This window comes from Thermoactinomyces sp. DSM 45892, assembly GCF_900107305.1.
In the GTDB taxonomy this organism is placed as follows: Bacteria; Bacillota; Bacilli; order Thermoactinomycetales; family Thermoactinomycetaceae; genus Baia.
In genome coordinates this window covers 57672-115342 of the sequence record NZ_FNPL01000003.1, presented here as the reverse complement: position 1 = coordinate 115342, position 57671 = coordinate 57672, and the positions used below count along the sequence as shown (strand labels likewise).

At 41.2% G+C, this 57671-nt stretch carries 56 protein-coding genes and 1 pseudogene (2 of these 57 cut by a window edge); 14 read left to right on the top strand and 43 right to left on the bottom strand.

Annotation, left to right across the window (positions count from 1 at the left end; genetic code table 11):
- Positions 1 to 350, bottom strand: the 5' portion of a protein-coding gene (locus BLU58_RS03425) for a biotin transporter BioY (protein ID WP_093290829.1). It extends 235 nt beyond the left edge of the window; the window shows 350 of its 585 coding nt (coding positions 1–350); the start codon lies at positions 348 to 350; the stop codon falls past the left edge of the window.
- 124 nt (positions 351 to 474) lie between these two features.
- On the bottom strand, positions 475 to 939 hold the full coding sequence (locus BLU58_RS03420; protein WP_093290828.1) for a hypothetical protein: 465 nt from the start codon (positions 937 to 939) through the stop codon (positions 475 to 477).
- A gap of 157 nt (positions 940 to 1096) precedes the next feature.
- Here BLU58_RS03420 and BLU58_RS03415 point away from each other — a divergent pair, with 157 nt between their 5' ends.
- Positions 1097 to 1801 carry a S1C family serine protease gene (locus tag BLU58_RS03415; RefSeq protein WP_093290827.1) on the top strand — a complete coding sequence of 235 codons (705 nt, stop codon included), beginning with the start codon at positions 1097 to 1099 and terminating at the stop codon, positions 1799 to 1801.
- A gap of 60 nt (positions 1802 to 1861) precedes the next feature.
- Here BLU58_RS03415 and BLU58_RS03410 read toward each other — a convergent pair whose 3' ends face one another.
- The 12 genes from BLU58_RS03410 to BLU58_RS03355 all read right to left on the bottom strand — a co-directional run bounded on the left by BLU58_RS03410 (position 1862) and on the right by BLU58_RS03355 (position 12951).
- Entirely contained in the window at positions 1862 to 2191 is a 330-nt protein-coding gene (locus BLU58_RS03410) for a spore coat protein GerQ (RefSeq protein ID WP_093290826.1), read from the bottom strand.
- A 24-nt stretch (positions 2192 to 2215) separates the two neighbouring features.
- Positions 2216 to 2641, bottom strand: coding sequence for a cell wall hydrolase (locus tag BLU58_RS03405; protein WP_093290825.1), 426 nt, complete (start codon positions 2639 to 2641; stop codon positions 2216 to 2218).
- A 74-nt stretch (positions 2642 to 2715) separates the two neighbouring features.
- Positions 2716 to 4338: an amidohydrolase gene (locus BLU58_RS03400; protein ID WP_093290824.1), complete on the bottom strand. Its 1623-nt coding sequence runs from the start codon at positions 4336 to 4338 to the stop codon at positions 2716 to 2718.
- A gap of 90 nt (positions 4339 to 4428) precedes the next feature.
- A complete protein-coding gene (locus BLU58_RS03395; RefSeq protein WP_255404575.1) occupies positions 4429 to 5049 on the bottom strand; it encodes an AAA family ATPase in 621 nt (206 codons plus the stop codon).
- Positions 5046 to 6017, bottom strand: coding sequence for an SDR family oxidoreductase (locus BLU58_RS03390; protein WP_176786478.1), 972 nt, complete (start codon positions 6015 to 6017; stop codon positions 5046 to 5048). The genes BLU58_RS03395 and BLU58_RS03390 overlap by 4 nt, the downstream gene beginning before the upstream one ends.
- 133 nt (positions 6018 to 6150) lie before the next feature.
- Positions 6151 to 7542 carry a 23S rRNA (uracil(1939)-C(5))-methyltransferase RlmD gene (gene rlmD / locus BLU58_RS03385; protein ID WP_093290822.1) on the bottom strand — a complete coding sequence of 464 codons (1392 nt, stop codon included), beginning with the start codon at positions 7540 to 7542 and terminating at the stop codon, positions 6151 to 6153.
- 92 nt (positions 7543 to 7634) lie between these two features.
- Positions 7635 to 8648, bottom strand: coding sequence for a fumarylacetoacetate hydrolase family protein (locus tag BLU58_RS03380; protein ID WP_255404574.1), 1014 nt, complete (start codon positions 8646 to 8648; stop codon positions 7635 to 7637).
- A gap of 44 nt (positions 8649 to 8692) precedes the next feature.
- A complete protein-coding gene (locus BLU58_RS03375) occupies positions 8693 to 9817 on the bottom strand; it encodes an MGDG synthase family glycosyltransferase (RefSeq protein ID WP_093290821.1) in 1125 nt (374 codons plus the stop codon).
- A gap of 83 nt (positions 9818 to 9900) precedes the next feature.
- A complete protein-coding gene (locus tag BLU58_RS03370) occupies positions 9901 to 10179 on the bottom strand; it encodes a small, acid-soluble spore protein, alpha/beta type (RefSeq protein ID WP_176786477.1) in 279 nt (92 codons plus the stop codon).
- A gap of 101 nt (positions 10180 to 10280) precedes the next feature.
- Positions 10281 to 10916: a cell wall hydrolase gene (locus tag BLU58_RS03365; RefSeq protein WP_255404573.1), complete on the bottom strand. Its 636-nt coding sequence runs from the start codon at positions 10914 to 10916 to the stop codon at positions 10281 to 10283.
- Positions 10917 to 11097: 181 nt separating this feature from the next.
- Entirely contained in the window at positions 11098 to 11712 is a 615-nt protein-coding gene (locus BLU58_RS03360) for a superoxide dismutase (protein ID WP_093290819.1), read from the bottom strand.
- Positions 11713 to 11805: 93 nt separating this feature from the next.
- Positions 11806 to 12951 carry an HAD family hydrolase gene (locus BLU58_RS03355; protein ID WP_255404572.1) on the bottom strand — a complete coding sequence of 382 codons (1146 nt, stop codon included), beginning with the start codon at positions 12949 to 12951 and terminating at the stop codon, positions 11806 to 11808.
- A gap of 176 nt (positions 12952 to 13127) precedes the next feature.
- Here BLU58_RS03355 and BLU58_RS03350 point away from each other — a divergent pair, with 176 nt between their 5' ends.
- Entirely contained in the window at positions 13128 to 14048 is a 921-nt protein-coding gene (locus tag BLU58_RS03350) for a L,D-transpeptidase family protein (RefSeq protein WP_093290818.1), read from the top strand.
- Positions 14049 to 14169: 121 nt separating this feature from the next.
- Positions 14170 to 15111: a L,D-transpeptidase family protein gene (locus BLU58_RS03345; RefSeq protein ID WP_093290817.1), complete on the top strand. Its 942-nt coding sequence runs from the start codon at positions 14170 to 14172 to the stop codon at positions 15109 to 15111.
- 64 nt (positions 15112 to 15175) lie between these two features.
- Here the strand turns inward: BLU58_RS03345 and BLU58_RS03340 are convergent, their stop codons facing one another.
- On the bottom strand, positions 15176 to 16087 hold the full coding sequence (locus BLU58_RS03340; protein WP_176786476.1) for a glycosyltransferase family 2 protein: 912 nt from the start codon (positions 16085 to 16087) through the stop codon (positions 15176 to 15178).
- A 154-nt stretch (positions 16088 to 16241) separates the two neighbouring features.
- Here BLU58_RS03340 and BLU58_RS03335 point away from each other — a divergent pair.
- Positions 16242 to 17024 (top strand): annotated as a pseudogene (locus tag BLU58_RS03335) (TylF/MycF family methyltransferase); the annotation flags it as partial.
- 181 nt (positions 17025 to 17205) lie between these two features.
- On the opposite strand, the gene BLU58_RS03330 reads toward BLU58_RS03335, so the two are convergent.
- Positions 17206 to 18123: a glycosyltransferase family 2 protein gene (locus tag BLU58_RS03330; protein WP_093290814.1), complete on the bottom strand. Its 918-nt coding sequence runs from the start codon at positions 18121 to 18123 to the stop codon at positions 17206 to 17208.
- A gap of 200 nt (positions 18124 to 18323) precedes the next feature.
- On the opposite strand from BLU58_RS03330, the gene BLU58_RS03325 reads away from it, so the two are divergent.
- A complete protein-coding gene (locus tag BLU58_RS03325) occupies positions 18324 to 18704 on the top strand; it encodes a BlaI/MecI/CopY family transcriptional regulator (RefSeq protein WP_093290813.1) in 381 nt (126 codons plus the stop codon).
- A 42-nt stretch (positions 18705 to 18746) separates the two neighbouring features.
- Positions 18747 to 19436, top strand: a complete 690-nt coding sequence (locus BLU58_RS03320; protein WP_255404581.1) for a M56 family metallopeptidase — start codon at positions 18747 to 18749, stop codon at positions 19434 to 19436.
- Positions 19437 to 19549: 113 nt separating this feature from the next.
- Here the strand turns inward: BLU58_RS03320 and BLU58_RS03315 are convergent, their stop codons facing one another.
- The 8 genes from BLU58_RS03315 to BLU58_RS03280 form a co-directional block, all read right to left on the bottom strand.
- Positions 19550 to 19903, bottom strand: a complete 354-nt coding sequence (locus BLU58_RS03315) for a hypothetical protein (protein ID WP_093290811.1) — start codon at positions 19901 to 19903, stop codon at positions 19550 to 19552.
- Between the two features lie 207 nt (positions 19904 to 20110).
- Complete coding sequence (locus BLU58_RS03305) at positions 20111 to 20299, bottom strand: lasso peptide biosynthesis B2 protein (protein ID WP_176786475.1); 189 nt, start codon at positions 20297 to 20299, stop codon at positions 20111 to 20113.
- 74 nt (positions 20300 to 20373) lie between these two features.
- Positions 20374 to 20484 (bottom strand): PqqD family peptide modification chaperone, encoded by a 111-nt coding sequence (locus BLU58_RS17245; protein ID WP_176786474.1) that lies wholly within the window; start codon positions 20482 to 20484, stop codon positions 20374 to 20376.
- The gene (locus tag BLU58_RS03295; RefSeq protein ID WP_176786473.1) at positions 20453 to 21892 is read right to left on the bottom strand and encodes an asparagine synthase-related protein; all 1440 of its coding nucleotides are present in this window, start codon (positions 21890 to 21892) and stop codon (positions 20453 to 20455) included. Before BLU58_RS03295 ends, BLU58_RS17245 begins: the two co-directional genes overlap by 32 nt.
- Positions 21893 to 22022: 130 nt before the next feature.
- Positions 22023 to 22145 (bottom strand): lasso RiPP family leader peptide-containing protein, encoded by a 123-nt coding sequence (locus BLU58_RS16035; RefSeq protein ID WP_143123687.1) that lies wholly within the window; start codon positions 22143 to 22145, stop codon positions 22023 to 22025.
- A 6-nt stretch (positions 22146 to 22151) separates the two neighbouring features.
- A complete protein-coding gene (locus BLU58_RS03290; protein ID WP_093290806.1) occupies positions 22152 to 23114 on the bottom strand; it encodes a protein-L-isoaspartate O-methyltransferase family protein in 963 nt (320 codons plus the stop codon).
- Positions 23115 to 23148: 34 nt separating this feature from the next.
- On the bottom strand, positions 23149 to 23412 hold the full coding sequence (locus BLU58_RS03285; protein ID WP_093290805.1) for a hypothetical protein: 264 nt from the start codon (positions 23410 to 23412) through the stop codon (positions 23149 to 23151).
- 14 nt (positions 23413 to 23426) lie between these two features.
- Positions 23427 to 23666, bottom strand: a complete 240-nt coding sequence (locus BLU58_RS03280; RefSeq protein WP_093290804.1) for a hypothetical protein — start codon at positions 23664 to 23666, stop codon at positions 23427 to 23429.
- Positions 23667 to 23915: 249 nt separating this feature from the next.
- Here BLU58_RS03280 and BLU58_RS03275 point away from each other — a divergent pair, with 249 nt between their 5' ends.
- Together BLU58_RS03275 and BLU58_RS03270 are read left to right on the top strand one after the other, a co-directional pair.
- Positions 23916 to 25352, top strand: coding sequence for a tetratricopeptide repeat protein (locus tag BLU58_RS03275; protein WP_093290803.1), 1437 nt, complete (start codon positions 23916 to 23918; stop codon positions 25350 to 25352).
- A gap of 492 nt (positions 25353 to 25844) precedes the next feature.
- Positions 25845 to 26747, top strand: coding sequence for a DNA-3-methyladenine glycosylase family protein (locus BLU58_RS03270; RefSeq protein ID WP_093290802.1), 903 nt, complete (start codon positions 25845 to 25847; stop codon positions 26745 to 26747).
- 73 nt (positions 26748 to 26820) lie between these two features.
- Here the strand turns inward: BLU58_RS03270 and BLU58_RS03265 are convergent, their stop codons facing one another.
- Positions 26821 to 27222, bottom strand: a complete 402-nt coding sequence (locus tag BLU58_RS03265; protein ID WP_093290801.1) for a hypothetical protein — start codon at positions 27220 to 27222, stop codon at positions 26821 to 26823.
- Between the two features lie 176 nt (positions 27223 to 27398).
- Between BLU58_RS03265 and BLU58_RS03260 the strand changes: the two genes are divergently transcribed.
- Entirely contained in the window at positions 27399 to 29168 is a 1770-nt protein-coding gene (locus BLU58_RS03260; RefSeq protein ID WP_093290800.1) for a HAMP domain-containing sensor histidine kinase, read from the top strand.
- Between the two features lie 70 nt (positions 29169 to 29238).
- Here the strand turns inward: BLU58_RS03260 and nadA are convergent, their stop codons facing one another.
- Genes nadA through BLU58_RS03245 form a run of 3 tightly spaced genes read right to left on the bottom strand, consistent with a single transcriptional unit; the run spans position 29239 to position 32720 of the window.
- Complete coding sequence (gene nadA / locus BLU58_RS03255) at positions 29239 to 30342, bottom strand: quinolinate synthase NadA (RefSeq protein ID WP_093290799.1); 1104 nt, start codon at positions 30340 to 30342, stop codon at positions 29239 to 29241.
- Complete coding sequence (gene nadC / locus BLU58_RS03250) at positions 30333 to 31190, bottom strand: carboxylating nicotinate-nucleotide diphosphorylase (protein ID WP_093290798.1); 858 nt, start codon at positions 31188 to 31190, stop codon at positions 30333 to 30335. Before nadC ends, nadA begins: the two co-directional genes overlap by 10 nt.
- A 12-nt stretch (positions 31191 to 31202) precedes the next feature.
- Complete coding sequence (locus tag BLU58_RS03245) at positions 31203 to 32720, bottom strand: L-aspartate oxidase (RefSeq protein WP_093290797.1); 1518 nt, start codon at positions 32718 to 32720, stop codon at positions 31203 to 31205.
- 184 nt (positions 32721 to 32904) lie between these two features.
- Here BLU58_RS03245 and BLU58_RS03240 point away from each other — a divergent pair, with 184 nt between their 5' ends.
- Both BLU58_RS03240 and BLU58_RS16270 read left to right on the top strand, forming a co-directional pair.
- Complete coding sequence (locus tag BLU58_RS03240) at positions 32905 to 34056, top strand: cysteine desulfurase family protein (RefSeq protein ID WP_093290796.1); 1152 nt, start codon at positions 32905 to 32907, stop codon at positions 34054 to 34056.
- Between the two features lie 50 nt (positions 34057 to 34106).
- Entirely contained in the window at positions 34107 to 34766 is a 660-nt protein-coding gene (locus BLU58_RS16270) for an Asp23/Gls24 family envelope stress response protein (protein ID WP_093290795.1), read from the top strand.
- 45 nt (positions 34767 to 34811) lie between these two features.
- Here the strand turns inward: BLU58_RS16270 and pepV are convergent, their stop codons facing one another.
- The 5 genes from pepV to BLU58_RS03210 all read right to left on the bottom strand — a co-directional run bounded on the left by pepV (position 34812) and on the right by BLU58_RS03210 (position 40038).
- Positions 34812 to 36236, bottom strand: a complete 1425-nt coding sequence (pepV, locus tag BLU58_RS03230; protein WP_093290794.1) for a dipeptidase PepV — start codon at positions 36234 to 36236, stop codon at positions 34812 to 34814.
- A gap of 137 nt (positions 36237 to 36373) precedes the next feature.
- A complete protein-coding gene (locus BLU58_RS03225) occupies positions 36374 to 37369 on the bottom strand; it encodes an inorganic phosphate transporter (protein ID WP_093290793.1) in 996 nt (331 codons plus the stop codon).
- A complete protein-coding gene (locus BLU58_RS03220) occupies positions 37362 to 37982 on the bottom strand; it encodes a DUF47 domain-containing protein (RefSeq protein WP_176786472.1) in 621 nt (206 codons plus the stop codon). Before BLU58_RS03220 ends, BLU58_RS03225 begins: the two co-directional genes overlap by 8 nt.
- Positions 37983 to 38224: 242 nt before the next feature.
- Complete coding sequence (locus tag BLU58_RS03215; RefSeq protein WP_093290791.1) at positions 38225 to 38563, bottom strand: hypothetical protein; 339 nt, start codon at positions 38561 to 38563, stop codon at positions 38225 to 38227.
- A complete protein-coding gene (locus tag BLU58_RS03210; protein ID WP_176786471.1) occupies positions 38560 to 40038 on the bottom strand; it encodes a vWA domain-containing protein in 1479 nt (492 codons plus the stop codon). Before BLU58_RS03210 ends, BLU58_RS03215 begins: the two co-directional genes overlap by 4 nt.
- Before the next feature lie 283 nt (positions 40039 to 40321).
- Here BLU58_RS03210 and mnmA point away from each other — a divergent pair, with 283 nt between their 5' ends.
- Positions 40322 to 41422 carry a tRNA 2-thiouridine(34) synthase MnmA gene (mnmA, locus tag BLU58_RS03205; protein WP_093290789.1) on the top strand — a complete coding sequence of 367 codons (1101 nt, stop codon included), beginning with the start codon at positions 40322 to 40324 and terminating at the stop codon, positions 41420 to 41422.
- Positions 41423 to 41549: 127 nt separating this feature from the next.
- The gene (locus BLU58_RS03200) at positions 41550 to 42821 is read left to right on the top strand and encodes a hypothetical protein (protein WP_093290788.1); all 1272 of its coding nucleotides are present in this window, start codon (positions 41550 to 41552) and stop codon (positions 42819 to 42821) included.
- Positions 42822 to 42910: 89 nt separating this feature from the next.
- Here BLU58_RS03200 and BLU58_RS17120 read toward each other — a convergent pair whose 3' ends face one another.
- The 8 genes from BLU58_RS17120 to BLU58_RS03160 all read right to left on the bottom strand — a co-directional run bounded on the left by BLU58_RS17120 (position 42911) and on the right by BLU58_RS03160 (position 53702).
- Entirely contained in the window at positions 42911 to 44359 is a 1449-nt protein-coding gene (locus BLU58_RS17120) for a collagen-like domain-containing protein (RefSeq protein WP_093290787.1), read from the bottom strand.
- 29 nt (positions 44360 to 44388) lie between these two features.
- Positions 44389 to 46305, bottom strand: coding sequence for an FtsX-like permease family protein (locus tag BLU58_RS03190; protein WP_093290786.1), 1917 nt, complete (start codon positions 46303 to 46305; stop codon positions 44389 to 44391).
- A 140-nt stretch (positions 46306 to 46445) separates the two neighbouring features.
- On the bottom strand, positions 46446 to 47342 hold the full coding sequence (locus BLU58_RS03185; protein WP_093290785.1) for a multicopper oxidase family protein: 897 nt from the start codon (positions 47340 to 47342) through the stop codon (positions 46446 to 46448).
- Positions 47343 to 47420: 78 nt separating this feature from the next.
- Positions 47421 to 49151: a SulP family inorganic anion transporter gene (locus BLU58_RS03180; RefSeq protein ID WP_093290784.1), complete on the bottom strand. Its 1731-nt coding sequence runs from the start codon at positions 49149 to 49151 to the stop codon at positions 47421 to 47423.
- A 296-nt stretch (positions 49152 to 49447) separates the two neighbouring features.
- On the bottom strand, positions 49448 to 50296 hold the full coding sequence (locus tag BLU58_RS03175; protein ID WP_093290936.1) for a peptidylprolyl isomerase: 849 nt from the start codon (positions 50294 to 50296) through the stop codon (positions 49448 to 49450).
- Between the two features lie 54 nt (positions 50297 to 50350).
- Positions 50351 to 51253, bottom strand: a complete 903-nt coding sequence (locus BLU58_RS03170) for an HBL/NHE enterotoxin family protein (protein WP_093290783.1) — start codon at positions 51251 to 51253, stop codon at positions 50351 to 50353.
- An 85-nt stretch (positions 51254 to 51338) separates the two neighbouring features.
- Positions 51339 to 52529, bottom strand: a complete 1191-nt coding sequence (locus BLU58_RS03165) for an HBL/NHE enterotoxin family protein (protein ID WP_093290782.1) — start codon at positions 52527 to 52529, stop codon at positions 51339 to 51341.
- A gap of 15 nt (positions 52530 to 52544) precedes the next feature.
- Entirely contained in the window at positions 52545 to 53702 is a 1158-nt protein-coding gene (locus BLU58_RS03160) for an HBL/NHE enterotoxin family protein (protein WP_093290781.1), read from the bottom strand.
- 760 nt (positions 53703 to 54462) lie between these two features.
- Here BLU58_RS03160 and BLU58_RS03155 point away from each other — a divergent pair.
- Positions 54463 to 55953 carry a BglG family transcription antiterminator gene (locus tag BLU58_RS03155; protein ID WP_218122173.1) on the top strand — a complete coding sequence of 497 codons (1491 nt, stop codon included), beginning with the start codon at positions 54463 to 54465 and terminating at the stop codon, positions 55951 to 55953.
- Between the two features lie 327 nt (positions 55954 to 56280).
- Here the strand turns inward: BLU58_RS03155 and BLU58_RS03150 are convergent, their stop codons facing one another.
- Positions 56281 to 56562: an NUDIX hydrolase gene (locus tag BLU58_RS03150; protein ID WP_218122172.1), complete on the bottom strand. Its 282-nt coding sequence runs from the start codon at positions 56560 to 56562 to the stop codon at positions 56281 to 56283.
- Between the two features lie 421 nt (positions 56563 to 56983).
- Positions 56984 to 57671 carry the 3' end of a type I restriction endonuclease subunit R gene (locus tag BLU58_RS03145; RefSeq protein ID WP_093290778.1) on the bottom strand. It continues 2342 nt past the right edge of the window, so the window shows 688 of its 3030 coding nt (coding positions 2343–3030); the start codon falls outside the window, past its right edge; the stop codon is at positions 56984 to 56986.

The window sequence follows — 57671 nt, the reverse complement described above, 5'->3', positions numbered from 1 at the left end:
TACTTCGATTTCTGACCTCTTTTTAGCTTTTCGATCATGAATCCAATTAGATACGTTGCTAGTGGAAAACACCAGATATATCCTCCAGTTGGTCCAAATAGAGGGCCGATGCCACCTTGGAAGCCGGCTAAAAGAGGTGCCCCCACAGCTACCAACGCAATAAACACAAACATGCTAACCGTCCCTAAACGTTTTCCTAGTAAGGATCCCGCTAACATCACAATTAAGGTTTGCAGGGTAAAGGGAACCCCTGTAAAATCAAGCTTAATCTGTCCTCCAATCGTCATAAGCGCTACAAACATAGCACATAAGGTCATCTCACGAATTGATAAAAAAGATTTATGAGTCACAATGATTTCTCCTTATTATATTTAACTTTTCTATAAAATCATAATAAGAGAATGAAGCATTGTCAACCAATTATAGATTTCAGTTGACAATGCTTCATTCTCTTTTATTCTGCCTTACAACGTTTTAATCCCCTTGCTCCATATTCACAACCTGTTTCTTCCACTCTCCAACCCCTTCAGAAGCGTGAAGAACGACTACTGGAACAATATCATCTTTGGTTGGGTCCGACAAGCTTAAGGAAACCAACTTAGCATCTTGATACAAGTAGGCGAAGTCTAGTTTCTGAGAGTCCGTTTTTGTATTTAGCTGGCTTTCTACTTGCTGAAGCTTTTTCGTTAATAGTTGAAGGCGATCCACTAACTTCTTTTTTGTATCTCGGTTCAATTTATAATTAGAATACTGCTCCATGATTTGGGAGTAGGTCTCTGTCATCTCGTTCACGATCTGGCTACCACCTAGTTGGACATAGGTTTCAACATACGTTTTTGCCTGTTTATCCTCGATATAATTCATATATAGGAACGTACCTAGAATCGAAATTGCTATTAAAGCTAAAGTTGCTCCGCTTTTACGAATAAATATTTTCATCCCCATTCCTCCCGTATCATCTTCCTCTACTTCAATATATGGACAAACGTTTCAAGTTATGATGAATCCCTCATTTTCTAGTTATCAGCCTGTACCGTCATCATTTTCAAACATAAAATGATTGGAGTAGCACGAGAGAAACGGAGTGATTATCGAGATGTCATCCAAAAAAATGCAACGATCCTATACAAATCGACTAGCTGCCCATCACCCTTCTAACTATTTTGTGCGGCTCATTCGCTCTGTACGAAAAGGAGTTGTTGCAATCCAGACGGAAGATACTTCTACTACAACCCATCGATTTGGCATTATGATGGAGCAACCTAGGCATCAGCAACAGCCGGAACGGCAATTTGGTAGTGGATTCATCATTTCACGTAAAGGATACATTTTAACAAACTATCATGTGATTCAAAACGCTAGGCGAATTTATATCAAACTAGATGGCATTCGTAGCCCAGTAACAGCACAAGTCGTTTGGTCAGAACCCAAAAAAGATCTTGCTGTACTACAAATCAAAACTTCTCACCCACTCCATGCGTTAAAACTAGGCGATTCCACACAAACACAAGTAGGGGAATGGGTACTTGCGGTTGGTAATCCTTTTGGACTAGATCAAACTGCCACCACAGGGATTATCAGTGGAAAAAATCGTCCTCTTCAATTATCAAATCGATACTATCATAGTGTGATTCAGACCGATGCTCCGATCAATCCAGGAAATAGCGGCGGTCCTCTTATCAACCTTCATGGTCACGTGATAGGCGTAAATACACTGATTATCTACCCTTCACAATGTCTCGGTTTTGCAATCCCGACAGAAAATATAAAACCATTGATTAAACGCTATCTAACTGCTTAACCAGAAAAAAGACTAGTGATCACATAGATCCTAGTCTTTCAGCCTGCTGTATTTCATTCGTCAGTCTGGATCATATCCATCTGCGATCGTTGCAGGTGCATCATCAAATACAATATAGTCGACATTTATATTTAGATACATCTGATCCTTCCCTGTCTGACGATCCTTAACAAGGATAAAATCTCTTCCTACTTCACGTAATTTTCCAGTTACCTGCCTTGCATTCCATTGTTTATTATTTTCAAATGTGAGATACACCGTAACCGTCTTCCCTATGTTTTTTTGCAATAAGTCTTCGGAATAATAACGTTCTGTTCGTTGTTGAATATTTCCTGCTTGTAAAACATTACCACCATATTGATACTGTTGGTACGGATATTGCCAGTACATAGCCTCCTACCCCTTTTCCCTTTGCTAAGTGTATACTCTAGGACAATCAGCTTGTGTAGGAACAAAAAAGCAATGAGCCTTAAAGCGGCCACTATTCGCTTGGTTATACCACTTCGGTGGGCAAGCCCCAACTGGCCTGAAAAACCATAACGCATTTCTAGCAGGATCGATTCGCCTTCCATTTACCACATCTTGAGCTAGGCGAATTTCTCGTTCTCTAGCTGCCTGATAGAAATACGGTTTCTGTGTAGATTCAAATCCTCCTGGACTTTGGAACACCATCTGTTGAATGGTACGGATATTTTTGAAGTCCAAGCAGTTGCTTCGAACTCGGTTGACTCCCACATTCCCCACCATTAACATACCTTGCTCGCCTTCTCCTTCGGCTTCGGCACGCAATAATCTAGCTAATAATTTAATTTGTTCTGAGTTGGTGCGAATCACGGCCATGTGATCACCTCATGCATAGCCTATGATTCCACCCGATCAGTTAGAACATAAAAAAGATGACTCCCTACTTGAAGTCATCTAGTTATTCTTGTAAAAGACGAGGCTGTATAAGCTACCTTTCCATTTACAATCGTAGCTAATACGGTAGCATCGCGAATTTCCTCCGGTGCACATTGTAGGAGATCCTGATCTAAGATGGTGAAATCTGCATATTTATGAGGCGTAATCGATCCACGCTCTTTTTCTTCACCTGCTAAGTAAGCACTTCCGAGTGTATATAATCGAAGGGCTTGTTCAGCCGTTATCTTTTGGGAATCATGATAATAAACATGATCAGTTGGATGATGGTTTCGTGTCATGGCAGAGTAAATACCTTGAAGAGGCGATAATGGCTCTATCGGCGCATCACTTCCCCCAGCACACGGAATTCCCGCTTCGATCAATGTTTTCCAAGAATAGGAAGTAGTTAATCGTTTCTCACCAATTCGCTTCACTACCCATGGAAAATCCCCCTGTACAAAGATAGGTTGTAAATCGAGAGAAATCTTCGCTTTCTTGATTCTCTCTACCATAGACGGTTGTAAAATTTGGGCGTGGATCAGACGATGCCGAGGCGGATCTTCGCTTCCATATTTTCGCTTGAGTTGTTCAATGGTACTGATGACTTGGTCGGCTGCGGCATCTCCGATCGCATGAACTGCAATGGGATAACCTCTTGTTGTAGCGTGTTCTGCGAAGTGGAGGAGTTGATCATCGGTATGAATTGAAATCCCATTTGTCGTTGGATTATCTGCATAAGGCTCTTGTAACCAAGCAGTCCAACTTCCGAGTGACCCATCTGCAAATAATTTCATCGCTCCAATACGAAACCATTCGTCCCCATCCTGAAAATGTAATCCTAGCTCCCCTAGCTGGTCAAAGTATGGCTGATAAATGAGCTGATGCGTTCGTAGATAGGTTCCTTCTTGGCGTAGTTCACGATGAATCTGGATTAAGTCGGCTACGCTTTCGATAAAACGCAAATCCTCCGTATGTACGGCTGTGAGTCCGTATTGCAATGCAAGCTCCATCGCTTGCCGTAACGTGGATTTCTTCTGCTCATAGGTTGGCTTCGGCTGTGCTTGATGAAAAGGGAGGGATGCCTCTTCATACATTCTTCCGTTCCACCGCCCGTCTGAGTCACGTCCATAAGCTCCTTTTTCTGGCTCTTCTTGATGGGGACAAACTCCCGCCAACTCTGCCGCCCGCCCGCTAGCGAGATAACTATGAAAGCAGACTCGACTCAGTAATACGGGTCTGCCTAATGAGAACTCATCTAATTCTTCGAGACTAGGGAGTTCATCCAGCATCGATTCCTGCCATCCTTGCCCTACGATCCATTCATCGCTAGGTAGTGCCTCCGCACGCTCACGAATCAGACGAAGCATCTCCACTTTCGAACAAATCTCTCGAAAGTCGAGCATCTGTAGCTTTTGTCCTACGAGTGAAAGATGCATATGGCTATCGACGAATCCAGGGTATACGTAGGCTCCTTTGCAGTCTATTCTTTTCACATTAGCTCCATCGTACCTACAACAGATATCTTTCCTCGTTCCGACTGCTTTTATTTTCCCATTCTCTATATAGATGGCTTCGGCGAATGGGAGGTTGGGGTCGAGCGTAGTAATGATGCCGTTTTCAAGGATTATGCGTTCCATTTGTACCCGCTACCTCCTTTGAAATGTATTAAGCCTACTTCGTCCTTCGTAGCAGTGGCAAGTGGTAAAACTTATAAAGAATGCGGGGGACTACGATATCACCATATCAGCCAATGCCTTAGGCTGAACATGTTCTACATAATAATCTTCTGCTGGCCAATATCGCAGCAAGTACTTAGCATGCCTCTCATCCATATCCCCGATATACGTGTCTCGTTCCAATACCCGATCATTACGAGTAATGCGATCAACATCTAGATAAACCACATAGTCGAAAAAAGAGCGCCATTCCTCTCGTTGTAAGAAAACCCCTTCCACCATCACAATATTTTGTGGAGAAAGGGAAACATTTCGAATTACATACTCGTCCCACTCTTTTTGGTAATATTCGAGCTGGATCAATTGGTCGATGGGCTTACGAAATCCTTGTAGTAGATTTCTCCATCGAAGGCGATCCCATTGTCGATAATAGTACTCACACCACTGAGCCTCACCAGTATCATAACGCTGCTTTCTCGGTACAATGTGATCGTCCATGTGAATAATGGTAACAGGGATGTTGCGGAGCAAACACAGTTCCTGCAGTTGTGCTGTAAGAGTTGTTTTCCCTGATCCACTCAAACCATCGATTCCTAATAAAAACGGCTGGTTTGAATGATATTTCTCAAGACACTGGTCTAAAATATGGGATGCTCTTGAAGTCGTTTTCAATGTGAGTCACCTTCCACTCTTCCCGTCACATCTTTCAAAATAGCACGCTCTACTTCCGAACAAACCATTGGTTGGGTGAATAGCTCCTTATCCATTTTGTTATACATATCTCGTAATCCTTCTAATAGAGAGAATCGAGGTTGAATTCCCAGATGCTGTTTCAACTTATGACAACTACCGAAGAGATGGACATCCCGAAAAGGAAACCACTGCCTTGCTTCAAATCCAACATTTCCTCTTACCAATTCCATTTTCGGTGTCATCCCGACCACTTCTGCACAAGCCTCGACCCATCCTTTTAATGTAACAACCTCATCTCCAGCAATATTATAAATCTGACCAAAGCTCTTTTCTTGTAGCATACATTGCACCAATCCCTCTACCAAGTCATCAATATGGCCAAATTGGATCAATGAGGAACCGTTTCCAGGGACGATGATCGGTCTTCTTTTGACTAAACGGCGAAATATATACATCTCTCGGTCCAGATTATTCCCCGGTCCATAGATATAAAAGGGACGGAATATCGTCATCGGAAAACCATCTTCCTGAAAACTCTTTATTAATTCCTGCTCGCAAAGGTACTTTCCTCTACCATAATCACCCCAAAGCTTATGGACGCCAACAGGACTCTCTTCTGTGAGTGGATACACCTCTGTCTGCTGGTAAACCGCCGCACTACTAATATGAATAAAATGACTGACTCTCCCTGAAAGACACTGAATCGCAAGTCTCGTCTGAAATGGCTCATATGCAGATCCATCTACAACGATATCAAAGTTAATGCCTTCCAAAGCTCGATCCAATTGGTCCCCATCATTTCGATCTGCTTGTAGATGAATACAACCATTAACATTGGAATGATTCCCGCGATTTAACACGTAAACCTGATGCCCCTCGCGAACAAACCCTTCCGCAATCGCCTTCCCCACAAACACGCTTCCCCCGAATATCAAACACTTCTTCACCAAATCAACTCCCTCACCAAGATCTGTTGATTAACTAGGGAGAACAGACTAGAGACTACGCATCTGACCACAGCGAGGTTAGTGGACTGTGGTCAGATGCATATGCCCCGGGCTTGCTCTAATAGTAGACCCATCACTTCTTATACACAAACCGACAAACTGCCTCAATATGAGCCGTTTGCGGAAAAAGATCCACTGGAATAATATTTTCTAACTCATAACCTGCCTTCAATAATTGCTCACTGTCTTTAGCTAGTGTGGCCGGGTTACAAGATACGTAGATGAATCGTGAAACTTTCACTTCGCACAGAGTATCTACCATAACCTGCCCTAATCCAGTACGTGGAGGATCAACGACGATCACATCCGGCTCCAATCCCTGCTTTACCCATGTAGGAATCAATTCCTCAGCTTGTCCAAAATAGAATTCGATATTATCAACCTCATTGATCTCCGCATTCTCTTTTGCATCTGCCACTGCTTCTTCAATACTCTCAATCCCCATCACTTTCTTCGCATCCGCAGCTAACCAAATCCCGATCGTTCCTACTCCACAGTAAGCATCGATAACCATTTCTGTTCCTGTAAGGGATGCCACTTTCTTCACTTGGTCGTATAAAACTTCTGTCTGCTGTGGATTTAATTGATAAAAGGCTCGTGCAGATAGATTGAACATATAATCCCCAAGACGATCTTGTAACTTCTCTTCTCCCCACAACACTCGTGTCTCTTCTCCAAATACCAACGAGGTATCCTCTGGATTCCAGTTGTACACGATACTGACTAACTCAGGTACCCGCTTACGAATCTCTTCCACAAGCTGTGCCTCTTGCTCCAATTGACGGATTGACGACACGATAACAAGCTGAACCTCATCTGTGCGAAACCCAATCCGCGCCACTAGATGCCTGATCCCTTTACCCCGCTTCCCACCGTCAACCACAGGGATTCTCAGGCGCTCCACAACTCTTCGACAACGCTCTAAGATATCATTTAGCTTTGGATGATGCACTTTACATTCACTTGCATCTACCAGATGATTTGAGTCAGCCGTATACAACCCCATCGCTACTTTTCTTCCGATTTGCTTTACAGGAAGCTGGGCTTTATTACGATATTTCCACGGGTCCTGCATGCGAATCGTTGGCTCTATCGGTAATTCAGTCAATGAAGTATAACGCCGAAATGATTCTTCAATCTGTTCTCTTTTCAACCGGGCTTGGAAACGTTTATGAATATGTTGAATCGTACATCCCCCGCATCGATCATACACAGGACACTCTGGCTCCACGCGATAAGGGCTACGCTTGATTACTTTCATTAACTCACCATAGGCAAACCGATCCTCAACCTGTCCTATGCGAACTTGAACCTCTTCTCCCGGTATCGCGCCCTCTACAAAAACCACTTTCTTTTGAACGTGTCCTACTCCTTCACCATTAATCCCTAATTTCCGAATCGGAATCGTGACAACCTGCCCTACTTCTAAGCGGCTCTCCTTCGATTGCCGTTTTTCTTTTCTCATTTGCTGTTGTTGCTGTTGTTTTCGAATGATCCATCGCTCCAGTTCTCTAAGAAATAAAAACCCTCTCCGATCGATGGAGAAGGTAATAGATACTAATTCCTACTAATCCGATTACTGAGTACACCTAACCGCTCAACTTCTAACTCTATGATATCGCCTGGTTCCAGATAGCGATGTACCTCTATACCTAATTCTAATAAACAACCTGTACCCACTGTCCCAGAGCCAAATACTTCCCCCGGAACCAACTCACAATCTTGAGAAGCATGGGCGACCATCGCAGAAAATGTCCAAGTTAAATCGCGCAAGTTCCCTTTCGATACCTGCTTCCCGTTAATTCGGGCAGCCATTTTCAGATCCCAATGATCTCCTCTTCGCCTATCCTCTAGTGCAAAAAGTGGAACAAAGTAAGGTCCCATCGATGTAGCAAAATCTTTTCCCTTAGAAGGACCTAACCCTACAGCCATCTCTTTTCGCTGGATATCCCTAGCACTCCAGTCATTTAAAATCATCAAACCGGCTATGTGATCACGTGCATCCTCTACCGCGATATTTTTTCCACGTTTTCCAATTACACAGGCAACTTCTAGCTCAAAGTCTAAACAAGATGTATAGTCTGGTTTTTTAATTTTATGATCCATCCCCACCATGGCTCGATGATTAGAGAAATAAAATACAGGAAGCTCATACCATTCTGGAATCATGTCCAGCCCGCGTTTCTCACGACATGTTTTCACATGCTGCTCAAAACCATAAAAATCACGAAAGCTGACTGGTACAGGGAGTGGAGGCAATATCAGAAGCTCATCTAATTCTAGAGCAATCCCTTCTCCCTCCACTTTGCATTTGGAGACATCAAACTGCGCCACTTTGTGTACAACACTCTCCAAGATACGGAACTCATTCCTACCTCTTTCTAACAAGGTTAGTAAATCCGTTGGCAGTAAATGTGGAAACACTTCCTGCTGTTCCTGAATCAGCCATTGCTGAGCGAATACCGCATCTACAACCCAATCATCTTGCATGAAGCCCAAGCGGGAACTCGCTACATCATGGGTTTGGATATTTAATTCATCCGCCTTTATCTTGTAAGTTACAATTTGCAAAGAAGTTTCCTCCCCTTTTTTCTAATATCTAGAAACTTCGTCACTTACAGCATATAAATTTTATTAGGCGTTAATGCAAAAGTTGCTTCTAATATTTTTGTCGCTGAATCAGAAGATATAATCCCTTCAAAACGCTCCACACACTGACGGGAGTTAAAACCTGTTAAAAATTGCTTGTCCAACTGCAAACAAACTGTAGCTAAACGTGTGATGACGGCTACACGATGCTTCACTAAGTATGCTTGGTTTGCTTCTTCTTGACCCGGAAAAGCCTGAAATAAAAACATAGGTAAACGTTTGGCGATTGCCTCAGTAATCGTGATGCCACCCGGCTTCGTCACAAGTAAATCCGCCGCCGACATGTACAGATCCACCTGATCACAATATCCCAGCAAACGGACTGGCGATGCAAACAGGCGTTTACTAAGCCGCTCCAATAAAGCTTCATTTCGTCCCGTAAACACAACAAATTGAATACCAGAAATCGAGCTCATCTCCATCACCATTTGCTCCATAGGCCCGAGCCCCATTCCGCCACCCATAACCAACACGACTGGTTTCGTAGCAGATAAAGCCAGTTCCCGGCGTGCTTGCTCCCGAGGGATTGATTGATAGTACCTAGGCTGGATAGGAATTCCGGTTTCGATTACTTTACATCCTGATTTCCATGTAAGTTGCTCCATCTGTTGCTCATCTAACAATTTTTTCGGTACACATAAAACATCTGGCACCTGTACCACCCACATAGGATGAAGTTCATAATCCGTAACCACCCCTACTGTGGGAATATCCCTCCATATTGGTGGTAGCAATAAGAGAGAGAATGGGTGCGTAGTCACAATCCGTGTGGGATTAAATTCATTTAATAAGGACAGGACTTTCTTCCGAATTGTGCGCCCCAATTTTTCAATAATTTCACTAGATAATTGCCGTATCACTTTCGATTGATAAGTCCAGTCATAAAGATAATGATAAAAAAATGGAACCTTTGCCAACATCCCGTGATAGCCTGATTGCACTAGGGGATGAAGGGACTTAGGAATCAACTGTAATAGGTCAACTGTCTCCGCTTCCACGTCCGGCACTTTACTAAATTCCGCTTCCAACGCTTGGGCAGCGGCGTTATGTCCTGTACCAAAGCCCATGGTAAGCAGTAAGACTCGCTCCATCTTGGATGACTCCCCCTTAAATATGCTACCCCCATTATACTAGTTTCCACTCAAAAAACTGCTGTTTTTCTTTATTTTTTAAGTCAGCGGTTCTTTGAAAGCGCTTCCATCGACATCCGCACTAACTCTTTTACCAGAATTCCACCCATCGTTCCACCTATCTTACCTGCATCCTCCGCCCGCATCGATCGATTCGATCCTTTGCTTTGATAAGGAATATCAAGTTGCCTCGCTATCTCCACTTTGAGATCCTCTCTATTGGTAAAGGCGGTTCCTAACTTGCGATTTAACACATCTGTTTGGAGCTGATCCATCTCAGGCCTAGCTGACCCTACTAACAAGCGTTTTCTTTTGCGCGCCATAAACATTCCTCCCTTTTCGTTATTGTGTGTCATCTAGAGAATTTTCATGAGTACATAAAAAACCATTCCTCCACAAAAGGAATGGCTCGAAATAACAGCGATTACTTCATAAAAACATGATTACCAATGCGTTTCGTACTACTTTTCTCTGCCTTATTTGTCATCCATTTAGAAGTAGCTGTCTTAGGATTGTAATAATACAAAGCTCCATCTGTTGGATCAGATCCATTTAATGCCAACTTGGCCGCTTGATAAGCTTCAGCATCTGGCTTCAACCAGAACTGTCCATCCGAAACAGCCGTAAAAGCATTCTTTTGAAAGATCACTCCACGGATGCTTCGTGGAAATTTCCCTGATTCAGTACGGTTAATAATGACAGATGCAACCGCAACTTGGCCCTGAAATTCTTCACCACGAGCCTCACTATACACAGCACGAGCAAGTAATTCTACGTTGGATTTATTATCTATTTTACTATTATTACGATCTCTATTTATCTTTTGGTCTTTATGCGTAGACGTAGTGGTGATCTTCTTCTCTGGTGCTGCTTTCGCAATGGTCTCGCTCATCTCTTGATGCACAACATCAGTAGGAACCGACATCGAAAAAGGCACATCAGACTCTATATGAAAAACATTAGAAGATGTTTTTTTGGCAAAAACAGTGGTACAGGTCAGGGCAATCATCATCCCCAAACTGAACAGACCCCATCTGCGAACGAATCGTTTGATATCCATTCGTAGTTCCTCCTTCCAAATACGAAATTCGGTCGTCTTTGTTCAAAACATGTATTTCATTATATGAGACGAACTATACCTGAACAATAGGAAGTCATTCCCTGTAATCCATTTCCATTGACAAATAAAAAAACGGCCTCCTACATCTCATAGGAAACCGTTTTTTTATGATGATTGAATCTTAACCGCGAGCGGCAAGATAACGTTTATTTGCTTCATCCCAGTTTACTACATTCCAGAAAGAACCGATGTAGTCAGGGCGTTTGTTTTGGAACTTCAAGTAGTAAGCATGCTCCCAAACGTCTAAACCGATAATAGGGGTTGCACCTTCCATAATCGGGCTATCTTGATTCGCTGTGCTGGTAACAAATAGCTTACCATCTTTAAATGCGAGCCAAGCCCACCCAGAACCAAAACGTTTCACTGCAGCATCTGCAAAGAGCTTTTTAAACTCTTCATAACTACCAAATGTTTCTTTCATAGCGGTTGCTAGTTCGCCAACTGGCTCTCCGCCACCGTTTGCACTTAAGATTTCCCAGAACAATGTGTGGTTTGCATGGCCACCACCATTGTTACGTACAACCATACGAATCGATTCTGGTAGAGAATCCAATGAAGCAATCAAATCTTCAACCGATTTTGAAGATAGTTCTTCATGCGCTTCTAATGCTGCATTTAAGTTGTTTACATATGTAGCATGGTGACGATCGTGGTGGATCTCCATGGTTAGAGCGTCGAAGTGTGGTTCTAAAGCGTTAAAAGCATAAGGTAACGCTGGAAGTTCATGTTTCGCCATAATAATAAGTCCTCCTTTTATGCCTCACTCATTGTTGAACAGTTGAAACAACATACAAGCTGCCCATATCTATTATGCTTAAAATGATTTCCGTTAGTCAATGTTGAATATATCCAGAATTTCCGTCACATCATTCAAAATGTAATCTGCCGCAAGCTCCTCAAACTTACTTCGTGCAGCTTTTCCCGTAAGTCCTGTTAACGTCGCAGCAAAATCACATCCCATTTTTCTAGCCGCTAAATAATCGGCAATCGAGTCCCCTACGATTAAGATTCGTTTCCCTTGCTTCGGAGGAAGTGGAAGGGATAACTGTACACACTCCTCCACTGTCGATTGCTTCGTTAAATATCCTTTCACATATGTAAAGGGGCCTGGCTTTCCCAGAGGTGCATAGTGTGGATAAGCTTGTTCAGCCTCCACTACATCCGTTGCACTAACAATGCGATTTTCTTCAAAATAATCATATAGACCCAGTTCTTTTAAAGGAATTTCCGTCTCTATCGTGGGGCGACCCGTTCCAATTCCCAGCCCGACCCCTTGCTTCTTTAACTTTTCTATCGTACTACGAATGTTTGCCGGTTCAGCTAAAGCAATCTCTTGATATACATACCCTTTCTTCCCTCTCACCCTCGGCACTTGTGTAGATAACTCCTCACCCAAGTACCACTCTTGGAACACAGAATGTCCGATCCTCCACAAATCACTATTGCGAGAAAATAGCCTTGTCTCAACACCTAAACCTTGCTTGGAAAATAGATTAAAGTAACACAACAACTCTTGTCGATTTAACTTAGCCTCGTTTTCTTCAAAGAAATGAAGGAAATTTTTAAAATCGGGTTGAAAAGGTAGACGATGTTGTCTCATTAGGTTTCCACATTCTCGTAAAACATTTTCATCGATTCCCTCGCGTAGCCACAAGGTAACCTTCTCTTCCTCCACTTTCTTTACATCCCTAAGTAACAAACATAGTTGCACAGTAAAAGTGAGATATACCATATCCCAATTCGCATTAATACCGCGATCCTTCATCCATGTTAGCACCTGATCATCACAAAAAACTTCTCGACGAATTCGGCGAATCTCTTCTTCCGTCGGATTTACAGTAAAATATTCCCCGCTCATCCCTAAAAAATGAGATCCATAAAGTAATTCCCATACTGCTAAGGCTGAAGTATCAAAACAACGCTCTTCACTTAAGAAAACTCCATCTACATCAAACAATACGAGATCATATATCATGTAAACACCCTATCCATGGAATGATTATTTTAAGGCTATATCGCTTTATTGTAATGAAACACATATGCCTAGACAAGTATTCTTCATAACTTCATCCTATTTTCTAATATAATTATTTATTTATTCTAAATAATCGGGTATTATGGAATCATAGCAAAGATAAGGAGAGGAACAGAATGAAAACACGTCATTGGTATTCTTGGGTAACGCTTGCTCTCATTTTCACCCTCATCATCGGGCTATATCAGCCCACCGAAGCTCAAGCCGCATCAGCTCCCGATTATAAAATTGAGATTAACAAAAAAACAAACTACCTCTATTTGTTCAATGGGAAAACCGTCATCAAAACATATCGAGTCGCCACTGGTAAGACGAAAGCACTTACCCCTGAAGGAACATTTCCTCTCGCGGTCAAAATTGTGAAGCCTGGTTGGAAAGGGATTCCGGGTGGGGTTCCGAACAACCCTTTAGGTGAACGTTGGAACGGAATCAGTGTAAATGGTGATAATGGCCGTATGTATGGAATCCACGGAACGAATAATCCAAAATCGATCGGCACTCACGCCTCAAGTGGCTGTGTGCGCATGAAAAATAGTGATGTCATGGATTTGTACAGTCGTATCTATGAAGGAACGCCGGTATGGATTCACAGTGGAAAAAGCAATAAAATCTGGCGTGGCAATGCATCCGTTGGGTTAAAAACAGCCTCTGGAACGCTAAAAACAACCACAAGGGTAAATGCTCGTACAGGTCCGACTACAGGATCATTTATTGTTACAACACTAAAATCGAAAATGAGTCTACCCCTCATCGGAAAATCAGGTGATTGGTACCAAGTAAAGTTATCAAACGGTCGTAAGGTGTTTGTTCATAAAAACTATAGCACAGTCTCTACCCCCACGCCCCCTAACAACGGAAAAGTAACCGTATTTGTGGATGTCGCCAATATCCGCTCAGCACCGTCTATGTCAGGCGCGATAGTAGGAAAAGCAAAGCAGGGTACTTCTTTTACGAAGATAAGTATGAAAGGTGATTGGTATCAAGTCAAGTTGTCGAATGGGAAGATTGTTTATTTGCATAAAACGGTAGCCAAGTGACCATTTCCCCCGTCAAATGTCACGTAATTGTTGCATTCTTCACTCTAAAAAGGATTTTCTGTATTGTACAGTGAATATCTTAGACTGCTTTATCTTTCTCATCATCTAGGAGGTAACAGAATTGAAATTCACAAAATGGTTACTCGCATTCGCACTAGCATTTACCGTTTTACTAGGAGGTTTCATCCCAGCTTCAACGGCACAAGCTGCAACGCCGGATTATCAAGTGGAGATCAATAAAAAGACCAATAAGCTATATCTTTATCAAGATGGAAGAGTTACTAAAACATATCCTGTCGCAACAGGTAGAACCAAGGACCTTACTCCAGAAGGCACTTTTACCATGGTAGTTAAGATTGTCTCTCCCGGTTGGAAAGGGATACCAGGTGGTGTACCGGAAAACCCACTCGGCAAGCGTTGGATGGGCTTTTCAGTTAATGGTGACTCAGGTCGTACCTACGGAGTTCACGGAACAAATCAACCTGCATCGATTGGTACAAATGCGTCCAGCGGCTGTGTCCGTATGGGGGAAGCAAATCTACTTGAACTCTATAAACTGATTCCAGAAGGGACACCGATTTGGATTCATAGTGGAAAATATACAAAGAAATGGCGTGGAGATTCTTCCTATGCCGTTCAACCCTCTTCTGGACAAGTAAAAGTAAAAGGAAATAAGGTTAATATACGAACCGGCCCTTCTACAGGATCATTTACCATGGAGCAAGTAAGCAATGGGCTCGTTTTAGAAAACATCGGATACATCAAAGACTGGTATCAAGTGCGTCTTCAATCAGGAAAAGTTGGCTTCATCAATAGCTCCTTTGCCACAAAACTGGAAGACCCGAAACCGTCCAGTAACTTTACCGATGCAACCGGCAAGGTTGTAGCCATAGAGAATATCGTGAATGTCCGGTCCAATCCTTCGCTAAGCGCTTCCGTCATCCAGCGAGTATCCAAAGGTACCACAATGACCCTCACAGGGGTTAGTAATGAATGGTATCGAATCAAAACATCCTCCGGTACTACTGCTTATGTCCATAAGAGCGTGGCAAAAAAGGGATAAAAGAAAGCTACTGGTGTTTTTTCTACCAGTAGCTTTTTAAATGGCATCTTCCACAACAGCCACATCAATTCAATAGATTCTGAAATATTTCCATGTGTCTTATGCGCACATCCTCGGATAGATATGGATTTGTACATTCAGATATTCCTAACAGGCGCTGTTTCCCGTGCTCTTTGATGTATCCATCGATTTGGGAATCACGCTCAGCTTGATCGATAAATTGATTCTCATGAATCAAGATACCCCATTCATAATAAGTTCCTTCTTTCCACGCTTCATGATTATTCCCCTGATCTGCGTGTCTCCTGAAAAAACTTAGTGGTTCTGCAATGTATATAAAATCTCCGTTACTAAGTAAGGTCAACCAGCTAGATATGTCGACAAGTGCAAAATATCGAATCCCCTGATAGTTCGCCCAGCCTTGCGATAACGCACTTTTCCGAAATAAAGCCGTTGTAGGCTCTCCAATAAAGTTGACGCGGTGCTTCATGAAAAAGGCCCCAAAATCTTTTCCATTTGCGATAGTGTCATGAGAAAATAATTGCCTACTAAATCCTTCGGTAGGCAAGGCATTTCCATTTGCATCAATAAGTTCCCGATAGGAGGTAACCAGCGAAACATTGGGATACTTTAAAAAATAGTCCATCATTTTGGTTATCTTCTCTGTATGAAAAATATCATCATCCATCAAGAAATTAATGAACTCCCCTGAAGCTAATTGAAAGCATTCCGCCATATTATCATAAGGCACACCCGCTGTTCTTCTAAAGTACTTTATGTGATCATATTGCTTTAAATAGGGTCGCAACATATTTTCTGTTTCGTCATTCGTACTATCGTCACCTATAATAATTTCGATATTCGGATACGTTTGAGAAAGTGCACTATGTAAAGCTAGTTTCAAATACTCCGGACGATTATAGGTCGGTATTAAAATACTCACCTTCGGAAGACTCTTATCTTTCCATAAATCCATATCCATGCCCCCTTTGAGATCAACATCTCGAGCCTCTCCTATCATGTATATAGATGGTTCTTTTCTCTTATGTCTTAAACCCATGTTAAGGGTCATATTCCACAGCATTCCCCCATATTATGTGGTATGTGACTTCATGGAGAGGGGCTTGAAAATGATATACACGCATAAAGATCAGTCAAATACAGATTCGAATGCAGAACTATATCTCGAGTTATTAAAAAAGACGATTCTATTTGAAATTTGGCTTGAAGTTGAAAGAAATTTTTACAACCCAGATAACATCGTATTTGACCCTACAAAAGAAAAACGGCAAAAAGGGTTAGATTGGCCCTCCATTGCGCACAGTATGATTGGCCGAGAGCGTATGAATAACTTACATCAATGTATGGATTCCGTAATAAAAGAAGGCATTCCAGGTGATTTCATTGAAACAGGAGTTTGGAGAGGCGGATCATGTATCTTTATGAGAGGATTTTTAAAAGCTCATCAGATTACAGACAGAACCGTTTGGGCCGCTGATTCATTCGAGGGATTACCAATGGCTGATCCAAATTATCCTGCTGATCAACACTCCTTAAGCGTTTCTTTCCATACGATGAACTTTTTAAAGGTTTCATTGGAAGAAGTACTTGAGAATTTTAGAAAATATGACTTACTAGACAGTCAAGTTGCATTCTTAAAAGGTTGGTTTAAGGACACCTTGCCAGCCGCTCCGATCCAAAAAATTGCGATTGCTAGACTAGATGGAGATATGTATGCCTCGACTTGGGATGCCTTAAGCAATCTCTATGACAAAGTCTCTCTAGGTGGCTATGTGATTATTGATGATTACTTCTTACCCTTCTGTCAGGAAGCAGTACATGATTTCCGAAATCAATTCAACATAACAGACCCTCTGATCGATATCGATGGATCTGGTTCTTATTGGCGGAAAACAAAAGAGCGCTCCACAGTAAGTCCTAATCAATCGCAACCGCAACAACAACAACAACAACAACAACAACAACAACCTCCTACTGGTTTCCCTAGTGGTTTCTATAATTAACATACAGAACTAAAAATCGCCTATCGTAAAAGCGGCTTGATATCCGCCGTCCTTTACAATAGGCGATTTCTTATTTTTTTGAATTCTTATTAAATATTTCTAGATACCTCACACGCACCTCTTCTGTGATATACGGATTGATGCATTCAGATATGCCATACACAAACTGCTCTCCATGTGTTTGGATATACGCATCGATTAAAGCCGCTCGTTCGGCATGATACTCATCAAGAAAATGACTATCATGAATCAACGTTCCTAATTCATAATAGGCCCCCTGCTGCCACTGTAGACTATGATTGCCTTGACCCGAGTGGATTCGAAAACAACTTAATGGTTCTACAATATATACAAAATCCCCCTTAGTAAGTAAGGTAAGCCAGCTAGCCATGTCTACCAGCGCAACATATTGAATCCCTTGATAATTCGCCCAACCTTCCGAAAGATCCCTTTTTCTAAATAACGGAGTCGTGGGTTCGCCTATAAAATTAACTCCATTCCTCATAAAAATCGTTCCTAATTCCTTCCCGTTAAACACTGTGTCCTGCGGGGCGATATGTTTATGAAAACCCGGTATATGAATGATATTTCCATTTTCATCTATCAAGTCCCTGTATGAAGTAACTAATGAAACATTCGAATTTCTGAAGAAATAGCCCATCATTTTCTCTATCTTCTCTGGATAAAAAATATCATCATCCATTAAAAAATTAATAAATTCTCCAGATGCTAATTGAAAGCATTCTGCCATATTATCAAAAGGCAAACGAGCAGTTCTTTTTAGATACTTAATAGTTGGATACTTCTCTAAATAAGGTTGTAACATATCGCTTGTCTCGTTATTCGTACTATCATCACCGATAATAATTTCGATGTTCGGATACGTTTGGGCCAATGCGCTATCTAAGGCCAACTTCAAATAATGAGGACGATTATAGGTGGGGATTAAGATACTCACCTTTGGAAAGCTTATTTTCCACTGATCCATGCATATACCCTCTCTTCATCATCATTCTCATTCTATGTATCTTATTCTTCTTTACAAATATACGTTCCTCGATATAATAGGTTTATCCATTACAGAAAAAAATTATCGTTTTTTTTAATATTTTAGTTGACTAGGGTGGATTACTAATGTAATATCATAAACAAGGATTACAACAGTAATCTCAGAAAGGAGAAAAACAAATGGGAGATTTACCGAAGATATCTCAATCCGAGTGGGAGATCATGAAGGTTCTTTGGGCAAGATCACCGCTGACAGCCAATGAAGTAATCGAGACTCTTGCGGTACATACCGACTGGAAACCGAAAACCATTCGAACGTTAATCAATCGATTGGTTCAAAAAGAAGCGATTTCGTACCATCAGGAACACGGTAGTTCCTATGCGTACTATCCGTTGGTTTCGCAAGCAGAATGTGTCCAAGAAGAAACAACCTCGTTCCTCAAGCGCGTCTCTGGTGGAGCACTAAAGCCGTTCCTAGTGAACTTTCTACAAAAAGAAAAACTATCCACAGATGAGATTAACGAACTAAAACAGATTCTCGATGAAAAGGCTGACAAGTAGCATCGGCAGTAATGAAAGAAGGGAAAAAACATTGTGAACACTATGTACACCTATCTCCAGTACTTTTTTGATTGGGTATTAGATGCATCGATCATGGCGAGTGTGTTAGTTGTCCTCGTTTTATTGATGAAGGGGCTATTACGAGACAAGTTAACAATACGGTGGCAGTATCTGTTATGGACCATCGTCATGGTACGATTGCTTCTCCCATGGGCACCAGAGAGTTCGTACAGCATTTACAACTTTCTTCCCTCGATTCAGGATGTCTCTTCCTTGTTCGATCGTGCTGTTCCTAGTGAAGAAACCGCAACAACAGATGTCTCAACATCCGAGAAAGCTATGTCTTTTTCCGAAAAGAACGCTATGCTTCCAGTGATAGGGGGGCAACAGCAAAACCCATACAGTATTTCTTATTATATCCCGAGTGCTCCTAGCGATATCACTCTCTTATATGTCTGGCTTTCTGGTGTCGTCTGTCTGAGTGTTTTACTCATTTTTATCAATAAACGCATTAACTCGGACCTTAAAAAACAACCGCTTATCACGGATGAACGAGTCGTTCAGGTACTTGAACAATGCAAAAGGGACATGTCGATGATGGATCAACTAAAAGACAGCGTTACGTTTAAATACGTTAAGTTCCCTGAAAAGATTGATCCTAGTAAAATCGTGAAGTTCCCGTATGGTGAGAAGAAGAATTCAGAATATCAGTTCTTCAAAATTAGTGAGTAATGAAGAGTTGCCGTTAGTTAGCGATGACTAGCAATCTAACAGTAGACCTTATGGGCGGGTCTACTGTTTTTCTATAAAAAAATCCTCCCCTATCCGGGCAGGATCGCTCACTGTCATGCTCTTCTCTTGAGTTTCCAGACATCTTTCTTAATTTCCACTTGCTGATCGTTAAGAAACTCCATGTTTTCTTGGAAGGATGCGATATCCTCTTTAACCTCATCGACTTTTACGTTTAAATCAGCAATACCCTCGCTGTTTTTGATTACCTGTTCTCTTACAGAGTTCAGTTCAAGTTTGATTTCATCCACCTTAGACTCAAGGCTATCAAAACGGGTGTCCATTTTATCAAAACGCGCGCCCATCTTGTCTAGGCCCTCCGTTACTTTTACTTCCATATTATCAAAACGAGAATCCATACTATCCAATCGCGAAAGAATTTTGTCTAAAACATCTTGGAATTTATCCATTCATTGATGCCTCCTTTTTACTAACAAATCTTCATATTGCGGATAAGACATTCATTTCTTATATAAAACAGTATCACGTGTTGTGTTTCTGTTTTTCGTTCTCTTTTTCCATGTTGCATCCACTTCGAAAAAATCCTCTGCTGAAACCATATCACATAGTTGACAATGTCTACAATACAAAAAAACCGAGCCTCTTTCTGTAAGGATCTAAACAACCAAAATCCTCTGATATCGATTGATATCCTCCGATTCTTGAAACGGTACACCATTCACCTCTACCCATGAATGAGACGAAAAAGGAGCTAGCTTCACTCCTACACACCAATCAATTGCTTTTCCATTCATGAAAGCTAGTAACACAAATGCTAACGATTCTTCTAGACAAGCAACTCGCACAAAGAAAAGGTTTATCATCTATAACAGAAGAAGAAGCACTACAAGTTTGGCGAGCTATTCAGAAAGCAAAGCCCTTATCTTTCGGCTAAAACCTTGCAAGCTTCATCCTTATTAAACCCATTATCCATAAGGTCTATTAGCTCGCATGCTGTTTCATTTAGAGCATAATATTCGTTCGACTTCATGTCTAATAAAATGGTTGTCCCCTCTACCTGACTCTTGATCACATGGGATTGGAACATCCTTTTCCCTCCTTAAAGTCCTCAGCCACATCTCGACTGCCATCGTAAAGTCAAATTCCCATAACGGAACATAAAGCCCCATGTTCATTTTCTCCATCGCTTCATGAAATTGCTGTATCTGTATAACCCCCATATCAGCTAAAATCATCGTATCCATCTGTTCTCGGAGAAGTTGATAGTTTTGTTGATAGCCTCGATATAAGTCCGTTGTGTAATTTCCTTTGGTATTCCTTTCTAATAGCACAGTTGGAAGTTCTGGAAAGGCTTGTTTGATTAAGGGTTTTAGACAGTTAGGATTCATGCGTTCATATTCATAAATAGAGAAACAAACTCTCACGACATCATCATCCAGAAAGGGGAAATAAATCGTCTTCCCGATTGACTCAGCTAATTGAGAAGTTAGACGACAAGTTTTCGCCGTATCCCATAAATCGATCCAGCTACTTTGTTCTACTCTGTACGGAACTTTCTCCGTAATCCAGTCTCCACGGAAATATGATGGTCTTCTAATCGAACGAAACAGAGATAAAGGAGATCTCTTCTTATTCCGAGACCAGCGAAAAAAATGACTCCAAGCAATGAAAAAAGGAGCTTTCCTTAGATACGAGAGAGGTGAGCATAGCACAGCGTCTCCTCCTTCTCCACTTACATGATGTAGAGAGACTTGGCTCAAATAATGCATCGTTTCGGCAGATGAAAACCAGAAATCGATTGGTTCATCCGTTAAAGGAAGTTCTACATTTGAGTAGTGTAACGGATGATCCTCTACAATCACTTGCGGAATCTCCTTTTGTTGACAAATAAGCCTAGCAATCCGAACATCTTCTGTTTCATTGGGATAAGACAAAGTAAAGGCGGTCACTTGCTTCTGCTTGGTTGCTAGAATCGTAAGTGGTGTCGAATCGAGCCCACCACTACAATCGCTACTAAGTTGGTGAGGAAGTTTTTCGATCACCTCTAGTAATGACTGACGAAACAAAGAAGTCCCTTCTTCTAGATTGAGATATGGTTGTGATATCGATAAAGGAAATATCTTTACTTTATCAGAGGACAAAATAACTCCATGAGCAGGCTTGATATATTCAATTCCTTTAAATAGAGAAAACGACTTCCCGCCAGACTGTAGATATGTGGCTACTGCCTGTTGGTCTAGCTCTGCACCGAGAATCTTCTTGAGCCAAATCTGGCGAGTAGAAATATATAAGGCATCCTCTGTTCCGGCAACAAACAAGGGATAGAAATTTGCGAGATCAGGGGTTACGACTATTGTTGATCCACGTATATCCACTTCGATCTCTTGGGCAGGAATCAGGATTCTCGCCTCTCCATGCTTGGTCACTATGGCTAACATCTTTGTAATCACGCTCCATTTGTTGTAAAGGTTTGAGATACACCTCAGACTGTAGACCATCTGCCAATTATCAAAGGTTGTCTACAGTCTGAGGTGTGCAAATGCTGTATTTGCACACCTAGGGTAGGAACTAGCTGTAGTATTTTTTCATGTCAGCAGTGTCTAATTGTTCACTTCCCAAAGTCAGTTTTTCAAAAGAGCCAATCTTCACTACTTTAGGAGCTTGATAAACCTTCTTTTCTTGCTTTTTCATCTGTTTTCACCTCCTCTCCAATGTAACGATTAATCCTTGAAGAACTGGTTTCATTTGACTTATTCCAATTTTACCGTCTTCTCCCCATTGCTCCACAAACTGCTTGAGATGTAGTAACGCTGGCTGACTGGTAGAATAGGCTTTTCCATATCGATCTACAAAAGCTAGTCCATTAGATACGAGTCCGAATCCTGATATTTCACCAATTGAACCTGTAAATCTACCCTTTGCTCGCTTCCATATAAAATAGGCGCGAAAATCTTCATATTCTGTCTCTTTAAAAACTTGCTCTTGATATTCCGCTTGTTTCATATAAAGGAAATGCTCTTTTGGATCAAGAGACGGATCATCTGTGCTAAACCAGAAGAACGACCGATCTGGACCTTTTTCTACAAAATCAGCTTCTAAAGCAGGTCCTAGCAAATCATAATCGTCGGGCTTTTCTCTCATCGAGATATAAGACCCTCGCTCGATCTGCTTTCCTACAAGGACTCCTTGTTCCTTCCTAAATTGGGTTGTGACCATTGTATCCGCCATATCTGCCATCAAGAAAGAAGAGACAAGAATCCCGCCTTCAACTAGTTGATCCACCCATGCTTGAGGCATTTTATCTGGTGTTGCCCAAGCAACAATTCGATCATAAGGAGCTCCTTCCGCCCATCCTAATCTACCATCTTTCACATGAAACTCAGCATTACGCCCAACAAACATCCCTCTCGCTCGTTCCGTTAAACTTGGCTCTATATCAAGAGATACAAGCTTTCCTGTCTCTCCTATCAACTCCAGCAAAAGAGCAGCAGTATAACCTGAACCCGTTCCTAATTCTAAAACCTTGTTTCCTTCTTCCACAGCAAGTAGTTCCAAGTCACCCTGTATCGCAAATCGGGCTGTCGACTGTTGAAGAACCTTCCCATCTTGCTTTATATAGAAATCCTCATCTACTCTCTCCATTGCTTGTCCTACTTCCATAAACAAACATCCCCCTTAGTAAAAATGGTTTTTTCTATCTAGTAGGATGATCTCCTCCTTTCATATCTGTAATAGTTGGCAAGGAACGCTTTCGACACTGCGGGCATTGATGGACCGAAATATCCGGGTCGATTATGTTCCCGCAGGCACAAGCTGAATTATTGTGCTCCAGTACCATATCAGGCAAATTGATTTCAACACCATTACACACGATCTGAGCATAATGGATATCTCGATTCGATCTTACAATCGCATAGATAGTAAAGAGATGAATGGGGACTTTAGGAGAATTCTTCATAGATGGCACCCCTTTCACGTGAAAATATCATATGACTTCCCTTTAATCACCGACTTGCCATTCGACTGGACATACGTAATATGATTCATCGGGATTATCAACTTCTTGTCATCCGTCGTGTACAAGACCACTTTGTGATACACAGCCTTTGGCTCATAAAATAGCGAGACCTGGATATTCTTTTGTTCGTTGTCATCTTTCGCGTAACGGATCACATGCTCTACCTTTTGCCCTTCAATTTGAATAGATAGCAAACAAGCACCTCCCTATGTTGATAGCAAATACATCTACTTTCCAAAGTTAATTTATAATTTTCAGATAAAATAGTCAAATATCTGAAATTAGCCTGATCTACGGTATTTTTTCGAAGTTATAAGAGATAACCGTTAGATATATTACCGAATTAACAAACAATTGCAGCAGGTATTCGCAAATTGGAAGCGAATTTGAGTAGCGACAAGCATAAATCGACAAAAATTTTTTTTCTGAAAGGAGATTACACGATGAACAACCAATGGGACCGGATTGAACTAGGCAAGTTTCTAGCAAAAGCGAGAAAGGCAAAAAGAAAGCGCCAGAACGACTTGGCGATTCGAGGGAAGCTATCTGTTTCAACTGTATGTAGTTATGAAAAAGGGAAACAAACCATTAATGAGGGGCACCTATCCCTGATTTTACAGCAACTTGATCTGACATTAGAAGATGTCTCACGCTTTCGGCAATCATCGTTTCAACCACTCGAAAACCAAACAGTCGATACAACAGAAGAAGAGGAAATTCGTTTGCGATTAATCTCAGTAGAAAACATTATTTCATTAGTTGGTGCGAATGAAGGGCTTAAGAAGCTGGCAGAGCTCAAAATCTCGGCTGATGACCCTATACAAGTAGACCTTCTCTACTTACGCGGAAAAGCATATTCCAAAAAGAAAAATTGGAAAAAAGCTCACAAAAATTTCTTTGATGCAATTCAGCTTATTAATCAAAAACATCCGGACAAACTCGAGAGCAATTTAAAAACAACTTGTTATCATGAACTAAGCAGGATTGAACATCTGCAAAATAATTTACATCAAGCAATCAAATACTCCAAGGATGCACTTAAATATTTCCTTTCAGAAGGTGAAAGACAATATCTAAGAAAGTTGGTGCTCATTTCACAAGTCATTTTCAATCAAAAATTAAAAAACTGGGAAGGGGCACAACTCAAGTTAGAGGAAATCGCTAGTTTGCCTGACGAGAGAGCAGAATTCTATTTCCCATTAAGTGAAAGCAATGAAATTAACTTGAATATCTTTGAGTTAAATGCTTCTGTGCTCGCTAAAATAAACAAACGGACACTAGCCATTCAATATGCTTTAAAGGGAATTGAGATGGCTCGTCTGGATAAGATGTATGAACGATCCTTTGAACTGTTTACCACCTTAGGAAGTATCTATATGGAGTCCAATAAGTTAAACCTAGCTCAAATTTGCTTTGAAACTGCCTTAAAATTAGAAAAGCATATTCAACGGAAATACCTTCTCGCTTATATTTACACGCAATTAGGAATGTTGTACGATAAACGTAAAGAAATACAACTTGCGGAGGATGCTTTTAAAGAAGCTGTAAAGTATAGTAGAGAAATTGATGATGCTTACTGGGAAACTGAAGCGCTTATCTCTTTAGGTAAGTGTTACGTAGAGCACGGTAAGTATCAACAATCTGCCTCCCTGTTAAAGAAAGCTCTCTCACTAGCTGAGCAACATGCATTTACTGATCAAGTAGAGCGTTTGAACCTACTCTTGGGGCATTGCTTAGATGCAACTGATGATCCTCAGTTTGAAAAATATGCGTTGAACTTCTTTCGTTCCAATGTAAAAAAATCATTAAGAGGAGTTATAGGGGGTGAAGATGAGATGAATGCTAGAAAAAATAACGTTGGTGATCCACCAGAGGCTTAAATCGGCTAATTCTTGAAACTAGAAGGTATGGGAGATGAATATTAAAGACAACTCTGGTGATCCGCCAGAAGGCTAGAAATATAAGATATAACCAGCTTATCTATCTGACTATATCTTATATTATAATTCATTCAGCTTTTACATTAAGAAGGTGCTACCACTGAGGATAGCACCTTCTTAATGTAGATCAATCTTCCTACTCACGATATCCCAAAGTTATCTACTATAGCCAACAAACTGAACAAGAGCAGGGAGAGTCTATTCGACCATTGCGATGTTAGCAATCCTACTTAGCGTAGGGCGCTTTTGGTGCAACTTGTCTGAGCGTTTTGTGCGAGTTTTGCACCTGCCCTAGCTACGGATTGCGGAGCGGACAGTCTCCACTTCCTTGCCGGATCGGTATTTGAGCAGTGGTCGAATAGACCTTCCCTACTCCCACAATGCAGGTCTAATCTTACATGTTGATTCTAAAAAACGGGGGGCTGCATTAACTTGAATATCGCCATACCATTACCGAAGGACTATTCCTTTGAAAAAACAGCACACCGAGTAAAGAAATTTGAAAAAACAACCGAGATAGAACATGATGGAAAACTATGGCGAGCCCTTCGTCTTTCTTCTAGGTCAATTGTGGCAGGCGTCTGTTATAACCAAGGCAAACATTTGCTTATAGAATCTCATGATGATTTAAGTTCGGCTGAGAAAATAGAGCTGGAGAAATGGATGACATATCGTTGGGCTACGGATGTAGATTTATCTGACTTTTATATGAAGATGTCCAAACATCCCGTACTTTCTACCATTGTTCAGGAACGCATCGGCTTACATATTGTTCGTGATCCCGATTTATATGAATGTCTCATTCGAACCATTATCTCTCAGCAACTCAACCTTGCATTCGCAGGTACTCTGATTAATCGGTTCATTGATCAATTTGGTGAAAAGATTTTATATATGGATAAGTGGTTCCCTGTATTTCCAACAGCGGATCAGATAGCAGGTTTACATTATCAAGATCTTACTAATTTGCAAATGACTCTACGAAAGGCAGAGTATATTATCGATCTGTCTCGATCTATAGTAGAAGGAAAAATGGATTTATCATTACTCCGTAAAAAATCGAATGAAGAAGTGATGGACTACTTACTATCATTTCGAGGAATCGGGAGATGGACAGCAGAATGCCTCCTTATCTTCGGATACGGTCGATCTAACTTATTGCCAGGCGCTGATATCGGGCTTCGCAATGCACTTCAAATGGTATACAACCTGAAAACACGGCCTAATGAAGCCGACGTGAGAATACTAGCTAGAGATTGGGGACCATATGCAAGCTATGTTACCTTTTATCTCTGGGACTTCGTAGCCCAGCAGAAGAAGCACCCAAAGAAGTAGCAGAATCTCTCTAAAAAAAGCTATCTACAAGTAACGTTCTACTCGTGGATAGCTCTTACATCATGCAAATAGTCTACTCATTACACTCAATCTTGTCTTCAAAGTTAGAAGAATGCATATAGGTATCTGCCCACCAATTATGAACCACATACCATTTATCTGATCCGTTTACCATTTCACCCTTAACAGCACCTGCAAACATATGCGTACCATAAAATAGCTTCGTTGGCAGACTTTCATGAGGCTTAGAAGAAAGGGACGGAGCCATTAGAGAGACAACCCCACCTTTATCAGCCACTTCTTTTTTGATCGTTGCATTAAACTGGATATCAGCTCGTGTACACGTATGATCTTTCCCTGTATATAGAATCGGTTCATAAGGAGCCGGCTCCTCACTAGCAAATGCTTGTCCGCCCATTGCCATGCCTATTACCGTACAACATCCCATTGCCAATAGTACAAGTTTCTTTTTCAACTAAATCACTCCCTCTTAATATATGGTGAAACCTCTATTCAATATAACGAATCATATTTACTTAAAACAGTTCGCAAAGTTGCATAAAAAATAATAAAACGACACAAGATCCACACGAAACTCAAGTATTTTGGTTATCATAAGAGGAAGAATACAAACATTGGAGAAAATACGTTATGAAAACCGGAATTGTATTCAAGTTATTTTCATTTACAACAGGATTGTGCATGCTGATTATCGCAACGATTTTTATCGGGCAAACCGTCTTCTTTAAAAAGTATTATGAAAATCAAAAAGTAGCAAATACGAAAGAACGTATGGTAGCCTTACAGAAGAAATTCGAGGCAGCAAACTTCTCTAATATTAAAGACCTTAAACAAGAGTTTTATCGTGATGGCACTTGGGTGACCATCTTGGATGATCAAGGAAAGATGGTATATTCCGATGACTTTACCCTAGAAGTCCAAGTGGATGACAAACGGAACCATGCTAAGAAAGAATCACGAGTCTTGAAGCTACCCCTGTATTATTTTTTTACGGTAGACGAGATAAGGAATGAAGAATCTGTAAAAGTAGGAAATGAAATCAACCTGGGTGGATTCGAAAAAAACGACACTTTTATTCCCACATGGGTCGTAATCGGAAATAAAGACCAGAAGGCGAAACGGAATGAACTGTTAGAGAAGAAATTACAACAAGACACAAGAAAGATAGACGGTCAGACCACATTAATCGGGACTATCCGTCATGTAGAATTTCCGACTATGTCATCTAGTTATATTTACTCAAACAGCCTATTCCTTGAAAGAATCGTATCTTTTCAAGGAACCATGGCCATGAAAAAGCCACCCCGTATGTATACAGAGTCCACCGAATTAGCGGAAGAAAACGTAGACGGGGATGGTGTTAGGTATAAATTCTTAACACAACCATTTAAAGGTCCCGAAGGAAAAACGTATTACATTAGCGCTATGACTTCACTGCAGCCTGTTAGCGAAGCGGTTCAAATGTTGGAAGGGTATTATATTTATCTCATTATCTTAGTACTCCTTCTTACGATGCTTCTTTCCTTTTATTATTCAAAACGAATTGCACGCCCTCTCCTTCAAATCAATAAAACGACGCAAAAGATAGCACACCTTGATTTTTCAGAGATGGTACCCGTTCATTCGAAAGACGAAATCGGGGATTTATCAAAAAACATTAATGAGCTATCGAGTAAATTACAGTCATATATCGAGAAATTACAGGATGATATCGAAAGGGAAAAACAGTTAGAGGAGACTAGAAAAGAATTTATTGCCAGTGTCTCGCATGAACTGAAAACCCCTCTAAGTATTATGAAAAGCTGTGTTTCCATACTCAAAGATGGGGTTGCTGCTCACAAGAGTGGTCATTACTTTTATGCGATGGAAAAAGAAGTGGATAAGATGGATATGCTGATCGTGGATATGCTCGAGTTAGCCAAGTTTGAATCGGGCACATATAAAATGGATATGCAGTCCTTTTATATCGATGAATTAGTGGAACAAGTTTGTGATCAGCTATCATGGGAGATGGTAGATAAGCAATTGCAACTGGTTAGAGAGCTAGAACACGTTCAAGTCCTCTCCAATCAGAATCGGATTGAACAAGTACTTACCAACTTTATCACAAATGCCATTCGGTATACCCCAGAGCAAGAACGAATTATCGTATCAATCATAGAGGAAAACGAGCAGGTAAAAGTGTGTGTAGAAAATAAAGGGGCCCATATTTCGCAATCGCAAATCGATAAAATTTGGGATCGTTTTTATCGCATAGATGCCGCGCGTAAGCGTTCAACTGGTGGCACCGGATTAGGTCTAGCTATATCCAAAAAAATATTAGAATTGCATGGTTCATCCTATGGTGTACGAAACACAGAAGATGGCGTGCTATTTTATTTCTATTTAAAGAAAGCGTAGTAAAACAGCGGCTATAACGAAGGGATGTCCTTCTGTCACAGCCGCTGTTTCCACTTGCCTACTAGCCAAATCACACAGCTAACATCCGATCTAACGCCACTTTTGACCAATAAATCGTATCGGCATCCACTTCAATCTGGTTTACTGGATTGCCTTCGATGATGCTATCGAGTGCCCAAAGTAGATGGGGTCGGTCAATCCGGTTCATCGTAAGACAAGGACACATCGTCGTGCTAAGGAGCTGGATTTGTTGCTCTGGATACTCTTGTGCAAGACGTTGCACAAGGTTAACCTCTGTCCCAATCGCCCACTTCGTTCCCGGAGCGGCTGCAGCTACTTTTTTGATAATGTAATCGGTCGACCCGTTGTAGTCCGATGCTTGAACCACTTCAAAACAACACTCTGGGTGAACGAGAATGTTTATCTCAGGGTCTAGTTTACGCAAGCGCTCGATCTGCTCAACAGTAAACTTCTGGTGAACGGAGCAATGACCTTTCCAGAGGATCATCCGAACATCTTCTAAATTGCCTTTTTGCTGTTCGAACTCGCCACCTCCTGGACTCCAGATGACCATCTCTTCGAGTGGAACTCCCATTTCAAAGGCTGTATTACGCCCTAAATGTTGGTCAGGCAGGAAAAGAATGCGCTTTTTCTGTTCAAACGCCCATGTAAGCACCTGGTGCGCATTAGAAGAGGTACAAGTTGTTCCGCCGTGCTTCCCTACAAAAGCTTTAATCGCTGCAGTTGAGTTGACGTAGGTAACAGGGATCACAGTATCACCAAATTTCTCGGTGATCACTTCCCATGCTTCCTCTACATCTTCGATATCAGCCATATCGGCCATCGAACAACCTGCTTTTAGGTCGGGTAAAATGATGATTTGTTCATCTGCCGCTAAGGTATCTGCTGTTTCTGCCATGAAGTGAACTCCGCAGAAAATAATATATTTCGCATCTCTTTGCTCTGCGCCAATCCTCGCAAGCTTTAAGGAATCCCCACGATAATCAGCATGCCTGATAACATCATCCCGTTGATAGTGATGTCCAAGGATGACGAGATCATCTCCAAGCTGTGCCTTAGCTACGCGAATCCGACGATCTAGTTCTTCATCCGATAAGCTACGGTACTCTACGGGTAGTTGGTCAGTCACATTTGGAATCATTCCTACTGCCATGAGTCTCCCTCCAATTCCTCCACAAAGTCTAAACTAATATCGAGTGCCTGTGCTGAATGGGTTAAGAATCCGAGAGACACAGCATCTACACCTGTCTCTGCAATCCCTCGAATGGTTTCAGGTGTGATTCCCCCCGAAGCTTCCACCCACACCCTGCCATCAATCATACGAACGGCTTCTCGCAGGGTATCTACAGACATGTTATCAAGTAGAATCGCATTTACATCTACCATAAGAATCTCTTTCACTTGCTCCAATGTATCAGCCTCTACTTCCACTTGAACCATATGGCCAACACGCTTGCGAACGGCTTCTACTGCCTTTTGGATGCTTCCCGCCATCGCAATATGATTATCTTTTAGCATCACACCGTGGCTAAGTCCAAAGCGATGGTTTGTTCCACCGCCCATGCGCACAGCGTACTTCTCAAGCTGTCGTAAACCGGGGGTCGTTTTCCGCGTATCTAATACGTGGCAAGGAAGCCCCTCTACTAAGTCGACTAATTGACGAGTCAACGTTGCTATTCCTGACATCCGTTGCAGAAGATTGAGTGCAACGCGTTCACCTGTTAAAATCGTACGGGTCAAACCCTCTATGCGAGCGATTTCTGTTCCTTTACTTACTCGCTCTCCTTCTTTTACTAACATGGTGAAGCGAATGCTTGGATCTAACTCCTGAAAAACCATCTCTGCCACCAGCAATCCTGCTATCACGCCCTCTTGTTTCGCAAGTAAAATCGCGACACTTTTATGATTCACAGGCACGATGGATTCAGTCGTTAAATCCCCCGATCCTACATCTTCGTTCAATACATCACGAATAAACTGACGCAATTGAATGGAATTCATCTTTTTATTCTCCTAGATTACATGATGTTTTTCTGCCCATTTATCCTTCGTTTCTGGGAAATCTTCCCTATAATGCCCCCCACGACTTTCTTCTCGAGCGAGCGCAGATTCTAAGATGATTTGTGCAGTAATTAACATATTTCTACATTCAAAAAAGCCACGTTCTATTTTATCACGTAATTGTCTAATGTGTACCAATCCTGTTTCTAAACGTTCTCGATTTCGCACAATCCCACAATACTCCCACATAATCACACGAATCTCGTTTTTCCAGATCTTTGCTTGCTCTGGATCTGCGTAATCTTGAACTTGAACATACTCTGGAAAATCGATTTCCGGCGTAGTAAGATCAGGGAGAATCGAGACGCTATCCGCCACTCGTTGGGCGAAAACAGCACCTTCTAATAGGGAATTACTTGCTAGACGGTTTGCGCCGTGAACCCCTGTACAAGCCACTTCTCCACAGGCAAATAGTCTTTCAATATTCGTCCTACCATCTAGATCGGTTTGAATTCCTCCCATAATAAAATGGGTAGCCGGTGTCACAGGGATCAAATCCGTGCGAGGATCAATTCCATGCTTCATACAATGTCCAAAAATCTTGGGAAATCGCTCCGGAAAGGAGTCTCCTATTCCCGTAGCATCTAGATATACAGAGCGACCTTGTTGCATTTCTGTATAAATAGAGCGAGATACGACATCACGAGGGGCTAGATCTTCCCAGTCATGATAACGTTTCATAAACCTCTCCCCCACATCATTCACGAGAAAGGCCCCCTCTCCTCGAACCGCTTCGGAGATGAGAAACATCGGATTTTGTTCCACTGCGAGTGCAGTCGGGTGAAATTGGATAAATTCCATATCTACTAGCTTCGCACCGGCCCGATGGGCTAATGCAAATCCATCACCTGTGGTAACAAGATCATTGGTTGTGTAACGAAAAACCTGTCCACAACCACCGGTAGCCAAGATTACTCCTTTACGGGCGGTGAGAACTTGTCTGATCCCTTCTGCATCCATCATGACGACACCGTAACAAATTCCATCCCTTACGATTAGTTCCTGTACCACTGTGTGCGGATATAATTGTATATTTGATTGTTCGTGTACTTTTTCTAAAAGGGACGAGGTAATTCCAGCACCCGTAGAGTCTCCTGTTACGTGCAAAATCCGCGAGACACTATGAGATCCTTCTCGACCTAACGACCAACCGTCATCTGAGCGATCAAAACGGGTTCCCCACTCAGACAGCTTATCGATGGTGTTCGGCCCCATCTGAACTAACATGTTAACGGACTCGACATTACATAGCCCTACTCCTGTTCGCAGCGTGTCTTCTTGATGTAATGTAGGAGAATCGTCTTCTCCAACAGCAGCGGCAATTCCACCTTGGGCACGCCAAGAATTACTCTCTTCTTGCTTTGCCTTTGTGAGAATCATCACATGACCAGTACGACCAAGAGACAGAGCAGTAGTAAGACCTGCAATTCCACTGCCGATAACGATATAATCAGTTTGTACCATCGACATCGTTAGGCATCCTTCTTTCACAAAATGTTAACAATTTACTTCAGTTTCATTTTCTCAGGAAATCAAATAATGTCAATAACCAATTCCACAAATCCTCTCATTTCAACCTTTGAAGAGGATGAGTTTGATCTCGAATTCGGTATAATGAATAATAAAACGTACCTTATAAAGGGGGAATTTCGCATTGAAGACCATTTATTTAGACTACGGTGCAACAAGTCCCATCCGCGAAGAAGCCCTTCATGCTATGATGCCTTATTTTCAATTAGAATATGGCAATCCGGGAAGCATCCATGATTTGGGACAACGTTCAAGCGATGCAATCCAACGTGCACGTGTCCAGATCGCAAAAGCAATCGGAGCAACGAGTTCCCGTGAAATCATCTTTACCAGTAGTGGTACTGAGGCCAACAATCTAGCTATCATAGGTGGTGCGAGAAAAAGAAAACATCTCGGTAACCATATTATTACCAGTTCCATCGAACATCCAGCTGTTTTAGAAGCATGCCGTTATTTGGAACAAGAAGGTTTTCGTGTGACCTATTTACCAGTGAACTCATATGGGAAAGTACAAGTGAAAGACGTTGCAAATGCAATAACCGAAAAAACGATCCTTATCACGATTATGTCCGCAAATAATGAAGTGGGAACGATTCAGCCGATTGCGGAAATCGGTCAATTGTTACAAGATAGTTCCATTTTATTTCACACAGATGCGGTACAATATATAGGAAAGATTCCTTGTTCAGTCGAAAATCTAGGAGTCGATCTCCTTTCTATCGGAAGCCACAAACTATATGGCCCGAAAGGGATCGGTGCTCTTTATATCCGGAAAGGCGTCCGAATTGAACCTCTGTTCCACGGTGGTGGGCAGGAAAGAGATATTCGGCCCTCTACCTTAAATACTCCAGCTATCGTCGGTTTTGGAGTCGCAACTGAACTTGCAGTAAAGGAAATTCAGCAAGAATCTGAGCGCTTAACCACGCTACGAGAGTATGCTTGGTCACGTATTCATCAGGAAATCGGCGACGTGGACTTAAACGGACACCCAACCGAGCGCCTCCCTAACAACATCAACCTCAGTTTTCAGCGGGTAGAGGGGCAGGCCATCCTTCTAGAGCTAAATCGTCAACAAATCTACGTATCAAGCGGTTCTGCCTGTAGCGCCGGAAAACATCGCCCTTCTCACGTGCTCCGTGCCATGGGCCGCTCAGATGATGTCGCTCACCAAAGTATGCGTATCACCCTAGGAAAAGATACGACAAAAGAAGATATCGATATCATGATCCACCATCTCTCACAAGTGCTTACCTACTTACGCTCCTTGTTCATATAACAAAGGATGGATGACCCATTCACTTTAGAGAACGGAGGGATTCTTACAAAATGAAACTAGCCAGATGGCTCTTTAAACTATCCCTATTCGCTATCCTTACCGGGGGAATTTGGGTCTTACTCTTGTACGCTCAACAAATTAATTACCATGTACCCAATCAAAGCTATCTCATGAGCACCCATCTCTCATACACTCTCTTTTTTATATTTGCGCTTTTTCTACCTATATTCCTGTATAACATCTTTCGAAATCGCAAAAGAATAAAAGCGCTCAAACGTAGCTTCTACCTGTTTACGACTTTTTATCTGATCATGGCTCCAATCGTCGTTTTAGCTTTTGATAACTATTTGCTAGCCACACCTCAGGGAATTACATACAACACGTTTATGAGTGTAAATCAAAATGAGATCGAAGAATGGTCCAGTATTGAGAAACTAACATTAGACTATAGTAAGGAACAGTCATTCACCGGAAAAGGCAGATATCGTCTTACATTTGTAGTGGATAGCAAAGATCGTGACCCCATTGACTTAAATAATTATAATTCTCCGCTCTATAAAAAAGGCCAATTTCTCATTATCTACGAAAGAATAGCCAGTCACGGAGTCCCGATCGAAATAGCTCGTCCGTTGCCAAAAGAAGGTGTTGATCCAGACTCATTGCTAGCAGAAATATATCAACTCGCGCAAAAACAAAAAGAAAGACCGTAAGCAGCTTAATTGCTTATAGGTCTTTCCCTCGTTTTCACGCAAAGATTACTTCGCTAATTCGTAGATCGCTTGGGCATAAAGTGCCGTAGCGCGAACCATATCATCCCATTCGATAAACTCATCTTTTTGATGTGCTACTTCAAGGCGACCTGGGAACAAAGGGCCAAATGCTACACAATTTTGTGCTGCACGCGCATAAGTAGCTCCCCCGATTGCCATCAGTTCAGCGGGCTCTCCTGTCTGTTCTTCATAAACGCTGGACAATGTGGAGACAAGTGGGTGGTCTGGCGAAAGATAATGTCCTCGTTTACGATCATAATGATCAATCTCTAGATCATACACAGCTAGTTTCTCACGAAGTTGTTCAAGTAATTGATCATCATCAATCGAAATGGGGTAGCGAATGTTAAGTCGTATCCCTTCGCCTTCACCCATTGTATAGTTGAAGACTCCAGCATTTACAGTAAGAGCGCCTGTTCTCTCATCCTCTTGAGCAATTTCCATTTTCTCGCCAAAAAAGCTATCTACCAAGTAACGATCGATTAGCTTAATATAACGGCCACCTACTGCATCCAACTTGATCGTCGTTAAAAAACGAGCCAATTCTAATGCGGCATTTAACCCCTTTTCTGGTTCCGATCCATGATGAGAAATTCCGCGAACAACTAAAGTTACATGCTCATTTGCCTCTTCCGCGTATCCCTGAATTCCCTTTTGTAAAAGGAAATCTTGGAATTGCTCCTTTAACTCAAACACATCTTCGTCCCCTACCAGCACAGCCGTAGCTAAATCAGGAACCATGTTTACACGTTGTCCGGATTGGAACGATTCCAACGTCCAGACACCTGCGGCAGCTTCCGTCACCGAAGCAGCTGTCGTTCCATTTGCTTGAATATCATAAAATCCCTTTTCTGCGTTGATAATCGGGAAATCAGCATCAGGCGTAAAGCCCATCGAAGGCATCTCTTCTTTAGAGAAATAGTATTTCATACAACGCCATAGGGACTCTTCATCCCCTCCTAAAATGAGGCGCACACGCTTCGATAGAGGTAGCTGTAACTCTTGAATCAATTTCATCCCATAATACGCCGCCATCGCAGGTCCTTTATCATCAATGGCCCCCCGAGCATATAGCCTTCCATTTCGGATCTCTGGCTCAAATGGGGGAGATGTCCAGCCTTCGCCAACCGGTACAACATCCACATGAGCTAACACACCAATCAGCTCAGAACCCTCTCCCATTTCCACGTGCATCGCATAGCCATCTACATTTTTCGTTTGGAAGCCATCTCTGGTTCCTAGATTGATTACATATTGAATCGCATTTGCAACCGCTGCGCCAAATGGTGCTCCCTCGTGAGCAGTTGATTCATCTAAAATACTAGGTATCGATAATAATCCTTTTGTATCTTCTAATAATTGGCTTTCTCTCTTCGAAACTTCTTCTAACCAATTGATCTGCTTTTCCAAAAGAAAATCCTCCTCTTATGTACACCAAAAACGATAGATATCTCTTAGCTTCCTATATGCCACATATCATAGCATGTTATCTAAAAAAATACACCGATTCGAGGATAGAAAAAACCTGAAGTCAAACGACTCCAGGCTTAATGTTCCAAGAAACTGAGCACGGTATACAAAGCATAACCCATGATGGCAGTTCCCGGTAGAGTAAGAACCCATGCATATACGATTTTTTTCGCTACCGTCCAGCGAACACTACGAATTCGTTCCGCTATCCCTGTACCGATAATCGACCCTGTAATTGTATGCGTTGTACTAACCGGAATACCCATCCCTGCGACTGTCGTCAAGATTGTAGCTGCCGCGGTCTCAGCAGCAAAGCCATGTGGTGTCTCCAAGCGGCTCAAACGGGAACCAATCGTTTGGATCACCTTCCATCCACCGATTGCTGTACCAAATGCCATTGCTAAGGCTGCTGAAATCTTAACCCATGTGGGGATATTTAATTCAGTTTGATAACCCCCTACTAGCAAAGCAAGAGCCATGATTCCCATTGCTTTCTGAGCATCTGCCGCACCATGACTAAATGCCATAAACCCAGACGAGAAGATCTGCAAAGGCTTAAATACCCTTTTCACACGAGAAGCAGGCTGATTCGCAAATAGAGCTCGAATAATCTTCATAAAAATATATGCAACAATAGCACCTAATACCGGTGATATAAGCAAACCAATCAAAATTGTAATAAGCCCTTTGCTTTGCAGAATATCGAATCCTGCTGAAGCAACGGCCGCACCTACTAAACTTCCGATCAATGCATGTGACGAACTTGTTGGAAGACCCATTAACACGGTGACTACATTCCAAATGATAACAGCTGAGAGTGCTGCTACCAACACTACTAACGTCACCGCTTTCGGATTTACAATATCTTTACCGATCGCTTTTGCAACAGCTGTCGAGAAAAATGCGCCTACTAGATTAAGACCTGCGGCCATTAAAATGGCTGTATATGGTTTTAACGTACGCGTCCCCACGACTGTCGCAATCGCATTTGCCGTATCATGCCAGCCGTTAGTAAAATCAAAAATTAACGCTAAGGCAATAACAGCTACGACGAGCCAAAATGGATCAAGCATACTTCAAAATCACACCTTCCATAACATCCATCAAGTCTTCAAATAAATCAGTAACACGTTCTAGTTTCTCAATGATTTCCTTCATCTTAAATAGTTCTAGTCCATCACTCGGATTTTCAAATAGAGTATATAAACTATCTCTCATCAATTTATCACCTTGGTTTTCAAGGTCATTAATTTCAATTGAGATCTTTCGAATGCTCTGGAAATCTTTTTTCTCTAGTGCAATAAACGATTCTTGTAACAATTGGGCAGAGCTTACAATAATCTCAGCAAATTGAACTAAATACGGAGCTGATTTATTAACATGAAAATAGACAAATCGAGCTGCACAAGCTTCTATACCATCTAATACATCATCTAATTTAACTGCTAAATTTAAAATATCTTCGCGATCTAACGGAGTAACAAACGTAGAATTTAATTCTTTAATCAACAGGTGGGTAAAAGCATCCCCTTTAGACTCTAATTCCTTAAGTCGTTCTGCGTATTTCTCCTTTTCCTCTAATGTCTCCACATTTTCACGGAAAAGTTGTACCGCTTCCACAATGTTGCTTGCCGCATCAATAAGGGTTTGATAGAAGATACGATCTTTTGTACGATTAAAAATCACCATTACCCCTCCTGTACTAAATTGCCGTTAAACAAGGCTAATCTTACTCTTACTATTTAGTGATTGAAAAGAGAAAAGTTAATTATGCATGAATAAATTTAATCTAAGTTAAAATAAACTTTACAAAACCTTAACACTCTCCCGTTAGGGACATATTGCTGTCTTTATTATGAGATGAAACGTTTAAATTCATACAAAGAAAGCCAGTTTGGCTCGTAACCAAAACTGGCTTTCTTTGTATGTCATGAATGAACACTCTGAGTCACAAAAGACCCTTCAATATGGAGAAATAAGATATTTAAATCGCTAATTCGACTAGAAAGATCGTTTAATTGTTCATTAATCGCAAAGAACAATCTTTCATCCTCTACTTCTTTAAGCGAATCAAAAGTTATGAGATATTCAATCTCGAAACACTTGATCTGCTCTGGAATACAAGCACATACTTGTTGACAAAGAAGTTCAAACTCTGCCTGTACGTCGGGATCTAACTCATCGTAATCGACGTGGAGAATCGGGCGATGAATCTGTAGTCGTTCATCATAAATCATCTCATATGACTTGTTTAAATCGCGGTTCATTTCGCATCACCCAAAATCTCTGTTTTCTTTTCTGCAAATGTATTGGGCGTATTTTTGGGACTCGTTTTATCCCATGATTTTTCTAAGTTATCCACTTGAGTTAACCAATCTTTGCGGAGCTTTTTATCCGATTTCTGATACTGTTTTTTGATGTGCCCATCTACTTGTTCATATCTCTGATCGATCCACCGGCCGATTCGTTCATAATCTGTCTTCTCAATCTTAGATTGATTAAAAATGTATTCATTGGCGGCTTGTAGATGCTCTTGCTCATTTTTCGTCGTCTCGCTCAGACTTTGGTGCCCATCTTTTAACTGCTCACGCGTGTTTTGAAGGGTCTTAGCTGATTTTTCCAAAGCACGTACCTGCCACGGTGTGTCCATCTGTCTGATTTCTTTTGTAATGGATTGGAGAGCCTGAGTAAGTTTCTCCCCATCTTTGATGGAGATAAATTCCCCCCCTGATTGACCTGCGATCGAGGAAATCTGCTTTTCTGCTTGTAGGCTCGAACCAAAGGAAATCACATTAATGGCTGCATGTAAATCAGAATCGCTCAACTGCTTTGCTTGCTGTGCTGGATTTGCATTACATTTATCTACACCATCGGTGATAAGAACCACACGATTTTCACGACTTTTCTCCTTATGGGCAGATAAGTCTTTAGCACCTTCCTGAATCGCTAAACCAGCCGGATTCCATCCTTCTTTTGATTCTAGTTGGTTCATCGACTTTGACCACACTGGAGCAGTCCATTCAACCCCTGAGTACAACAAAGACGTATTTTTGCAAGATTCTCCTGGATCTTTGGCATTCACTCCACCTTCTTTTCCAAACACCCTCACATGAACCTGAGTACCTTTTGGAATCGTTTTCGTCACCTGAGTGAGTGCACCTTTGATCCATTCCATTTTACTTTTACCCTGTAAGTCTTTTCCCATCGAACTACTTGCATCAACGAGGAACAAAATTTGGTTGTTTTTCACAGCCCCTGCCTGAATCGCAGCTTGTTCGGCCGTGGGTGGCTTCGCCTGATGGTCTTTTGCAATCTCGGATAGTACTCGTGCCTGTTCTTTCAAGTCAACCATCTCTACATCATCATAAACGGTTACGAGTTGCTTATAATTTTCTCCCAGCAGACCGAGTAGATATTGAAAGGCAGCATCTCTCTCTAATCCAATCGGCATCTGATCCAACGCTTGATATACCTTAGATTGGTTATATTTATTACCAGAAAAAGACCCTTTGCCTGGATCTTGCAAAATATCTTCAATCTTCGTATAGGGCCCTGGGCTCGCATCGATCTCTTTCATCACTTGCTTTGATTTAATTTCCGTTGCAGAGGCTTTAGATTCTTCCACTTTACGAATCTCATTTCCGGTTGTCTCTTGAATTCGCTGTACGACTGTAGAACAACCGCTCATGAGTACTGTAGCAGCCGTCACACAAATTGCTTGTTTGAGTGGTAGTTTCCTCATAAATCCTCCTATCCCTCGGCTCATATACTTAATATGTTGTTCTTAAAGCTTACTTGATTCAATCCCCTTTGACAACGAATTCCCTTGTTTTATCGAAGACTTTTCATAGTTGCCACAGCGCAGAGTAAATTTCATATTAATATATCTATTATATACATTTTGATTTCTTCCTAAAACCCCTTAGATGATAAGATTTACCAAGTCCTTTTTGTTCATTCTTGACTTAATCGTTTATAATAAAATGACATACGATTGACAGGGAAGACCCATAGAAAAGAGATGCATAATGACGAATCAAAATAAACGTGTAGTTGTAGGAATGTCAGGTGGAGTAGATTCTTCTGTGACTGCTTGGCTTCTAAAACAACAAGGCTATGATGTAATCGGTTTGTTTATGAAAAACTGGGATGATACCGATGAATTCGGTCACTGTACTGCCACAGAAGATTATGAAGATGTGCGCCGGGTCGCAACCCAAATCGGCATTCCCTATTATTCCATTAACTTCGAAAAAGAATATCAAGAAAAAGTCTTTTCTTATTTCCTAGATGAATATCGCAAGGGGCGCACTCCCAACCCTGATATTATGTGTAATCGGGAAATCAAGTTTGGTGAATTTCTTCAGAAGGCTGAGCAATTAGGAGCCGACTACCTTGCCACAGGCCACTATGCCCAACTAAAAGAAGTAAACGGAACAAGACAGCTTTGTCGAGGTGTAGACCCGAACAAGGATCAAACATACTTCCTCTCCCAAGTACCACAAGACAAATTCAAGAACACACTCTTCCCCCTTGGACATCTAGAGAAAAAGGAAGTTCGCAAAATAGCGGAAGAGGCTGGATTATATACAGCAAAGAAAAAGGATAGCACTGGCATTTGCTTTATTGGAGAGCGTAACTTCAAAGAGTTCTTAAGCCATTACTTGCCTGCACAGCCTGGTGACATGAAAACCTTAGATGGCACAATCGTAGGAAAGCATGATGGCTTAATGTATTATACGCTCGGCCAGAGGCAAGGTTTAGGTATCGGTGGTGGAGCTGGTGAAGGAGGATTGCCTTGGTTTGTCATCAAGAAGGATGTGGCGCAGAACATCCTCTATGTTGCTCAAGGACATGATCACGACGCACTCTATACAAATAGACTAATGGCAACGGATGTAAACTGGTTAGCAGACACCGAAGCACCAACAAAGCCTTTTTCTTGTACAGCCAAGTTTCGGTACCGACAAAAAGACCAAAATGTGACCGTCATCCCAGACACAAATCGCCCATGGGATGTTCAATTCCATGAACCGCAACGTGCTGTCACTCCGGGTCAATCGGTTGTATTTTATGATGGTGAAGTCTGCCTTGGTGGCGGTATTATCGACTCTACTTATGTATAAGAGAAACGAACGGCACACACTTTCGAAGGGATAGCGAATAAAGCTATCTCTTTTCTATAATTTTATCTTTCATAATTTTGTAAATTATAGTAAGATGTTACCAAATATTGTCGAGGAGGATCAAAATTTGCGAAATGAATTTTTTCTAGAAGATCACGCTCCAGATCAAAACCTATTTGAACAACCGAAACCACGAAGATGGAGACCGGGCTTTATCTTCTTCCTTATAGTCCTGGTGATCGCTGGAGGGTCTGCCATCACGTATTTCATAACTCAGCCATCCTCCAGTACACTTACAGCCCAGTCATCAAAGCCACAACCAGAGCCTGTCGAGGAACCGATAGCAGCCCCTAGTACCCAGACAGAACCCTCTGAACCTGCTTTAGTTGAACCATATCGAGGAGATCAAGCTGGTTTTCCCGAATTGATCGCCCATGTCCCGAGCGATGATTCAAATACAAATAAAGGGAATCCGCCTATAAAGGAACAAAACCCTGATCAGAACATTACAACTGAAAAACAAAAGGGGCCTGATACACCCAAGCAAAAAAATCAGTTAAGTAAAGAAACAAGACGTGACCAGATAGCAGTAAACCCTGAAAAACAAAACGTTTCTACTCAAGTTCCTACTAGCAACGAAGGGAATCAAAACAAAGGCAAACAAAAATCATTGCACTCAGAAAAACAAATAGTCACACCCACTCAAAAACATGAAGGAAATCCATCCAAGAAACCTACCATCCAACAGATGACAACTCCAGAAAAACAACAGCCCATTACCACACACAGTCAAACCATAACACCTCAAGCCCATTACCAGCCGAAAATGATGCAACAAATGATACCAGATGATCAAAAACAAACCTCCATCACTGACGAAGGGACTTCACCGTCCAACAACGCAGATAAATCGATTCAATGGATTGTCCCTAACAACCCAGAAGAAAACACATCCAATCAACCAAAACATCCCTTTCAACTAGAACCCTACTTACTAAACCAAGCAGGCAAGCTATTGCCACTACTCTCAACAAAAACAACAGAATTAAAAGACCCGTTAAAGAGTAATTCGATTCCATTCATTCAAATCGAACCTCCTACTCGTTTAGACTCGTTTTTCTTGCAAGTACAAAATATCCAAAAATGGATCACTCAAGGTACCTACCCAGAGATTCACATTCTCATAATGGATGGACAAAAGGAACCCGAGGGAAGCACATCCAAGACCATCTTCACCTCCCTCATACACCAGACCATCCAACAGACAAACAAGAAGCTAGTCCTATATAAACCCACTACACAATCCACACTTAAAAATGTGGGTGGACTTCCATTCTCCACACAGATCGAGCCCATTACGACGATTGGCAAGAAGCTGAATGGAATATCCACAAAATAAATAAAAAAGAGCCCGAGAGAATTCCTCAGACCGTCTCTATCGTCTGAAAGAATCATCAAGGGTTCTTTTTTGAAGTAAAGTTTTCTTCTTTACACGATTCTCATAATTGAAATATTAGAGAAAATAGGGTTTATCACAATACCTGCCGCTGTAGCTCCTCCACCTGGATTACTAAAATCACCAGCTATTCCTTGGAACATAAGATTCGCTCCACCTGCAGGTACATTCATTAATCCGCTTGAAACAACATTTCGTCCAATTGGGTTTGCTGAAACAGCTGCAACTGCAGACACTTGCGCAGTTAAATCGGTAAAAACAGCACCAGGCACAAAAATCTCTAATTTACCCAGGTTGACATTACCGGGAGTAAGTGTGGTGCGAATGTCATATGATACAAAGTATACACCTTGAGCCAGAGTAATCGTATTCGTCCCATTAAAATTAATCATGGCAGGATTAGTATTCAATCTTTGGGTGAGAATAATATTTTGCAGGCTATTTGTTAATGTAGCACCTGTCGGAGTAAAGATAGCATGATTCGCTACTCCAGCATTAAATCCGCTCGGGCCGGTAGCCCCAGAAGGTCCCGTCGGTCCCGTCACCCCAGTTGGACCTGTTGGGCCTGGAGATCCCACGCCCGTAGCTCCAGTTGGTCCCGTAGCTCCAGTTGGTCCCGTAGCTCCAGTAGTGCCGTCCGTGCCATCCGCGCCTGTCGGTCCTTGAGGTCCAGTAGTGCCGTCCGTGCCATCCGCGCCTGTCGGTCCTTGAGGCCCAGTATCGCCTTGAGGTCCTGTAGCTCCGTCTGCACCATCCGCCCCTGTAGGTCCCTGAGGCCCGGTATCGCCTTGAGGTCCTGTAGCTCCGTCTGCACCATCTGCACCCGTGGGTCCTTGAGGTCCAGTTTCCCCTTGAGGTCCTGTAGTGCCGTCTGCACCATCTGCACCCGTCGGTCCTTGAGGCCCAGTTTCCCCTTGAGGTCCAGTAGTGCCGTCCGCACCATCTGCACCCGTGGGTCCTTGAGGCCCAGTTTCCCCTTGAGGTCCAGTAGTGCCGTCCGCACCATCTGCACCCGTGGGTCCTTGAGGCCCAGTTTCCCCTTGAGGTCCAGTAGTGCCGTCCGCACCATCTGCGCCCGTGGGTCCTTGAGGCCCAGTCTCTCCGGTAGCCCCCGTAGCCCCGTTAGCGCCTGTAGGCACTTCTAGTTTCACGATGGCAGAACCAGGCGTTACTGTGATTTCTAAGGTATCAGATATAAAGTTGAGGGTATCTCCAAAGCTGAGTGGAACCGTACCGTTCGCGCCTGAGTTTCCTTGAATTACAAATAAGAAATCACCTGTAACAAAAGTTCCCGTCGGTCCTTGGGGCCCGGTAGACCCTGCAGGTCCAGTGTCCCCTGAGGCTCCAATCGCCCCCGTAGGCCCTGCTGGTCCTTGAGGTCCAGTAGCCCCTGCTGGTCCAGGAGGTCCTCCAGATGGTCCTGTCGGTCCTGTGGCACCTGCCGATCCAGTGGGTCCCCTTGTAACGTCTGTGTTTAACACATTTTCTAGCTTTCAAGTATGTGTCGTCGTTACACTATATGACGCTTCATATGCTTCATATATCGTGAATTCGCAAAGAAAAAATAGACAAGCTGGAAGATGAAAAACATGCCTATTCCACTAAAAACAACAAAAGGATTTACGCCTAATTGTCTACTTATCACGAGTATAGAGAATCCAGAATAGAGGACAGATACAAAAAAAGGTAAGAAAAACAGGACAGCGATTTGAATCGTAATAGTAGATCGTAATTCTGATAAAGTAAGCCCTATTTTAGAAATAGCATAGTATTTTCGCTGATCCTCTTCTAAGTCTGCGTATAGTCGGAAATAAAGAAAGCTGGCAGCAGCTAAAAAGAATATCATAGCAATGAAAATACCAATAAACATCATTACATCAAACACTTGTTTTGCCTGAACAAGCTGGGCGCCTCTCGCTATGAAATGTTCGTTAATCCCTTTCGCTTCTTGTTGCAATTTCTGCCCTATTTTCACCTCAGTCGAATCTCTTTTCGGAATATCATCATTCCACGAAGAGACAAAATAGTTATGAAGTGTCTCTTCTGTAAGGTACGTCTTATTCTCTTTCGATGAGACTAGCAGCTCGTTATAGTCCGTATCGTTTATGACAAATTCATATGGTATTTGAGGCCGGACATGATCTTTTTTAGGGAGCATTTTTCGCTCTTGAATATGGAACTTTTTCTTTCCTACCTGCATAGAGGAAGGGGAGAGGGCTTCTTCTTCCATCCTACTAGTAGTAAGAAGAATCACCTCGCTCGATTTTAACGTGGGGATATTCTCTATCCCATTACGTTTTGCCCAGTTCTCATATTCAGAAAGCTTCATAAAATCATAGGTCTTATCTAATTGACGATCACGGATAGTTAGAATAGTAGTCGTCATCTTCAAATAGGAAACACCCGCATTTTTTAATTCTTCACCTACTCTTTTATCAAGGGTTGATTCTTTTTTTCCATTCTTATCTTCAAATGGAGTAACTTGAAAATGAAAACTACTATCCAGGGAATCTATAATAAATTCCTTTATGGCTAAGAATCCGCCCGCACTCGTAAAAGCAACGGTGGAGACAATCGTAACCAGAAAGAACAGACGAGCGTTATCTTTAATCCGATATGAGAGATCGGATAGCCATAACAGCTTAGTGCCTCTCCAAAAGAAAGACCGTTTTTGTTTTAACAAACGTATGATGACGACGCTTAATTGTGAAAATAAAAAGTACGTACCAATGATCAGTAGAAGTGGAGTAAGTACAATGCTTATTGTATTAATCCCAAAACTTGCCAGAAACAAGGCACTACAAATCGTTCCAGCCGATAGTAGGGCTAGAAAAATAGAGATTCTTGGTTCTTTTTTTGGTTTTACAGACCCTTGAATCAAAGTAAGTATGCTGTTCTTTCTAATCATAAATCGAGTGAAGAATGAAACGATGAGAAACAAAAGAAAAAACGCTCCAGCAGTAACCTGAAAGGCTGTGACCGGAAAGTAAAACGGGAGTGGAGGCATATCGATGATATTCGTTGCCCCAAGGAAGAATAGTTGCATAAACAATAGTCCAGCTAATATCCCCGTACCGATCGACAGCGTTCCAATGATGATATTTTCTAAAAAGACAAGTCGACTTAGCTTATAAGAAGGAGCTCCCATCAGGGTTAGTAATCCAAACTCCTTACTCCTGATCTTCAAAAAGTTACCTACGGAATAGATAACGAACAAGAAGGAAAAGAAATAAATAATAAACTCCGCTACTATCATCCCGATTTGAACGGTATTTCCAATCGTTTCGTCTTGGGTGATACGAGGATGAAAGATAAAAGCAGCATAAGAAAAGAAAATCATAACTGAAAACGCACTACTAAAAAAGAAAGCTAGATAATTTCGTATATTTCTCGAAACATTTCGATATGCAAATTGCCAAAACGTCATGAATCGTCCTCCTTGTGACGTTATAGTATTGGAATATTATAATCAATCTATTCATTCGAAGATATGGAGTAAACTTACATCTACCTTACTCTTGCGTAAGATTTAGGACTCGTCCCGAAACCAAAAAACGGATTACGTCTCTAATCCTCCTCCTGATAAACAACAGTCGTGAACATTCCCCCAGCAGGTTTCGTTAGGTTATTAGACATATGGTGGGGGATATGACAGTGAAATGGCCAAATTCCTGGATTATTGGTTTTAAATTCTATATCGTAAGTCTCGCCGGGAGCAACTAATATCGTGTTTCGTTTAAGTCGATTCTGTTTCGGTATAGTGTTACCATCCGCAGCCCGTACCCTAAATTGGTGCCCATGAAGATGGATCGGATGGGCACTCATTCCCACATTACCTAATCGAATCCGTACCCGTTCGTTTTGTTTTACATGAAGAGGAGTCGTGAAAGGAAAACAACGCCCGTTCATAGTAAAAAAATTAAAATCATGTGCCCTAGGATTAATGTCAAATATTCCTTTCTTTACAACGCCAGGCTCTAGTCCTATCAAATGAAACTCGTGTAGCATGATAAAATAATCGCGATCAAACTGGGTACTCTTGGGATCTACAATAATAAAACCCCCACTAAGACCAGACATTTCCTGTGTTACTGCATCATAATGAGAGTGGTACATATGGGTACCTGGAGGGTTGGTCACCTTAAATCGATAATCAAAGTAATGATTTGGTTCGATGAGTGGTGAAGGCTCTATCTCCGGCACTCCATCCATTCTGTTAGGGATGTCTAGCCCATGCCAATGTACACTAGTTCCTTCTGACAGTCGATTGACCACGCGAATATTTACACAGTCCCCAGGATAGACCAAAATGGTCGGTCCCGGAAGACAGCCGTTGTATCCTAACGCATTGATAAAAACGCCCGGTAAGATCTCTCTACGGACAGGCTCAGCAACTAACTCAAAATGTTTCACTCCATTTTTGACGGTACATGGCAGTAGGATCACATCAGGCGTAATAATCACAAGTGGGTCTCCTTTCTCTGTTAACTGTTTTTATTATCTCAACAGTCCACCATTCGGAGAGCATATCTTGTCTCATGGTTACGATGCATTCTCGTTCCTGCGGGAGAATTTTGCGCATTCATGAAAAGCAAAATGCTTACACCCTATACATTTATTTAGCTCAATTTGTTCCAAAGCATAATCAATCGCTCTTCCTGTATGATCAAAGAAATGTTCTTTTCCAATTTCGTCAACCAATCCATTTTTTTGCAAGCTTTCTTTTAAGGAGGGGATCACTCCTGATACTAACAATAAGCTACCTTGCTTTTGTAATGAATGCAGAAAGAGTCGAAAGGATTCCTCCCCCGTTACATCCATAAAAGGAACTTGTCTCAAGCGTAAAATAAAGACTTTCGGTTTACAGCAAACGGCTTTCATAACGCTGTCTTCAAACAACTGAGCCGTTCCAAAGAAAATAGGACCTTCCACTGTATAAATACTAATTTGTGGACAGTCATGAGTTTCATTGACCACATGAGGCAACACTTTTTCATGATTGTTACTATGATCCGGAAGTACTTTATTCATTACCAGCATGCCACTCATACGCTTGGCAAACAGAAGAATAGACAAAAGAAGCCCGATGCCGACCGCTGTAGTCAGGCTTGTGAAGATAGTAAGGGAAAAGGTTACTAGTAATACCAGAGAATCCCCCGTTTTTGTTTTCAGCACTCGTATAAAATGTTTTCGTTCACTCATATTCCAAGCCACTACCATTAAGATAGGAGCCATACTTGCTAGCGGAATATGTGCTGTGTAAGGAGCCAGTAATAGCAACGTCAACAGAACAAATAAACCATGAGTGACTCCCGAGATGGGGGACACAGCTCCACTTTTAATATTAGTAGCTGTCCGAGCAATGGCGCCGGTAGCTGGAATTCCTCCGATTAAAGGTGTAACGATGTTTGCGATCCCTTGACCCAACAACTCCCGATTACTGTTATGCTTTGTGTGTGTCATTCCGTCTGCCACAACGGCAGATAAGAGAGACTCAATTCCACCCAAGATAGCAATCACAAAAGCAGGAACCAACAACATTTGAATTCGTTCTAACGTAATTTCCGGTATGTGGAAGGATGGAAGAGTACTCGGAATCGCACCAAATACAGTACCAATCGTAGGAACATGGCCTGAAAAAAATAACATTGCTATAGCAGTGGAAACGACTAAACCGATTAATGACCCTGGAACGCGGGGAAATAACTTGGTTGTAAGCAACATAACCCCCAAACAAATCATAGCAGTAGTGACACTATATAGATTAACTGAACTAAGATGATTGATGATTTCTGCGAAATTGGCAATAAATTGCTCATGCTTTTCCATTCCCGTCAAACCTAAAAAATCAGCAATTTGTCCTGTAAAGATAATAACCGCAATTCCTGCAGTAAATCCAACGATAACGGGTTGTGGAATGTATTTAATAAATGAACCCAGCTTAAAAATCCCCATCAAACAAAGGATCACTCCCGCTAACAAGCCAGCCAGCAGCAAGTTTTCATATCCATATGTGAGCACAATCCCTAAGAGAATCGGAATAAAAGCCCCCGTCGGACCTCCAATTTGAAATCTCGAACCACCTAACAATGAAATCAATACACCCGCCATAATCGTAGTATAAATTCCATACTCAGGCTTCACACCTGAAGCAATAGCAAAAGACATAGCGAGTGGGAGAGAAATGATACCTACAATCATTCCTGCGAGAAGATCTTTACGAAAATGTTTCCATGAATACCCTCTGTACCGATTAAAAAGTGAGCCTTCCATGATGTATTGAACCCTTCTTTTCCATATAATTGATATATTGACATATGTACATTATATTATTCAAATATTAGGGTTTACAATACTCCTTTTGTCGAATAACTTTTCATGAGAAATCCATTTTATGGACCAAAATTAGCCCCGCTTCCCTATATAGAAGCTCATTTGGATCCCTTTATCCATATAGAAGCCCCGTCTATACCAATGAATTATGGCATAAGCGGGGCTGTGTCTGCTCAGCTTGAAAATGAAAACCACCGAGGGAACTTATGTCGATCCATTATAAAATACTCATACTTCTAAGGAAGTGTGGCTGGTTGCTTCGGTTGAAATGCATCCTTAAGTGTAGAATCCTTCACTTGAACATCAGCTTTTTTGAGCAATGACTGTAAAAATTGTTGCTGCCATGCTTGATCACTTAGTCTTTTTTTCTCTAATTTGCCTCGAATAAGATCTTTTTCTTGTTCAAATGGTTTTAACTCTTTCATTTCTGTTACTTTAATAATATGGTAACCCATATCCGTTTTGACAGGGGGACTAATTTCTCCTACTTTCAGTTTATAAGTAGCATCTTCAAACGCTTTCTGTCTCGTACCCGGCCCGAAGAAACCTAGATCTCCTCCTTTTTCTTTAGAAAGTGTATCAATGGAATACTGCTTAGCAAGCGCAGCAAAGTCCTCTCCCTTTTTTACCTTTTCTTCTACCTCTTTTGCTGTCTTTTCATCTGATACTAAAATATGACTAGCCTTGATTTCTGGTTTATAATTTTCTTTAAGATCTTGGTCAGTGATAGACTGTTTCACTGCTTTTTCTAACGCTAATTGAACCTTGACCTGCTCTCTTAACGTTTTTTCATCTGCCAAACCAAATTGTTTCACCATGTCAGCAACTGTCTGGTTTGTCTGTTTTTTCATATCCCCCAATTTTTGATCTACTTCTTTATCGGAGACCTCAGCCTCATGCAGCAACACTTTCTTAATCATCATTTGATACGCCATTAATTTGCCAAATTGTTGTTTCAAATCTGTGGCTAATTCTTCTTGTGTGATGTCCCCCACTTTCGACGTGACTACCTTTTCATTACTACACGCTGTTATACATAAGAGACTGATCAAGATGAAGACCACTATTTTCAAATACTTATACATAGATTTTACCTCGTTTCTACTTGCCATCTGCCTTAGAGTGCCTATAAGGCCCTCCTATAACTCCTCTGTTCTCTTATAAATATTATCCCAAGCCTCTTTTACAGTGCTCATATCATCTGTAATGAATGTCCAATTGATATCAGAAGCATCTTTCATATTTTGAATCAGTTTTTTTAGCTTTGTATCTAAAATGGTCCAGTTCGTATTCATATCTTCCAATGAGATGATCCACCCTACATTCAATACCCCATCATTCACTCCATTTATACTATCAATCATTACATTTTCATCTTTATACAATGGTTCTAGGTTATCATACAATTTGATAGATATTTCTGCAGTTTGATTTTCTAATTGTTCTCGTACAGTATCAGATGTCGTATTGTATAGCTGATCGTATAAGGAGTCCAACGACGCGCGATAGCCATCCATAGTAGCCTGAACCCCCATACGATCATTTTGTAGTTGTTGGGAACTTGTCGTTACGTCCTTCATATAATCCTTTAATGTAGCTAAAAATTCCGTAACACTCTGTTTCTTATTTGTAATACGAGACTGCATGACTTCCAGTAATTTGAGAATTTCGTCCTTATTTTTAGATGTAATTTGGTTTTGAATTTCGTCGTACGTACTTTGAAATTCACTATTATAATTCAAAATCTCTTTCTTTGAATCTTCCATTTTAGGCTTTATTTCCGTTTTCCATTGCTGCGCTTGTTCATATATTTTTCCTTCGTGCTTGGTAGTTGACTCTAGTACACTTATATCAATATCTGTATTTCTAGCCCCTGCTATATGATTTAAAAAAGATGGATGTAGATCGATCACACGATTTACTAATCCATCCATAACTGTTGGGATCTCGTCTTGAGCAAATACAACATTATAAGAAGAAATTGGAAATAAAATACCCATACCGATTAAACAAGAGATAACTACTCTTCGGATAAATGCCATATCAATACATCCCCTCTCCTAACATAAGAGGGCCCCCCCGTATGATTCATATGTAGAAGGAGTAGCCCTACCTTATTAGAAAGCTTTACGATTTAATCGTAATTTTGGCATATAGCGTATCTGCATAGGCTTTAATATTTAGCCAACTTTCCTTTGCCGTTTCCAAGTCTTCTTTAACAAATGCAAGAGAGTCTGGCGAGATATCATCAACATTCCTAAGCAGCGATTGATACTTGGAACTCATCGTATTCCATTGATCTGATAAGGCTTGTACCGAATCGATAGCTAAATTAATCGTATCTACAAATGTTTTGGTTTGACCACTTGCCACTTTTAAACTTGCTGCTTGTAACTCGGTTTCCTTTAATTGCGTTGTTAGCTCTGCAATTTGGTTATTTGCTTCTTTTAGCTTATTACTTCCTGTAATAATGAGAGCAACTCCACCCCCAATTTCTCCTGCTCCCACAGCACCCGTAATAGCGGCAAATGGAAGTCCGACTCCGCTTACTGCTAATACCACCGTGAGTACACCAAATCCTATTCCCATAAGAGATAGCACCCCACCTGTTGCAATCATAGCGATAGAAGCACTAACTTGAGAATTATAGGCATCAATTTCTTGCTTTAGGGACGGCAGAATAGAGTTTTTTCCTTCTAAATTTGACAGCATTCGATCGGTTTCATTTTGAAAGCTCGTAGTATCATTTGTTAACGCATCACGAAAACCTTTTAAATCCTTAACTAGTTGATTCACCCCATTTTGGTTCTCTTGTACGCTTTTATATAAGCGCCCCACACCATCTTTTATTGTCTGTTTGTCACCTGAGTCAACAGCTGCAGCAATGGTATTATAATAGTTATCAAATTTCGTGCCGTAGTTAACGATCCCTTCATTCACATCAATTAATTTTGGCTTTAGATTATCTAACCAACCCCTTGCATTCCCCTGTGCTTTTTTCTGTGATGCTAATACACTATCTACCAAATCCTTATCTTTTTGATCAGTAAATAAGTTCTTATCCAGCTTGATGTCAGGAGATTTTATTAAGGTTAATGCATACGCATCTAACACGATCACATGTGACCCCGTCTCCTCCAATGCTTTTTTAAGTCCTTCTGGGCCTAAATATTTATCTGGAATATTTGGTTGTTTTTCATTGCTCACTTCATCTGCCTTTGCTACAGCAGAAGTGGCATAAGATGGTAAAACACTTACCGTAGATAATGTCCCAGCTAATGTAACACATGTCAGCCATCTAACTGAAGTCGTCTTCATATAAATCCCCCTAGGTTATTGGTAAGAAATACCTGTGATTATCTGCTCTTGTTGCTTAGCTTGAGTAGCTAGGTCATCGACTGATTTTTTGATTTGCGCTAAATAACTTTGTAACACACTGCTGTCAGGGTTAACTTGATCCACATTTTTTTTCAATTTAGTGAAGTTTTGTTGTAATGTATACCAATTGTCATGGAAGCCTTCCAAGCTATCTTCGCCCTTTGTTACAGTATCCTTGAATGTATTAACTTGTTCTGATAAAAGCGTTAGAGACGCCGCCTCGGTTTGCGCACTTGTTAACTTTTGTGTGGTTTCCTGTAATTCTTTGCGCTTATTGTCTAACTTTTTCGCAGCAAAGCCTACAGTCAATCCACCACCCAGAAGTCCACCTGTACCAGTCACTATTCCAGCTAGTGCAGGTATGATAACTGCTACTGTGCCCCCCGTCGTGGCAAATAGAGCAATAGTGCCAAGGGTAATACCTCCTATACCTGCTACCATCGTTATGACTCCACCTACAATGAGCCCTGTAGTGGCAGTGATATCTGCATTAATAGATTGAATTTGTTTGGTCAGAGCTGCAATTTCCCCATTTTTATCTGCTAAGGATTTTTGAGCATTGGTAGCTGCATTTATGAAATTTTGGGCATCTACATCAAACTTATCTTTGAATTGTTGTAAATTGGATGACATAGTTTGCATTTGGTACTGGTGATTGCTTACACTCTCTTGCAATTTCCTAATACCAGCTATAAAATCTTGTTTCGCCTGAGGATCTGTATCCATTTTTGATGATAGCTCAATTAATTTATCGTAGTAACTTTGAAACTTTTGTTGAAAAGAAATGATTTGCTGGTTTGCATCGATAAAGCTAGGTTGAACTACATCTAGCCAGTAACTAGCATGTTGCTTTGCCTTATCTTGATATGTGCTCAAATCTGGCATAGTTGTTGCTACTACAGTTGGTTGTTTTAACAACGTTAAGGCCTGGGTTTTTAATAGAATGGTCTGTGTTCCTAATTCTTGAAGTGTCAGAGCAGCATCTGCATTGCTTTTACTGACACTTAGTTCAATCGCTTGCTTTTCTTCAGCAGCAACTACTTGTGATGGTAATACGTGGCTAGCCATCATAGCTGTAATGACACACCCTGTGACTAAAGATACTTTCCTCATCAGAATACCTCGCTTCTTTGATTTAAAATAAAAAAATAAAACTTTAATAATAGATTTCAATTAAATAGATACTTACTAACTAAAAAAAGCAAAATTTATGTTACTTGTATAAACTGATCATTATCAACTGTTTTTTTATAATAATTAGATATATGAGGATCGCTTGTACTAGTCATTCGTGTATTCCTCCCCTTCCCCCGAATGGATGTGACGTTACTGCAATCTAGAAGTCGCTCTTCCATTTTTAATATAGTATATCGTCACGATAAATGTCATTAACGATTAAGCCCTTTGATAAAGGACATTTTTGTTGTTAACATTTTCCACACCTAACTAACGATTGAGATAGCAGAAAACAACCAGGTCAGACACTTTGAAATACCGTCATGGAGGTAACCTCAGGTAAGGTAGGTAGATCGGGGACAATTCACAGTAGACGGGAATGATAAGAAGAAACACCTAAGAAAAGCAGAAGTCTTGTAAATTTACATAAAGAATGTTACTCTGTTTCATAAAAATAAAATCTCTATCATTGTCTACAACAATTATTTATCAAGAAGCCTTTCTCCTTTTATTTTATTTGGTTAATCAATACTTGGCTCCAAGAAGAATTGTTCTAACGTTTACGTAAAAACTTGATATTCCTTAACCTTGTGCAACATGGCAAAAAACAAGGAATTCTTCGTCCATTTGATTACGAAATAACCATAGAAAGGAGAGTTCCATTTCTATCTTTTATAGAGAAATGGATCATATCATTATGTTCCCTCATTATCGACAACAAGAAATGATTAAGGTACTATTACAAGATGAAAAATGGTATACATTAGAAGAAATTGCTTGTCATGTACAGTGCTCAGTCAAGACAGTTCGGCGTGACTTAGATTATCTGAAAGAACGCTTACCCCCGGACTGGCAAATACAGTGCATCAAAGGAAGAGGGATAAAGCTATACAAGCCCCCCCACTCCTCTCATACAAGCATGTACTCTTTTTTTAAGCAACAAGATATGCAATTTCAAGTACTCAATCAACTACTACAAGGAAACATTCGTACCGTCTCAGAGTTAGCCGATACGCTGTATGTACAAGTATCTGCGTTATCACCTGTCCTTCAGCGTATTCAACAACATCTTGATCTTTTTGAATTAACATTGCAAAAAAGACCGTTACGTATCGTCGGGAAAGAAACTCATATCATATATATGTTTTATGAATTGTATTATACAACGTACCTAGACCAAGAGTGGCCATTTCCAAATCAGAAAGAGATATTCACCTACATTTCTCATATGGAACAAAAGCTAGCTATTCAATTTTATCCAAACTATAAACAAAGATTGGCCTATTTACTTGCCATTTTTGTACAACGAAAAAAGCAAGGGCACAACCTGACAAATTTGCTCATCTATGAAAAGATTGTGGCTGAAACACCCTTTTATCCCAAAATCAAAACCACCTCTCAAGTACTGTGTGATATTTCACTCACAAACATAGATCAGGTTTTCATTACGATTGCAGTCAGTTGTTCTATGTTTATCTATACGAATCAGAAACACTATAAGCAAGAAATTTTACAATTCTACTATAGAGGTACATCCACCGTCTATCGATGTACTCAAGATTTAGTAGACAAACTCGGGCATGAGTTTGGGGTAGCGTTTCATCAGGATGAAGAATTTCTTTTTCATCTAATACAATACCTCAGGCAAATTGCGTATCGATATCAATTTATACCTACCATTACATCACCAAAATCTGAATGGCATGAGCCAGTGAAACACAAACATTACCATACCTTTCAAAAAGTCAGCCGTATCTATACAAACTGGACACAACAATACTCATTTCTTCCTCCTGCCAATGAAGAAGATATCTTAGCTATTACGCTACAAGTAGAAGCTTCGTTCCATTTATCGCAAACCTATAAGAAAAAAGCATTATTGTATTTAGGAGATAGTATCATGTGGAAGCGATATATATACGGGGTACTGTATAGCGAGTTTGGAAATACACTATCCATTGCGCAGGAAGAAGTATTAGATATCCAGACATGCGATCTCCAAAACCTGGGGATAGACCTGATTGTAACAACAGTCCCGTTAGGAAAGAAGGAGATACCCGTGATTCAAGTATCCGTAATCCCAACTAGGCGAGAATTAGACAACATCAAAGAATTATTAGATACAAGAAGCAAAGAGGAGTATACAGCTTGTCTAGACCTTGAGAGTAAAAGAAACAAAACAACCTGAGTCCTTACGACTTCTGATCCGTAGTCTCATAGTCTCGCTAACTACAACTGCCGAACCCTTTGATACATGTGGGTTCGGCAGTTGTAGTTAAATCGAATCCGCTTAGAAAGAGGCAAGCGGATTCGATTTAACTACATGACATTTGATTGCTTCAAACAGCAGTCCATCTCACACCTATACAGCTTATTTATTCTATGAATTCTCGTATACTCTCATATCCATGCATTCATAGATTCAACCATGTAAGGGCATTCTTTTTGGCTTTGCAAATCGGGCAAATGATATAATCTTCAAATTACCGAATGCCCGGAAACTACCTAGTAAAATCTATTTAATACATATAGGTATAGATGGTAAAGTACCGGCCAAAATCGGAAGTAGTAGCTGAACAAAGCCTGCAGGAATAAATGTATCATCTGACTTATCTATCTCATCTAATGACCACCAGTTATGCGCACGAAAAACATCTTGCTCTTGTTTCGTTAAGTTATCAAGATTGATTTTGCTTTGTTTGACATTAGCTATGTAGTAGCGTTCGTACGAAAGTAGTTCACCTTTCCAATTCATTTCTTGCTCCCTAGTCACGGGGTCGATCACATTCTTGATCACGAAATGATCACGCACTTAGTAACATTAGATCGAACTAGATAACACTAAATAGCACATCTATCCAGAAATATAAAAAATAATATGAATTATACAGTATATTATTACAACTATCACAAGCCTACAAACATAGCGAAGCCCCGCTTATACCAAGGGATTCTGGCATAAGCGGGGCTTCTAACATTTGGCGTGCCCTGAAGGATTCTAACCCTCGACCTTCTGATCCGTAGTCAGAGTGCTTTCTGCATAGTCACGATAACTACAACCACTGAATCCTTTGATACATATAGAGTTGGACGATTGGAGTACAATGGAATCCGCTTAGAAATAGGCAAATGATCACGGATTGATCACGCACTTAATGACACTAAAGGGCATTTGAAAACAAATATCCACAACTATGAATTCATTCGAAATCCCTCTGTTAATGATCTGCCCACATCTCGCACTGACCAATAACAGTCTCAAGCGCATCTTCCATGCCATCTGGTGGATACTTGTATTTCTTCAATAGTTTCTTAACAATTCGACGCATTCCAGCACGGGCGGACTCTTTCTTTTGCCAGTCGATGTTACGGTTCTTGCGGAGCTTCTCCGCAAGCTCGCGAGTCATTGCCACGAGTTCCTCATTCTGATAGACGTCCTTAACTGCTTCTGGACGGGTAAGGGCATCATAAAACGCCAACTCCTCGTCGTCCAGCCCCATAGCATCGCCCTTTTCTTGGGCGTTCGCCATATCTTTGGCCATCTTCATCAGCTCTGCGATGACTTCTTCATTGGAAAGCATACCATTTATATACGATTTCATCGCACGAGAAAGCCTATCCGAGAATTTTTCTGATTTGACGAGGTTCGTTTTACGATACTGAGATACCTGCTCACTGAGCAACTTTTTCAACAACTCCAGTGAGAGATTCTTCTCCTTCATCTTAGAGATGCCGTCAAGAAACTTCGGGTCAAATAAAGAGAATCCTGTATCCACATCTGAAAATAAGTTAATCACACCTTGGCTCTGAATGCTCGCTTTCAACAGGTCATTGATACGGGTATTGATTTCTTTCAGGGAGAGTGGCTTACTTTCACTAGTGATACGAGTCAGCAATGTTCGTACA

Excerpts from the sequence above, each read along its gene's own strand:
- nadA (WP_093290799.1), bottom strand. The coding sequence starts at position 30,342 with ATGGCAGTAGGAATGATTCCAAATGTGACTGACCAACTACCCGTAGAG.
- BLU58_RS03180 (WP_093290784.1), bottom strand. The coding sequence starts at position 49,151 with ATGGAAGGCTCACTTTTTAATCGGTACAGAGGGTATTCATGGAAACAT.
- BLU58_RS03275 (WP_093290803.1), top strand. The coding sequence starts at position 23,916 with ATGAACAACCAATGGGACCGGATTGAACTAGGCAAGTTTCTAGCAAAA.
- BLU58_RS03155 (WP_218122173.1), top strand. The coding sequence starts at position 54,463 with ATGTTCCCTCATTATCGACAACAAGAAATGATTAAGGTACTATTACAA.
- BLU58_RS03175 (WP_093290936.1), bottom strand. The coding sequence starts at position 50,296 with ATGTATAAGTATTTGAAAATAGTGGTCTTCATCTTGATCAGTCTCTTA.
- BLU58_RS16035 (WP_143123687.1), bottom strand. The coding sequence starts at position 22,145 with ATGAAAAAGCAAGAAAAGAAGGTTTATCAAGCTCCTAAAGTAGTGAAG.
- BLU58_RS03360 (WP_093290819.1), bottom strand. The coding sequence starts at position 11,712 with ATGGCGAAACATGAACTTCCAGCGTTACCTTATGCTTTTAACGCTTTA.
- BLU58_RS03405 (WP_093290825.1), bottom strand. The coding sequence starts at position 2,641 with ATGGCCGTGATTCGCACCAACTCAGAACAAATTAAATTATTAGCTAGA.
- BLU58_RS03365 (WP_255404573.1), bottom strand. The coding sequence starts at position 10,916 with ATGGATATCAAACGATTCGTTCGCAGATGGGGTCTGTTCAGTTTGGGG.
- BLU58_RS03320 (WP_255404581.1), top strand. The coding sequence starts at position 18,747 with ATGTACACCTATCTCCAGTACTTTTTTGATTGGGTATTAGATGCATCG.
- BLU58_RS03325 (WP_093290813.1), top strand. The coding sequence starts at position 18,324 with ATGGGAGATTTACCGAAGATATCTCAATCCGAGTGGGAGATCATGAAG.
- BLU58_RS03340 (WP_176786476.1), bottom strand. The coding sequence starts at position 16,087 with ATGGATTTATGGAAAGATAAGAGTCTTCCGAAGGTGAGTATTTTAATA.
- BLU58_RS03225 (WP_093290793.1), bottom strand. The coding sequence starts at position 37,369 with ATGCTTGATCCATTTTGGCTCGTCGTAGCTGTTATTGCCTTAGCGTTA.
- BLU58_RS03410 (WP_093290826.1), bottom strand. The coding sequence starts at position 2,191 with ATGTACTGGCAATATCCGTACCAACAGTATCAATATGGTGGTAATGTT.
- nadC (WP_093290798.1), bottom strand. The coding sequence starts at position 31,190 with ATGAATTCCATTCAATTGCGTCAGTTTATTCGTGATGTATTGAACGAA.
- BLU58_RS03215 (WP_093290791.1), bottom strand. The coding sequence starts at position 38,563 with ATGAACCGCGATTTAAACAAGTCATATGAGATGATTTATGATGAACGA.
- BLU58_RS03245 (WP_093290797.1), bottom strand. The coding sequence starts at position 32,720 with ATGTCGATGGTACAAACTGATTATATCGTTATCGGCAGTGGAATTGCA.
- rlmD (WP_093290822.1), bottom strand. The coding sequence starts at position 7,542 with ATGAGAAAAGAAAAACGGCAATCGAAGGAGAGCCGCTTAGAAGTAGGG.
- BLU58_RS03165 (WP_093290782.1), bottom strand. The coding sequence starts at position 52,529 with ATGAAGACGACTTCAGTTAGATGGCTGACATGTGTTACATTAGCTGGG.
- BLU58_RS03210 (WP_176786471.1), bottom strand. The coding sequence starts at position 40,038 with ATGAGGAAACTACCACTCAAACAAGCAATTTGTGTGACGGCTGCTACA.
- BLU58_RS03415 (WP_093290827.1), top strand. The coding sequence starts at position 1,097 with ATGTCATCCAAAAAAATGCAACGATCCTATACAAATCGACTAGCTGCC.
- BLU58_RS03420 (WP_093290828.1), bottom strand. The coding sequence starts at position 939 with ATGAAAATATTTATTCGTAAAAGCGGAGCAACTTTAGCTTTAATAGCA.
- BLU58_RS03400 (WP_093290824.1), bottom strand. The coding sequence starts at position 4,338 with ATGGAACGCATAATCCTTGAAAACGGCATCATTACTACGCTCGACCCC.
- BLU58_RS03330 (WP_093290814.1), bottom strand. The coding sequence starts at position 18,123 with ATGGATCAGTGGAAAATAAGCTTTCCAAAGGTGAGTATCTTAATCCCC.
- BLU58_RS03375 (WP_093290821.1), bottom strand. The coding sequence starts at position 9,817 with ATGGAGCGAGTCTTACTGCTTACCATGGGCTTTGGTACAGGACATAAC.
- BLU58_RS03355 (WP_255404572.1), bottom strand. The coding sequence starts at position 12,951 with ATGATATATGATCTCGTATTGTTTGATGTAGATGGAGTTTTCTTAAGT.
- BLU58_RS03170 (WP_093290783.1), bottom strand. The coding sequence starts at position 51,253 with ATGGCATTTATCCGAAGAGTAGTTATCTCTTGTTTAATCGGTATGGGT.
- BLU58_RS03160 (WP_093290781.1), bottom strand. The coding sequence starts at position 53,702 with ATGAGGAAAGTATCTTTAGTCACAGGGTGTGTCATTACAGCTATGATG.
- BLU58_RS03285 (WP_093290805.1), bottom strand. The coding sequence starts at position 23,412 with ATGAAGAATTCTCCTAAAGTCCCCATTCATCTCTTTACTATCTATGCG.
- BLU58_RS03260 (WP_093290800.1), top strand. The coding sequence starts at position 27,399 with ATGAAAACCGGAATTGTATTCAAGTTATTTTCATTTACAACAGGATTG.
- BLU58_RS17245 (WP_176786474.1), bottom strand. The coding sequence starts at position 20,484 with ATGAAGTCGAACGAATATTATGCTCTAAATGAAACAGCATGCGAGCTA.
- BLU58_RS03350 (WP_093290818.1), top strand. The coding sequence starts at position 13,128 with ATGAAAACACGTCATTGGTATTCTTGGGTAACGCTTGCTCTCATTTTC.
- BLU58_RS03290 (WP_093290806.1), bottom strand. The coding sequence starts at position 23,114 with ATGGAAGTAGGACAAGCAATGGAGAGAGTAGATGAGGATTTCTATATA.
- BLU58_RS16270 (WP_093290795.1), top strand. The coding sequence starts at position 34,107 with ATGAAACTAGCCAGATGGCTCTTTAAACTATCCCTATTCGCTATCCTT.
- BLU58_RS03295 (WP_176786473.1), bottom strand. The coding sequence starts at position 21,892 with ATGTTAGCCATAGTGACCAAGCATGGAGAGGCGAGAATCCTGATTCCT.
- BLU58_RS03370 (WP_176786477.1), bottom strand. The coding sequence starts at position 10,179 with ATGGCGCGCAAAAGAAAACGCTTGTTAGTAGGGTCAGCTAGGCCTGAG.
- BLU58_RS03190 (WP_093290786.1), bottom strand. The coding sequence starts at position 46,305 with ATGACGTTTTGGCAATTTGCATATCGAAATGTTTCGAGAAATATACGA.
- BLU58_RS03315 (WP_093290811.1), bottom strand. The coding sequence starts at position 19,903 with ATGGATAAATTCCAAGATGTTTTAGACAAAATTCTTTCGCGATTGGAT.